At 63.7% G+C, this 53,030-nt stretch carries 62 protein-coding genes (2 of these 62 running past the window's edge); 31 read left to right on the top strand and 31 right to left on the bottom strand.

All coding sequences use genetic code 11. The features are described 5' to 3' along the window. From ACYG9V_RS01750 to ACYG9V_RS01735, 4 genes are all read right to left on the bottom strand, one after another. Nucleotides 1–2,145 carry the 5' portion of a xanthine dehydrogenase family protein molybdopterin-binding subunit gene (locus ACYG9V_RS01750; protein WP_352765153.1) on the bottom strand. 120 nt of this gene lie to the left of the window's left edge, so only the first 2,145 of its 2,265 coding nucleotides appear in the window; its start codon is at nt 2,143–2,145; its stop codon lies off the left edge, out of view. Next, nucleotides 2,142–2,624 (bottom strand): (2Fe-2S)-binding protein, encoded by a 483-nt coding sequence (locus ACYG9V_RS01745; protein WP_023684040.1) that lies wholly within the window; start codon nt 2,622–2,624, stop codon nt 2,142–2,144. Before ACYG9V_RS01745 ends, ACYG9V_RS01750 begins: the two co-directional genes overlap by 4 nt. Next, entirely contained in the window at nt 2,624–3,484 is an 861-nt protein-coding gene (locus tag ACYG9V_RS01740) for an FAD binding domain-containing protein (RefSeq protein ID WP_460221898.1), read from the bottom strand. The genes ACYG9V_RS01745 and ACYG9V_RS01740 overlap by 1 nt, the downstream gene beginning before the upstream one ends. Before the next feature lie 178 nt (nt 3,485–3,662). Then, nucleotides 3,663–4,619: an SDR family oxidoreductase gene (locus ACYG9V_RS01735; RefSeq protein WP_023684037.1), complete on the bottom strand. Its 957-nt coding sequence runs from the start codon at nt 4,617–4,619 to the stop codon at nt 3,663–3,665. Nucleotides 4,620–4,714: 95 nt separating this feature from the next. On the opposite strand from ACYG9V_RS01735, the gene ACYG9V_RS01730 reads away from it, so the two are divergent. Next, nucleotides 4,715–5,623, top strand: coding sequence for a LysR family transcriptional regulator (locus tag ACYG9V_RS01730; protein WP_352765152.1), 909 nt, complete (start codon nt 4,715–4,717; stop codon nt 5,621–5,623). Here the strand turns inward: ACYG9V_RS01730 and ACYG9V_RS01725 are convergent. From ACYG9V_RS01725 to ACYG9V_RS01715, 3 genes are all read right to left on the bottom strand, one after another. Continuing rightward, nucleotides 5,587–6,762, bottom strand: coding sequence for an MFS transporter (locus ACYG9V_RS01725; protein ID WP_352765151.1), 1,176 nt, complete (start codon nt 6,760–6,762; stop codon nt 5,587–5,589). The two genes, ACYG9V_RS01730 and ACYG9V_RS01725, sit on opposite strands and share 37 nt — an antisense overlap. 322 nt (nt 6,763–7,084) lie before the next feature. After that, nucleotides 7,085–7,393, bottom strand: coding sequence for a DUF1244 domain-containing protein (locus ACYG9V_RS01720; RefSeq protein WP_023727604.1), 309 nt, complete (start codon nt 7,391–7,393; stop codon nt 7,085–7,087). A gap of 12 nt (nt 7,394–7,405) precedes the next feature. After that, nucleotides 7,406–8,203, bottom strand: a complete 798-nt coding sequence (locus ACYG9V_RS01715) for an N-formylglutamate amidohydrolase (RefSeq protein ID WP_352765149.1) — start codon at nt 8,201–8,203, stop codon at nt 7,406–7,408. A gap of 246 nt (nt 8,204–8,449) precedes the next feature. On the opposite strand from ACYG9V_RS01715, the gene ACYG9V_RS01710 reads away from it, so the two are divergent. After that, nucleotides 8,450–8,938 (top strand): DUF1036 domain-containing protein, encoded by a 489-nt coding sequence (locus ACYG9V_RS01710; protein ID WP_352765161.1) that lies wholly within the window; start codon nt 8,450–8,452, stop codon nt 8,936–8,938. Then, nucleotides 8,935–10,380 carry a pyruvate kinase gene (pyk, locus tag ACYG9V_RS01705; protein WP_023690053.1) on the top strand — a complete coding sequence of 482 codons (1,446 nt, stop codon included), beginning with the start codon at nt 8,935–8,937 and terminating at the stop codon, nt 10,378–10,380. The genes ACYG9V_RS01710 and pyk overlap by 4 nt, the downstream gene beginning before the upstream one ends. 8 nt (nt 10,381–10,388) lie before the next feature. On the opposite strand, the gene ACYG9V_RS01700 is transcribed toward pyk, so the two are convergent. From ACYG9V_RS01700 to ykgO, 4 genes are all read right to left on the bottom strand, one after another. Further along, the gene (locus ACYG9V_RS01700; RefSeq protein ID WP_352765148.1) at nt 10,389–10,853 is read right to left on the bottom strand and encodes a hypothetical protein; all 465 of its coding nucleotides are present in this window, start codon (nt 10,851–10,853) and stop codon (nt 10,389–10,391) included. Between the two features lie 5 nt (nt 10,854–10,858). Further along, nucleotides 10,859–11,923 carry an alpha/beta fold hydrolase gene (locus ACYG9V_RS01695; protein WP_352765147.1) on the bottom strand — a complete coding sequence of 355 codons (1,065 nt, stop codon included), beginning with the start codon at nt 11,921–11,923 and terminating at the stop codon, nt 10,859–10,861. 170 nt (nt 11,924–12,093) lie between these two features. Next, a complete protein-coding gene (locus ACYG9V_RS01690; protein ID WP_352765145.1) occupies nt 12,094–12,675 on the bottom strand; it encodes a tetratricopeptide repeat protein in 582 nt (193 codons plus the stop codon). Nucleotides 12,676–12,788: 113 nt separating this feature from the next. After that, a complete protein-coding gene (gene ykgO, locus ACYG9V_RS01685; RefSeq protein WP_006327841.1) occupies nt 12,789–12,914 on the bottom strand; it encodes a type B 50S ribosomal protein L36 in 126 nt (41 codons plus the stop codon). A gap of 242 nt (nt 12,915–13,156) precedes the next feature. Here ykgO and ACYG9V_RS01680 point away from each other — a divergent pair, with 242 nt between their 5' ends. Then, on the top strand, nt 13,157–13,585 hold the full coding sequence (locus ACYG9V_RS01680) for a lysozyme inhibitor LprI family protein (protein ID WP_023684031.1): 429 nt from the start codon (nt 13,157–13,159) through the stop codon (nt 13,583–13,585). Nucleotides 13,586–13,623: 38 nt separating this feature from the next. Here ACYG9V_RS01680 and ACYG9V_RS01675 read toward each other — a convergent pair whose 3' ends face one another. From ACYG9V_RS01675 to ACYG9V_RS01640, 8 genes are all read right to left on the bottom strand, one after another. Further along, a complete protein-coding gene (locus ACYG9V_RS01675; protein WP_352765143.1) occupies nt 13,624–14,700 on the bottom strand; it encodes a 5-(carboxyamino)imidazole ribonucleotide synthase in 1,077 nt (358 codons plus the stop codon). Continuing rightward, the gene (gene purE / locus ACYG9V_RS01670) at nt 14,697–15,194 is read right to left on the bottom strand and encodes a 5-(carboxyamino)imidazole ribonucleotide mutase (protein WP_352765142.1); all 498 of its coding nucleotides are present in this window, start codon (nt 15,192–15,194) and stop codon (nt 14,697–14,699) included. The genes ACYG9V_RS01675 and purE overlap by 4 nt, the downstream gene beginning before the upstream one ends. Before the next feature lie 74 nt (nt 15,195–15,268). Next, entirely contained in the window at nt 15,269–16,474 is a 1,206-nt protein-coding gene (locus tag ACYG9V_RS01665) for an aminotransferase class V-fold PLP-dependent enzyme (RefSeq protein WP_031195646.1), read from the bottom strand. 20 nt (nt 16,475–16,494) lie between these two features. Next, nucleotides 16,495–16,956 carry a RidA family protein gene (locus ACYG9V_RS01660; RefSeq protein WP_023673109.1) on the bottom strand — a complete coding sequence of 154 codons (462 nt, stop codon included), beginning with the start codon at nt 16,954–16,956 and terminating at the stop codon, nt 16,495–16,497. Nucleotides 16,957–17,073: 117 nt separating this feature from the next. Continuing rightward, entirely contained in the window at nt 17,074–17,868 is a 795-nt protein-coding gene (locus tag ACYG9V_RS01655) for an amino acid ABC transporter ATP-binding protein (protein WP_023673108.1), read from the bottom strand. 4 nt (nt 17,869–17,872) lie between these two features. Further along, nucleotides 17,873–18,523: an amino acid ABC transporter permease gene (locus ACYG9V_RS01650; RefSeq protein WP_023698475.1), complete on the bottom strand. Its 651-nt coding sequence runs from the start codon at nt 18,521–18,523 to the stop codon at nt 17,873–17,875. Between the two features lies 1 nt (nt 18,524). Then, nucleotides 18,525–19,190, bottom strand: coding sequence for an amino acid ABC transporter permease (locus tag ACYG9V_RS01645; RefSeq protein ID WP_023693641.1), 666 nt, complete (start codon nt 19,188–19,190; stop codon nt 18,525–18,527). A gap of 69 nt (nt 19,191–19,259) precedes the next feature. Continuing rightward, on the bottom strand, nt 19,260–20,090 hold the full coding sequence (locus ACYG9V_RS01640) for a transporter substrate-binding domain-containing protein (RefSeq protein ID WP_023673105.1): 831 nt from the start codon (nt 20,088–20,090) through the stop codon (nt 19,260–19,262). 156 nt (nt 20,091–20,246) lie between these two features. Here ACYG9V_RS01640 and ACYG9V_RS01635 point away from each other — a divergent pair, with 156 nt between their 5' ends. After that, nucleotides 20,247–21,062: an IclR family transcriptional regulator gene (locus ACYG9V_RS01635; protein WP_023752881.1), complete on the top strand. Its 816-nt coding sequence runs from the start codon at nt 20,247–20,249 to the stop codon at nt 21,060–21,062. 24 nt (nt 21,063–21,086) lie between these two features. Here the strand turns inward: ACYG9V_RS01635 and ACYG9V_RS01630 are convergent, their stop codons facing one another. Beyond that, complete coding sequence (locus tag ACYG9V_RS01630; RefSeq protein ID WP_023673103.1) at nt 21,087–21,290, bottom strand: YdcH family protein; 204 nt, start codon at nt 21,288–21,290, stop codon at nt 21,087–21,089. A gap of 239 nt (nt 21,291–21,529) precedes the next feature. Here ACYG9V_RS01630 and ACYG9V_RS01625 point away from each other — a divergent pair, with 239 nt between their 5' ends. The 6 genes from ACYG9V_RS01625 to ACYG9V_RS01600 all read left to right on the top strand — a co-directional run bounded on the left by ACYG9V_RS01625 (nt 21,530) and on the right by ACYG9V_RS01600 (nt 26,813). After that, the gene (locus ACYG9V_RS01625) at nt 21,530–21,709 is read left to right on the top strand and encodes a YdcH family protein (RefSeq protein ID WP_023684024.1); all 180 of its coding nucleotides are present in this window, start codon (nt 21,530–21,532) and stop codon (nt 21,707–21,709) included. Between the two features lie 288 nt (nt 21,710–21,997). After that, entirely contained in the window at nt 21,998–23,251 is a 1,254-nt protein-coding gene (gene ispG / locus ACYG9V_RS01620; protein WP_023684023.1) for a flavodoxin-dependent (E)-4-hydroxy-3-methylbut-2-enyl-diphosphate synthase, read from the top strand. Nucleotides 23,252–23,255: 4 nt separating this feature from the next. Beyond that, the gene (locus tag ACYG9V_RS01615) at nt 23,256–24,113 is read left to right on the top strand and encodes a lytic transglycosylase domain-containing protein (protein ID WP_023826714.1); all 858 of its coding nucleotides are present in this window, start codon (nt 23,256–23,258) and stop codon (nt 24,111–24,113) included. A gap of 8 nt (nt 24,114–24,121) precedes the next feature. Next, nucleotides 24,122–24,673 (top strand): chloramphenicol phosphotransferase CPT family protein, encoded by a 552-nt coding sequence (locus ACYG9V_RS01610; protein ID WP_023690061.1) that lies wholly within the window; start codon nt 24,122–24,124, stop codon nt 24,671–24,673. A gap of 176 nt (nt 24,674–24,849) precedes the next feature. Then, nucleotides 24,850–25,980 (top strand): sterol desaturase family protein, encoded by a 1,131-nt coding sequence (locus ACYG9V_RS01605; protein WP_460221897.1) that lies wholly within the window; start codon nt 24,850–24,852, stop codon nt 25,978–25,980. Between the two features lie 80 nt (nt 25,981–26,060). Further along, nucleotides 26,061–26,813, top strand: a complete 753-nt coding sequence (locus tag ACYG9V_RS01600) for a Stf0 family sulfotransferase (RefSeq protein WP_023715042.1) — start codon at nt 26,061–26,063, stop codon at nt 26,811–26,813. Here the strand turns inward: ACYG9V_RS01600 and ACYG9V_RS01595 are convergent, their stop codons facing one another. The 3 genes from ACYG9V_RS01595 to ACYG9V_RS01585 all read right to left on the bottom strand — a co-directional run bounded on the left by ACYG9V_RS01595 (nt 26,814) and on the right by ACYG9V_RS01585 (nt 30,479). Then, the gene (locus tag ACYG9V_RS01595; protein WP_352765140.1) at nt 26,814–29,156 is read right to left on the bottom strand and encodes a response regulator; all 2,343 of its coding nucleotides are present in this window, start codon (nt 29,154–29,156) and stop codon (nt 26,814–26,816) included. It abuts the gene before it with no gap. An 85-nt stretch (nt 29,157–29,241) separates the two neighbouring features. Further along, the gene (locus tag ACYG9V_RS01590; RefSeq protein ID WP_023684018.1) at nt 29,242–29,427 is read right to left on the bottom strand and encodes a hypothetical protein; all 186 of its coding nucleotides are present in this window, start codon (nt 29,425–29,427) and stop codon (nt 29,242–29,244) included. 32 nt (nt 29,428–29,459) lie between these two features. After that, the gene (locus tag ACYG9V_RS01585; protein WP_352765139.1) at nt 29,460–30,479 is read right to left on the bottom strand and encodes a LacI family DNA-binding transcriptional regulator; all 1,020 of its coding nucleotides are present in this window, start codon (nt 30,477–30,479) and stop codon (nt 29,460–29,462) included. 218 nt (nt 30,480–30,697) lie between these two features. On the opposite strand from ACYG9V_RS01585, the gene ACYG9V_RS01580 reads away from it, so the two are divergent. From ACYG9V_RS01580 to ACYG9V_RS01555, 6 genes are all read left to right on the top strand, one after another. Continuing rightward, nucleotides 30,698–31,531 (top strand): inositol monophosphatase family protein, encoded by an 834-nt coding sequence (locus ACYG9V_RS01580; RefSeq protein WP_352765137.1) that lies wholly within the window; start codon nt 30,698–30,700, stop codon nt 31,529–31,531. Between the two features lie 34 nt (nt 31,532–31,565). After that, nucleotides 31,566–32,618, top strand: coding sequence for an ABC transporter substrate-binding protein (locus ACYG9V_RS01575; RefSeq protein WP_023673092.1), 1,053 nt, complete (start codon nt 31,566–31,568; stop codon nt 32,616–32,618). Between the two features lie 90 nt (nt 32,619–32,708). Then, the gene (locus tag ACYG9V_RS01570) at nt 32,709–34,913 is read left to right on the top strand and encodes an ABC transporter permease (RefSeq protein ID WP_460221896.1); all 2,205 of its coding nucleotides are present in this window, start codon (nt 32,709–32,711) and stop codon (nt 34,911–34,913) included. A 14-nt stretch (nt 34,914–34,927) separates the two neighbouring features. Next, nucleotides 34,928–36,028: an ABC transporter ATP-binding protein gene (locus ACYG9V_RS01565; RefSeq protein ID WP_050587493.1), complete on the top strand. Its 1,101-nt coding sequence runs from the start codon at nt 34,928–34,930 to the stop codon at nt 36,026–36,028. 98 nt (nt 36,029–36,126) lie between these two features. Further along, complete coding sequence (locus tag ACYG9V_RS01560) at nt 36,127–36,600, top strand: carboxymuconolactone decarboxylase family protein (protein WP_023673089.1); 474 nt, start codon at nt 36,127–36,129, stop codon at nt 36,598–36,600. Next, nucleotides 36,600–37,457, top strand: coding sequence for a sigma-70 family RNA polymerase sigma factor (locus ACYG9V_RS01555; RefSeq protein ID WP_352765136.1), 858 nt, complete (start codon nt 36,600–36,602; stop codon nt 37,455–37,457). The genes ACYG9V_RS01560 and ACYG9V_RS01555 overlap by 1 nt, the downstream gene beginning before the upstream one ends. Before the next feature lie 113 nt (nt 37,458–37,570). On the opposite strand, the gene ACYG9V_RS01550 is transcribed toward ACYG9V_RS01555, so the two are convergent. Continuing rightward, nucleotides 37,571–38,155 (bottom strand): TetR/AcrR family transcriptional regulator, encoded by a 585-nt coding sequence (locus ACYG9V_RS01550; protein ID WP_023818413.1) that lies wholly within the window; start codon nt 38,153–38,155, stop codon nt 37,571–37,573. 105 nt (nt 38,156–38,260) lie between these two features. On the opposite strand from ACYG9V_RS01550, the gene ACYG9V_RS01545 reads away from it, so the two are divergent. Both ACYG9V_RS01545 and ACYG9V_RS01540 read left to right on the top strand, forming a co-directional pair. Further along, entirely contained in the window at nt 38,261–39,076 is an 816-nt protein-coding gene (locus ACYG9V_RS01545; RefSeq protein ID WP_023727313.1) for an oxidoreductase, read from the top strand. Nucleotides 39,077–39,143: 67 nt separating this feature from the next. Next, entirely contained in the window at nt 39,144–40,145 is a 1,002-nt protein-coding gene (locus ACYG9V_RS01540; protein WP_023736995.1) for an NADP-dependent oxidoreductase, read from the top strand. A 97-nt stretch (nt 40,146–40,242) separates the two neighbouring features. Here ACYG9V_RS01540 and ACYG9V_RS01535 read toward each other — a convergent pair whose 3' ends face one another. Beyond that, nucleotides 40,243–41,160, bottom strand: a complete 918-nt coding sequence (locus tag ACYG9V_RS01535) for a polyprenyl synthetase family protein (protein ID WP_023736994.1) — start codon at nt 41,158–41,160, stop codon at nt 40,243–40,245. Between the two features lie 132 nt (nt 41,161–41,292). Here ACYG9V_RS01535 and ACYG9V_RS01530 point away from each other — a divergent pair, with 132 nt between their 5' ends. From ACYG9V_RS01530 to ACYG9V_RS01515, 4 genes are all read left to right on the top strand, one after another. Beyond that, nucleotides 41,293–42,000, top strand: coding sequence for a biosynthetic peptidoglycan transglycosylase (locus tag ACYG9V_RS01530; RefSeq protein WP_050587122.1), 708 nt, complete (start codon nt 41,293–41,295; stop codon nt 41,998–42,000). Nucleotides 42,001–42,153: 153 nt separating this feature from the next. Next, nucleotides 42,154–42,336: a 50S ribosomal protein L32 gene (gene rpmF / locus ACYG9V_RS01525; RefSeq protein WP_008834724.1), complete on the top strand. Its 183-nt coding sequence runs from the start codon at nt 42,154–42,156 to the stop codon at nt 42,334–42,336. A 196-nt stretch (nt 42,337–42,532) separates the two neighbouring features. After that, entirely contained in the window at nt 42,533–43,480 is a 948-nt protein-coding gene (locus ACYG9V_RS01520) for an agmatinase (RefSeq protein ID WP_352765134.1), read from the top strand. Between the two features lie 193 nt (nt 43,481–43,673). Continuing rightward, on the top strand, nt 43,674–44,075 hold the full coding sequence (locus tag ACYG9V_RS01515; RefSeq protein WP_023670154.1) for a hypothetical protein: 402 nt from the start codon (nt 43,674–43,676) through the stop codon (nt 44,073–44,075). Between the two features lie 245 nt (nt 44,076–44,320). On the opposite strand, the gene ACYG9V_RS01510 is transcribed toward ACYG9V_RS01515, so the two are convergent. The 3 genes from ACYG9V_RS01510 to ACYG9V_RS01500 all read right to left on the bottom strand — a co-directional run bounded on the left by ACYG9V_RS01510 (nt 44,321) and on the right by ACYG9V_RS01500 (nt 45,768). Continuing rightward, a complete protein-coding gene (locus ACYG9V_RS01510) occupies nt 44,321–44,752 on the bottom strand; it encodes a GlcG/HbpS family heme-binding protein (protein WP_023684003.1) in 432 nt (143 codons plus the stop codon). Nucleotides 44,753–44,927: 175 nt separating this feature from the next. Then, nucleotides 44,928–45,161, bottom strand: a complete 234-nt coding sequence (locus ACYG9V_RS01505) for a hypothetical protein (protein ID WP_023684002.1) — start codon at nt 45,159–45,161, stop codon at nt 44,928–44,930. A gap of 79 nt (nt 45,162–45,240) precedes the next feature. Next, a complete protein-coding gene (locus ACYG9V_RS01500; RefSeq protein WP_352765132.1) occupies nt 45,241–45,768 on the bottom strand; it encodes a winged helix-turn-helix transcriptional regulator in 528 nt (175 codons plus the stop codon). 115 nt (nt 45,769–45,883) lie between these two features. On the opposite strand from ACYG9V_RS01500, the gene ACYG9V_RS01495 reads away from it, so the two are divergent. The 5 genes from ACYG9V_RS01495 to ACYG9V_RS01475 all read left to right on the top strand — a co-directional run bounded on the left by ACYG9V_RS01495 (nt 45,884) and on the right by ACYG9V_RS01475 (nt 48,701). Continuing rightward, nucleotides 45,884–46,717, top strand: coding sequence for an alpha/beta fold hydrolase (locus tag ACYG9V_RS01495; protein WP_023727309.1), 834 nt, complete (start codon nt 45,884–45,886; stop codon nt 46,715–46,717). A 116-nt stretch (nt 46,718–46,833) separates the two neighbouring features. After that, nucleotides 46,834–47,490, top strand: coding sequence for a glutathione S-transferase family protein (locus tag ACYG9V_RS01490; RefSeq protein ID WP_023683999.1), 657 nt, complete (start codon nt 46,834–46,836; stop codon nt 47,488–47,490). 5 nt (nt 47,491–47,495) lie between these two features. After that, complete coding sequence (locus tag ACYG9V_RS01485) at nt 47,496–47,822, top strand: ArsR/SmtB family transcription factor (RefSeq protein WP_352765130.1); 327 nt, start codon at nt 47,496–47,498, stop codon at nt 47,820–47,822. A gap of 23 nt (nt 47,823–47,845) precedes the next feature. Then, nucleotides 47,846–48,220: a nuclear transport factor 2 family protein gene (locus ACYG9V_RS01480; protein WP_032893136.1), complete on the top strand. Its 375-nt coding sequence runs from the start codon at nt 47,846–47,848 to the stop codon at nt 48,218–48,220. 16 nt (nt 48,221–48,236) lie between these two features. Next, nucleotides 48,237–48,701: an SRPBCC family protein gene (locus ACYG9V_RS01475; protein WP_023670148.1), complete on the top strand. Its 465-nt coding sequence runs from the start codon at nt 48,237–48,239 to the stop codon at nt 48,699–48,701. 29 nt (nt 48,702–48,730) lie between these two features. On the opposite strand, the gene ACYG9V_RS01470 is transcribed toward ACYG9V_RS01475, so the two are convergent. The 3 genes from ACYG9V_RS01470 to ACYG9V_RS01460 form a co-directional block, all read right to left on the bottom strand. After that, complete coding sequence (locus ACYG9V_RS01470) at nt 48,731–48,994, bottom strand: ArsR/SmtB family transcription factor (protein WP_023670147.1); 264 nt, start codon at nt 48,992–48,994, stop codon at nt 48,731–48,733. A 32-nt stretch (nt 48,995–49,026) separates the two neighbouring features. Continuing rightward, nucleotides 49,027–50,265, bottom strand: coding sequence for an MFS transporter (locus tag ACYG9V_RS01465; RefSeq protein ID WP_023670146.1), 1,239 nt, complete (start codon nt 50,263–50,265; stop codon nt 49,027–49,029). A 96-nt stretch (nt 50,266–50,361) separates the two neighbouring features. After that, a complete protein-coding gene (locus ACYG9V_RS01460) occupies nt 50,362–50,556 on the bottom strand; it encodes a DUF1192 domain-containing protein (protein ID WP_023670145.1) in 195 nt (64 codons plus the stop codon). 146 nt (nt 50,557–50,702) lie between these two features. Between ACYG9V_RS01460 and ACYG9V_RS01455 the strand changes: the two genes are divergently transcribed. From ACYG9V_RS01455 to ACYG9V_RS01445, 3 genes are all read left to right on the top strand, one after another. Continuing rightward, nucleotides 50,703–51,713 carry an NAD(P)H-quinone oxidoreductase gene (locus tag ACYG9V_RS01455; RefSeq protein WP_352765129.1) on the top strand — a complete coding sequence of 337 codons (1,011 nt, stop codon included), beginning with the start codon at nt 50,703–50,705 and terminating at the stop codon, nt 51,711–51,713. 422 nt (nt 51,714–52,135) lie between these two features. Further along, nucleotides 52,136–52,276, top strand: a complete 141-nt coding sequence (locus tag ACYG9V_RS01450; RefSeq protein WP_023670143.1) for a DUF1127 domain-containing protein — start codon at nt 52,136–52,138, stop codon at nt 52,274–52,276. Between the two features lie 326 nt (nt 52,277–52,602). Continuing rightward, on the top strand, nt 52,603–53,030 hold the 5' portion of the coding sequence (locus tag ACYG9V_RS01445) for a DUF1013 domain-containing protein (protein WP_023670142.1). Its footprint extends 265 nt past the window's final position; 428 of the gene's 693 nt are visible here — the first part of the coding sequence; it begins with the start codon at nt 52,603–52,605; the stop codon falls past the right edge of the window.

Below are 53,030 nucleotides of genomic sequence, written 5' to 3'. Positions count from 1 at the left end.
GATCGAGGTTTCGCCGACGCCGCGCACGCCATAGGGGTGGTTGGGATTAGGTATCTCGAGGATCTGCGTGTCGATCATCGGCAGGTCCGAGCAGACCGGGATGCGATAGTCGAGGAAGCCGGCGTTCTGGAGACGCCCGTCCTTGCCGTAGATATACTCCTCGTTGAGCGCCCAGCCGATGCCTTGCGCCGCACCGCCCTGGTACTGGCCCTCGACATAGGTCGGGTGCACCGCCTTGCCGGCATCCTGGATCACCGTGTAGCGGATCACCCTGGTCGAGCCGGTATCGGGGTCGACCTCGATGTCGCATATATGGGTGGCGAAGGAGACGCCGGCGCCGTCGGCGACGAGTTCGCTGTGGCCGGCGATCGGCCCGCCGGTCTTGCCGGAAGCGGCGGCGATCTCCTTCAGCGACAGGGCTGCAAGATTGCCGTATTTTTCGCCCTTGGCGATGGCGTGGCCGTTTTCCCAGACCACGTCGTCGACGGGGATGTCCCACGTCTGGGCGGCGCGCTCACGCAGGATCTTGATGGCGTTGCGGGCGGCCGAGATGGTCGCCATCGAGGACGAGAAGGTGCCGCGGCTGCCGTCGGTCATGTCGTTGTAGCCAAGCGAGGACGTGTCGGCGACCACCGCCTTGAGCTGGGCATAGTCGATGCCGAGCTCCTCCGCCGCCACCAGCGACAGCGAGGCGCGCGAGCCGCCTACGTCCACCGTGCCGACGGCCAGCGACACCGAGCCGTCCATGCCGATGTTCAGATCCACGCAGGTCTGGCCGCCGAAGTTGAACCAGAAGCCGCAGGCCATGCCGCGGCCCTGGTTCTTGCGCAGCGGGGCCTTCATGTGCGGATGGTGCTTGGCCGCTTCCAGCGTCGGACCGATGCCGATCGGGCCGTAGACCGGGCCATAGGAAGACCTTGTGCCTTCCTGCGCGGCGTTCTTGATGCGGAACTCGACCGGGTCCATGCCGAGTTCCTTGGCCAGCTCATCGACTGCACTTTCCACCGCGAATGCCGCCATCGGCGCGGAGGGCGCGCGATAGGCCGCGGTCTTCGGCCGGTTGACCAGCACTTCGAAGCCGACGGTCTGGACGTTATCGAGCTTGTAGCAGGCGAAGGCCGTCATGGCGCCGATCTCGGCCCAGGTCCCGGCATAGGGCCCGCTGGTGTAGCGCAGCGTCGCCTCGGCGGCGGTGATGGTGCCGTCCTTGCGGGCGCCGATCTTGACGTCGATCGAGGTCGCGCTTGTCGGACCCGAGGCGCGGAACACCTCGTCGCGGGTCATGACGAGCTTCACCGGCCGACCGGCCTTGCGCGACAGCGCCAGCGCCACCGGTTCGGCCCAGACATGGGTCTTGCCGCCGAAGCCGCCGCCGATTTCCGACGAGGTGACACGCAGCTTCGAGGCTTCCACCCCGAGCAGTTGCGCGCAATGCTGGCGGTAGACGAAATGGCCCTGCGTGCAGACCCAGAGGTCGGCGGTGCCGTCGGACGAGACGCTCGCCACGCAGGCATGCGGCTCGATATAGCCCTGATGCGTCTGCTCGGTCTTGAAGGAACGCTCGACGATGACATCGGCGTGGCCGAAACCCTGATGGACATCGCCATGGCCGAACTGGCTGCGCTTGGTGACGTTGGACGGCTTGACCGGCTTTTCCTCGAGACCCTCGGTGAAGATCGTGTCGTTGATCAACGGCGCGGTGTGCTTCATCGCCTCGTCGACATCGGTGACATGCGGCAACAGCTCGTATTCGACCTCGATGAGCTTCAGCGCCTGCCTTGCCGTGCAGGCATCGACGGCGGCGACCGCGGCCACGGCGTGGCCGTCATAGAGCGCCTTGCCGCGCGCCATGCAATTGTCGAGGACGTCGTACATGGCGGCATCGCCATCGGTGAGATCGGGCAGGTCGGCGGCGGTGATCACCGCTTTCACGCCGGCCAGCTTTTCCGCTTTCGAAGTGTCGATCTTGAGGATCCTGGCATGCGCATGCGGGCTGCGCAGGACACGCCCGACCAGCTGTCCCGCCATGTTGAAGTCGGCGCCGTAACGGGCGCGTCCCGTCACCTTGTCGACGCCGTCGGGACGGATAGGCCGCGTGCCGACGGAGGAGAATTTGCGGCCCGAAAAGCGTGGATCGAAGTTCATGCGTGCGCTCCCTTCATCACATTGGCCGCATCCTGGACCGCGCGCACGATCTTGTCGTAGCCGGTGCAGCGGCAGAGGTTTCCGGCGAGGCCGAAGCGGATTTCTTCCTCGGTCGGATCGGGGTTCTTGGCCAAAAGGTCCTTCGCCGCGATCAGGAAGCCCGGCGTGCAGATGCCGCATTGCAAGGCTGCATGCTCGAGGAATTTCTGCTGCAGCGGATGCAACTGATCGCCATGCGCCATGCCCTCGACGGTTTCGATATGCCGGCCTTCGGCTTCAGCGCCAAGCACAAGGCAGGAGCAGACCAGCCGATTGTCGAGAATGATCGAGCAGGCGCCGCAGTCGCCGGTGCCGCAGCCTTCCTTGGCGCCGGTCAGCCCGAGCCGATCGCGCAGGACGTCGAGCAACGTCTCGTCGGGCTGGCAAAGGTATTCGACGTGATCGCCGTTGATTGTCGTTGAAACTGCTACACCGGCCATCATTTGCCTCCTGCGCGTGCGTAGGCGGTCGTCGCGGCCCGTCCGGCCAGCACGCCCGCAACTTTTCGTCTGAACTCGATGGTGCCGCGCTTGTCGTCGATGGGGCGGCAGGCCCCAGCGCAGATCTTGGCGAGCCGCTCAAGTGCCGCCTCATCCAGCTTCCTGCCGATGAGAGCCTCGGCTGCTTCTTCCACCAGAAGCACGGTCGGGGCCGCGGCGCCCAGCGCGACGCGGGCGGCTGTTATGACGCCATGCTCGTCGAGCGTCAGGTTCACGCCGGCGCTGACCACCGCGATGTCCATCTCGGTGCGCGGGATGAATTTGAGGTAGGCGTCGCCCGAACGCGGCGCGCGCTTGTCGAGCAGGATCGCCTCGACGATCTCACCCTTGGTGAGCGAGGTCTTGCCAGGCCCGATCGGCACAGCCTCGACCGGAATGGTGCGCTTGCCCGACGGACCGGCAACCACGGCCTTTGCGGCGGCGGCCACCAAGGCCGGGACGCTGTCGGCGGCCGGCGATGCGTTGCACAGATTGCCAACGATGGTGCAGCGGCCCTGGACCTGTTTAGAGCCGATCAGCTTCGACGCTTCGACGACACCGGGCCAGGCCTTCTTCAGAACCGCGCTCTCGCCCAGGACGGCGCAGGGGACGGTGGCGCCGATGCTGAAGCCGTCGGCCGTCTCCCTGATCTCGCTCAAGCCCTCGATCGCCTTGATATCGACGATCAGGTCGGGATCGACAAACCCGCCCTTCATCCGAACGAGGAGGTCACTGCCTCCAGCGAGAATGGCTGATGTGCCGGAAGCGTCGGCCAGCAGGCCAACGGCGTCTTCGATTGAAAGCGGACGTATGTAACGCATCGTCTCCCCTTGGTGATGGTGATCTCGCCGACCGTTATAAACAGTCTCCTCATAATGACCATCCGGTTGCTGATTTCCAGCGATTGGGCCAGCACCGCGAGAGAGATTTTTGTCTAAAGTCTTTGTTTTGATGCATGTCGTTGTCCCAGAACCGCGCACACTTCTGGGCGACATGCATTTAAGCGGCGTCTTTTGCATTGTCGAGGCTGATGCCGATGTCCTTCAATGCCTCGGCCACGGCCTCGTCCAGCGGCGTGTGCGGGACTTCGCCGATGATGCTTGCCAGCCGGTCGGACACGAGCCGGTGCGGTTCGAAGCGCAGATAGGACATCGAGACGATCTCGCGCCACATCGCCACGAACGGGCTGCCGGCGCGCAGCACCCACCAAGGCATGAAGGTCAGTTTCAGCGGACGGCCCAGCGCCTTCTCGGCGGCGGCCTTTATGTCCATGTCGGTGACGGCGTGGCCGGGGAAGTTGAGCGCCTCAAAGAAGCCGAGCTTGCCCTGATTGCGCGCCAGGCCGACGAAGCCGATGGCGAAGTCCGGCAAATAGGCCCATTCGTGCACGAGGTTGGCAGGGCCAGGCGCTGTGTAGACGCCCTTGTTCATCTTGGCGGCGACGACGAGGTCGAACCATGAACCGCTGCCCGTGCCGCCGAAGAAATCGCCGGCGCGCAGGATGATGGTGCGGACGCGGCCGGCATCCGCCTCGCGGCGAAACAGCGCTTCCATGGCGCAGCGGATGCGGCCCTTCTCGGTCGTCGGACGAAATGGCGCGTCTTCGGTGACCACCTCAGGCATCGGCGAGCCGTAATTGTAGACAGTGCCGGGGAAAAGATGCAGCGCGCCGTTGGCATGGCAGGCGGCCATGACGTTCTCCGCCATCGGCAGGCATTTGCTCCAGTCGGTGTAGATCGGGTTGAGACCGTTGAAGACGATGTCGACACCCTGCGTGGCGCGGATCAGCGCCTCGCGGTCGAGCGCATCGCCGGCGACGGCGGTGGCGCCCTTGAGTTCGGCTGGGACCTTGCCGCTGCGGGTGACGGCGCGGACGTCGAAACCGGCGTCGATGAAGGCTTTCCCAACCACGCGGCCGAGCCGGCCATTGGCGCCTAGAATTGCGATCTTGGTCATTTTTCTTCTCCGTGTCTGTGTTTGCACGGCGAATATGATGCCTCCATACGCGAATGAAAATTGACTATGGATGCAGATTTGTTATTCATAAATGAATGGAAGACATCGACTGGAACCTGATCAAGAGTTTCGTCACCGTGGCGGAGACCGGCAGCCTGTCGGCCGCAGCGCGCAAACTGTCGGCCAGCCAACCGACGCTCGGGCGTCACATCGGTGAGCTCGAACAGGCGTTGGGCGTCACCTTGTTCCGGCGCGGGCGGCGCGGCTATGCGCTGACGGAAGCAGGCGCCACGCTGTTCGAACGCGGCAAGGCCGTGAGCGAGCAGGCGAGCGCGTTCTCACTATTGGCATTGGGCTCGGTCGAGGCGATCGAAGGCACGGTGCGCATTGCCGCCAGCGAGGTGGTGGCGGCCTATGTGCTGCCGAGGATGACGGCGCGGCTCGGCATCGAGGAATCCGGCATCGAGGTCGAGATCGTCGCCTCGAACCAGGTCGAGAACCTGCTGCGAAGGGATGCCGATATCGCCATCCGCATGGTCAAGCCGGCGCAGAACGAGCTGACGGCGCGCAAGGTCTGCGATATCAAGCTCTGCTGCTGCGCGGCGAAATCCTATCTCGACCAGCACGGCCGCCCGCTCAAGCCCGCCGATCTTCTCGACCATCCGCTGATCGGCTTCGACCGCAGCGACGAGATGATCCGGGGCTTTACCCAGGCCGGCATCCCCGTCACCCGAAGCAGATTCCGCTTCAGGGCCGACAACCAGATCGTGCTGTGGGAAGCGCTGCGGGCGGGAAACGGCGTCGGTCTCGGCCAGGAGCCGCTGGCCGACAGCGACCCCTTGCTGGAGAAACTCCTGCCCGGCCTGCCATTGCCCAGCCTGCCGGTGTGGCTGGCCATGCATCGCGACGTGCGCACCAGCGTGCGCATCCGCCGCGTCGCGGATTTCCTCTATGAGGAGCTGAAGCGCTATTCGGCGGGGGCGGCCGCGAATTCGGCGCGGTGAGCGAGCCCGGCCATCAACAGCACGACGATCAGCAGCGCCGACATGGCGACGAAGATCGGGCCGAAGCTCGAATGCTCGGCGACGAAGCCGATCGCCGACGGCGCCACCAATATACCGGAATAGCCCATGGTGGTGACGACGCTCATGCCGGTGCCCGACGACATGCCTTCCTGGTTGCCGCCGGCCGAGAAGATGATCGGCACCATATTGGCGATGCCGAAGCCGCAGAGAGCAAAAGCCGCGATGGCGATCCAGGGCGAAGGCGACAGGCCGGCGACCAGCATGCCGGCGGCGGCCACGATGGCCGAACCGCGCAGCGTGGCCACCGCGCCGAAGCGGTTGCGCACGCCGTCGCCGAAAAAGCGCATGACAGCCATGACGCCGGAGAAGGCGGCGTAGGCAAGGCCGGCGATGGCGAGGTCGGCGCCGAGCTCCTGCCGGAGATAAAGCGCTGCCCAGTCGAGCACGGCGCCCTCGGAAATCATCGTCAGCAGCGCCATCAGCCCGACAAGATAGACCAGCGGGTTGGCCGGCAGCGTTAATTTATGATGCTCGGCGGCCTGCGGCTTGTCCTCGGCGATGAGGTAGCCGACCGCCACGGCGATGACGGCAAAAGCAATGACCGTAACCACAGCCGCATGGGCGAGGTGGCCGTAAGTCTGGATGGCGTAACCGCCCAGACCGCCACCGGCGAAACCGCCGAGGCTCCAGAAGCCGTGCGAGGACGACATGATGGCGCGGGACAGCCGGCGCTCGACCACCACGGCATTGGCGTTCATGGCGACATCCATGCCGCCGATCGAGCCGCCGAAGATGATCATGGCGATCGACGCCAGCGGCACGTTGGGCGCCAGCGCCACGATCAGCAGGCCGAGGCTGCCGCACAGGCCGAACCAGCGCAACACGGTGCGCGAGCCATGCCTGGAGATCAGATGGCCGCACCAGCTCATGGCCGCGACCGCGCCGACGCCGAACAGAAGGATCAGCAGACCGAGGGTGAATTTCGAGATGTCGAGCCGGGTCAGGAACACCGGAATCTGCGGCGCCCAGCTGCCGGTCAGGAATCCGTTGGCAAGGAAGATGCTTGCTACAGCCCATCGCCCGCGAAGGGCGCTCTGCATGGTGTTTTGCGCGTCCATGGTTCGAATCCGGTCAAGGAATGGCTTTGCGCGGCAAATTAGATCGATTCAATTTCTCGTCAAGCGCTTGGCTGCGAAAGCTTGTGGGCCACATCTAGGGGAAAACCGTTTGGCAGAGATCCTTCGCGCCCCCCTCTGTCCTGCCGGACATCTCCCCACAAGTGGGGAGATTGGCGGCTTCGGCGCCTCGCTTATTCTTGCACCGTTGGCGATTGGCTAGAGTTTGCGTGACGGCTGATCTCCCCCCAAGTGGGGGAGATGTCCGGCAGGACAGAGGGGGGCGCTGTCCCTCCGACGTCAATCCTGTGAACCGCGCGCTACTTCAATGATCCCTCGGCCGTCTCGCCTCGAACTCCGCTTTCTTGGCGTCCGGAGCCTCGGTCTGGTTCAGCGCCTGCCATTGCGCATAAGGCATGCCGTAGACGATTTCGCGCGACTGGTCCTTGCCGAGATCGACACCCTCGGCCTCGGCCGCTTCGCGGTACCAGTTCGACAGGCAGTTGCGGCAGAAGCCGGCGAGGTTCATCAGGTCGATGTTTTGCACATCGCTGCGCTCGCGCAGATGCTCGACCAGCCGGCGGAAGGCCGCGGCCTCGAAATCGCGTTTCTGGTCATCGCTGAGTTCGGTCATTGCCTTGGGTCCTCACAGCGGCCCGGTGCGCGAGCCGAACATCTTCACCTGATGTATATCGGGACGGCGGTCGATGGCGTCAACGATCGGCGCCAGCCGTTGCGCCCAGGCCAGCGCCCCCTTGCTGTCTGATATCAGGTCCTGGCGGATCTCGATCAGCGCATGGGCAAAGCCGTTGACGATGGCGTGCTTGAACATGGTGTCGCCGCGCAACGCGCCGTCATAGGGTTCGTTGTCGCCGACGACGAGGTTTTTATCCTGCGCCAGCATGTCGATCAGCGGCCGCGCCACGCGGTCGTCGAGGTCCCACAATATGCCGACATGCCAAGGGCGGATGAAGCCCTGCATGACAGGGGTGAAGGAGTGTACGGAGAAGATGAACGGCGCTTTGCCTGAGGCGTGCGCCACCGACGCGATCATGGCGCCGACCGCGTCCTGATAAGGCCGGTAGAAGCCGTCGAGCCGCCTTTCGCGTTCGGCCGGTGCCATGGGATAGTTTCCCGGCACGACGGTGCCGTCATAGAGCTGGCGGATCAGCGTCGGGTCGTCCTCGCCGCGATTGGGATCGATCAGCAGCCGCGAAAAATTGGCGATCACCGCCGGCACGTCGAGCGCCGCGGCCAGTTCGCGCGTCACCGTCTCGACACCGATGTCGTAGGCGATATGGCGATCGAGTTCCGCCGCCGGCAGGCCTAGACTGCCATACTCCTCCGGCAGGTCGCGGCGGGCATGGTCGGCGACAAGCACGATGCCTCGCTTGCGGTCACCTTCGACGATATCGAAAGGCGTGAAAACTGTGGATCGGGTCATTGGCTGGAAAGGTCTGTTCGCTGGCTTCCGGGGAGGGTGGTATCGTCATTCCCACGAAGAGGACTGTTGCGCAACGCCGTTGTTTGGCCACGGTTTCTGCGAAAATCCTGTGACGCGCGGCGTATCGCGTGTCGGGGGCCTTTCTAAATCGATTGGAATTGGACAGAACGGCGCGTTGACATGCGCCCGGACTTTTCCGAAAAGGGGCGTTGAGAGATGCAGATGACGTTATTGAGGGGTTTCGGGATGGGTTCCGCCGGCAGGCCGCGTGCGCGCACCGCCTTTGTCGTGCCGCTCCTGACCCTGACGCTAGGGCTCACCGCGCTGGTCGCGGCTTCGCCCGCCCGCGCCGATTTCCGCGTCTGCAACGCCACGCAGAACCTGGTCGGCGTCGGCATCGGCTACCGCGCCAAGGCAGGCTGGATCACCGAGGGGTGGTGGCACATCGAAGGATCGAGCTGCAAGACGCTGATCGAAGGTCCGCTGTCATCGAGGTTTTACTATCTTTATGCAGAAGACGCCGAGCGCGGCGGGCGCTGGGATGGCCCGATCAACATGTGCGTGGCCGAAAAAGAATTCAAGATTGCCGGCGTTGCCGATTGCGTCGCCCGGGGCTTCCAGCGCGCCGGATTCCAGGAATATGACACGGGCGAGCAGGCAAGCTGGATGGTCCAGCTGACCGATGAGTCCACAACGGGAGGCGCTCCAGCCGCCCCGGGAACAAACAGTCAATGAGACGTAGCCGCAAGGTCAAGATCCTCGCCACCATCGGTCCTGCCTCCTCGTCCGAGGAGATGCTGCAGAAGCTGTTCGAAGCCGGCGCCGATGTCTTCCGCATCAATATGAGCCACACCGATCACGAGCTGATGCGCACGCTGGTCGGCCGCATCCGCGCGGTCGAGGAAAAGGTCGGCCGTCCGATCGGCATCCTGGCCGATTTGCAGGGACCGAAGCTGCGCGTCGGCAAGTTCGCCAACGGCAAGGAGGTGCTGACGCCGGGCCAGACCTTCACCCTCGACAACAATCCCGAGCCCGGCACGTCGACCCGCGTCTACCTGCCGCATCCCGAAATCCTGAGTTCGGTCGAGGCCGGCCACCGTCTGTTGATCGACGACGGCAAGCTGGAGCTCAGGGCGGTGAAGAGCGACGGCAAGTCGATCACCTGCGCGGTCGTCGCCGGCACCACCATTTCCGACAAGAAGGGCGTCAGCCTGCCCGACACCGACCTGCCGGTCGGTGCGCTGACCGAAAAGGACCGCAAGGACCTCGATGCGGTGCTGGCGGAAAGCGTCGACTGGGTGGCGCTGTCGTTCGTGCAGCGGCCGGAGGATTTGGCGGAAGCCCGCAAGATCGCGCGCGGCCGGGCGCTTATCATGGCCAAGATCGAAAAGCCGCAGGCGGTAGCCCGGCTGGCCGAAATCATCGAACTCTCCGACGCGCTGATGGTCGCCCGCGGCGATCTCGGTGTGGAAATGCCGCTGGAAGCGGTGCCCGGCATCCAGAAGCAGATCACGCGCGCCGCGCGCCGCGCCGGCAAGCCGGTGGTGGTCGCCACGCAGATGCTGGAATCGATGATCACCGCGCCGGTGCCGACCCGCGCCGAGGTGTCCGACGTGTCGATCGCCGTGTTCGAGGGCGCCGACGCCATCATGCTTTCAGCCGAATCCGCTGCCGGCGCCTATCCGGTCGAGGCGGTGGCGATGATGAACCGCATCGCCACCAAGGTCGAAACCGACCCGACCTATGCCGGCATCATCAACGCGCAGCGCTCGGAACCGGAAGCAACCGGCGCCGACGCCATTTCGCTCGCCGCCCGCGAGATTGCGGAGACGCTGAAACTGTCGGCGATCATCACCTATACGGCGTCGGGCACCACGGGCCTGCGCGCCGCGCGCGAGCGGCCGCAAGTGCCGATCATCGCCCTGTCGCCGATCCTCAACACGGCGCGGCGGCTGTCGCTCTTGTGGGGCACGCATTGCGTCGTCTCGCCCGACGCCAGCGACCTCGACGACATGGTCGACCGCGCCTGCCGCATCGCTTTCGAAGAGGGGTTCGGTCAGCCGGGCGACCGCGTCATCATCACGGCGGGCGTGCCGCTGAGGACGCCGGGTTCGACCAACATGCTGCGCATCGCCTATGTCGGGTCGGACGTGCAGGCCACCCGCAACATAGGTTGACAGAGGCTTCAACTCATCACAGTTCGCAGCGCTCTTGCCGCACCTTCGGCGTGATCGATGCGCTGAAGGAAGCGGCGTGCCCGGGGAACGGGGTCGTGCAGATACTGGTCCGGCCCCAGCCTCTTTCGCCGGTTGAGGTCGACTGTGTCGAGCAGATCGAAATCGACCGTGGCGATCGTGCAGTGCCACCCGGGATTGCGCGACGCCCAGCCCCTCTTGTGGTGTTCCAAAAGCCGCTCGCGGGCGGAATAGCCGTGGTAGTCGAACGCGATCACGCCGTTCGTCGCGTAAATATGGTTCCCGGAAAAGCCCTCGCCAGGAATGATCCGTTCGCCGTAAAAGCCGTCCAGAGGAGCACGCTCGAGAAAGGCGCCGGCAAGAATGGCGCACGCGCCATAGCCGAAGAAGATGCGGTCCGGCAACGCCCATCGCTTCTCCGGGTTTCTCTTGATGCCGTGTTTCAGGACATACATTGCGATCAGGTCGGGGCCAGTTCCGCGTCGGGCACGGTGATGTCGGGGCATCGCCCCTCATTGTACGCATCGCCGGCGATGCGTGCTTCCACGGTTTTTGCCATTGCCTGCAGGTCGACGACCTTACCGGCGACCTTTTCGATGGCGCCGATGACGAGATCGGAGGCGATCCAGTCCGGCTTGTGGCCGAGATTGTGGACCCAGATCAGCTCGGCGCCGGGGATGTCCCTGACCAGGCCGACGGAATGGATCGAGGCATAGACCACCTTGTCGCGGTCGCCCGAGATGACAATGGTCGGCGCTGTGATGTCGCGGTAATGCGGCGCGGCCTTCAGCGTATAGTCGTAGAGGCCGGCGACATCGATGGCGTTGGCGCGGAAAGCGCCGGGACGCAGCACCAGCGGAATCGAGGCATTGCCGACATAGCCTTCCGGCACCTTGTTGGGAGAAAACACGCAGGCCGTGGCGCCGTCCATCTGCAGCGTGCCTGCCGGATAGGTCAATGTCTCCGAGAACAGCCAGCCGATGATGGGGGTGGCGGTCAGCTTGTAGTACCAGGCGGTCGCGCCGCCCGGCCAGGGGTGGCTGACCGGCGACAGAAAGACCAGCCCGAGCGTCTTCTCCGGGTGTTCGCGGCCAAAGGCGGCGGTGATCACGCCGCCAAACGAATGGCCGACCATGATCGCATTGTGGATGCCGAGACGGTCCATCAGCCTGGCGATGGTGTCGGCCTGCGCCGACGGGCTCTCATTGCCGGGGCCGCGTGCCGACCAGCCGAAGCCCGGCCGGTCGAGGAAGACCATCTCGGCGCGGCCTTCGAGCAAAGGCCTGATCGGCAGCATCTGATCCCTGAGATTGGCGCTGGCGCCGTGGATGAAGACGATGGCCGGCAGCTCGGCATTTTGAGGCGCCGGCACGTGGACATAGTGGATGCGGGTGCCGCCGATGTCGGCAAATTCGCCGGCCGGCGGGTTTCGCCACTCGATCAGCCACGCGCCGGCGCGGGTGACGCCGGCCAGGGCAAAGACGAGCGCGAGGAGCAAAGCACAGGCGGCGTAAATGAGGTTCATGCGCGGAGATACGGGGGTGGAGGGGGATAAGTTCTAGGGAGTAGGGAGTAGGCAGTGGGGAGTAGGGAGTAGGGAGTAGGGAGTAGGGAGTAGGGAGTAGGGAGTAGGGAGGTGGTCTCGACCAATCTTCTCTACTGACTACTCACTAATCCCTAATTCCTACTGCCTAATCAAATTCCTTCGCCGGCCAGCTCTTCCGAAATTTCCGCGACCTGGTCCTGAGCGCTGCGCATCATCGGATAGATGGTAAGCACCTTCTGCCAGGCTTCGAGCGCCGATTGCTTGTGGCCGGTGGCGGCCATGATCTGGGCCAGGCCCGAAAGCGCGCCGAAATGGCGTGGTTCCAGCTGCAGCGTCTGGTCGATGTCGGACATCGATTTCCCGAAATTCTTCATCATGTAATGGACGGTGGCGCGCCGGTTCCAGCCTTCGGCATATTTTGGCTGCAGGATGACGACCTGATCGAGGAAGTCGAGGGCGACGTCGAACTTCTGGTCGTCCATCGCCTTTTGCGACCATTGCATCATCAGGTCGATTGAGGCGCTGCCGGACTGGAACCATTCGCCCCAGATGCGCCCGGCGATGCGCTCGGCCGCCTTTTCGTTGCGCTCGCGCTTCAGCTCGGCAAACAGTTGGTCGAGCCTGGCTTCCCTGGTCAGGGCAACCGGCGGCTTTGCCGGCGGATCGTCCGCCGACGCCGGAGCGACGCCGAAAAGAAACAGGGTCGCCAAAAATGCAAAAAGAATCCGCATCGCCGGAATCTAACCCCGGACGGCGGATCGTCAAACTGAAATTAGCGTGAAAGTGCCTGAAACCAGGCAATTACCATCGTATGGACGGAGGCAACGAGCCTCCGGCCGAACACTCAGCCCTGGCGCGCCTTGTAGCGTGGAGCGGTCTTGTTGATGATGTAGACGCGGCCCTTGCGGCGAACCAGCTGGTTGTCGCGGTGACGCGCCTTCAGCGCCTTGAGCGAATTCTTGATCTTCATGGTCTTGCCCGTCGGTCTGGGCCCTGTCCGGGCCGAATTATTAAGGCGCGCCTGAAAAGCGCGCCTTTGAACTTGCGGTGGCTCATAAACGAGGAGCCTTGCCCGTGTCAACCGCAAGCGTGCTGGATAGAGGCCGAGAATGGCTTTGGCCATCAAATATCCGCCATCTCGGCTCCACGCCATTGCGTGGCCGAAGGCGGGCTGGAATGGTGCGGCACCCGCAAGCCGATTTGGAGACCTCTATGCGCCTGTTGTTTGTGTCCGCGAGCCTTGCCGTTATGGCAGCCGCCTCCATCGCGCAGGCGCAGGAATGCGACCGCAACGACGACAGCCAGCAGATGATGAACATCTGCGCCGGCGAGGACTATCGGGCCGCCGATGCCAAGCTCAACCAGGCCTACAAGGATCTCGTCGGTCGCAACGACGACAAGGGCAGGAAGCTGCTGCAGGTCGCGCAACGCGCCTGGATCGCCTTCCGCGACGCCGAATGCGCCTATACGACGACAGACAGCGAGGGCGGCTCCATCCATCCGATGGAGGTTTCACAATGCCTGACCGAACTGACGGACCAGCGCATCAAACAGCTCACCGCGGGCGCCAATTGTAGGGAAGGCGATGCGAGTTGCGCCAGCCCCGACGAAGACGGGGATCTGAACGACGAGCTGCAATAGGGCTCGAGCCACGCCCTCGCGCAAAGTGCCGGAATGGCTTAGCTACGGCGGCTGATGCGCGTGAAATGGCCCATCTTGCGGCCTGGGCGCGCTTCCGCCTTGCCGTAGAGATGCAGCATCAGATCGGGCTCGGCGAGCAAAGCGGGTACGCGCAGCACATCGTCGCCGATCAGGTTTTCCATGATGCAGTTTGAATGCCGGCCAGGGTTGCCCAGCGGCAGGCCGGCAATGGCGCGGATATGCTGCTCGAACTGCGAAACGATGCCGGCGGCTTCCGTCCAGTGGCCGGAATTGTGCACGCGCGGCGCCATTTCGTTGGCCAGCAGCGTGCCATCGGCAAGAACGAAGAACTCGACGCCGATGACGCCGACATAGTCGAGGGCCGACAGGATTTTCGCCGCCGCGGCCTGCGCCGTTGCCGCCGTGTCCAGTCTGATCTGGGCCGGCAGGGTCGAGGTATGCAGGATGCCGTCGCGGTGGACGTTCTCAGCCGGATCGTAGGCGGCGACCGCGCCGTCCAACCCGCGCGCGGCGATGACCGAGATTTCGCGCTCGAAAGCGACGAAGGATTCGAGGATCAGCGGCACATTGCCCATGGTCTCGCATGTGCCGGCAAAGCCGCCCGTCTCCATGTTGCGGAAGACGCGCTGGCCCTTGCCGTCATAGCCCATGCGGCGGGTTTTCAAGATGCCGCTGCCACCGAACTCTCTCAGCGCCGCCGTCAGTTCGTCGTCATTGTCGACGGAGCGGAAATCCGCTGTCCTGATGCCGATGCTGTTAAGGAATACCTTCTCCGCCACCCTATCCTGGGCAACTTCCAGCGCTCGCGGCGGCGGATAAACCGGGACCTTGGCAGCAAGTGCGCCGGCGGCCGCCACCGGCACATTCTCGAATTCGTAGGTGACGACGGCGCTGACTGCCGCCAGTTCGGCAAGGGCGTCCGCATCGTCATAGGCGGCGGTGATCTGGCGGTTGGCGACCTGAGCCGCCGGGCAATCGGCCTGCGGTTCGAGGATAATTGTGCGGTAGCCGAGGCGCGCTGCGGCGACAGCCAGCATGCGGCCGAGCTGGCCGCCGCCGATGATGCCGATGCTCGATCCCGCGGGCAGGCTCACGGCGCGTCCGTCGGTTCGGTGGCGACCCTGGCGGTTTGGGCGGCGCGCCAGGCATCCAGGCGGGCGGCAAGTTCTTCGTCGTTCAGCGCCAGCACGGCGGCCGCCAGAAGGGCGGCGTTGGCCGCACCCGCCTTGCCGATGGCAAGCGTGCCGACCGGAATGCCGGCCGGCATCTGGACGATGGAGAGCAGCGAATCCTGGCCTGACAGCGCCTTCGATTCGACCGGCACGCCGAACACCGGCAGCGGCGTCAGAGCCGCCGTCATGCCGGGCAGGTGGGCGGCGCCGCCGGCCCCGGCGATGATCACCTTGTAGCCGGCCGCCTTGGCGCCTTTGGCGAAATCATAGAGGCGGTCCGGGGTGCGGTGGGCGGAGACGATCAGCCGCTTGTGCGGAATGCTCAGCGCCTCCAGCGTTTCGGCGGCGTGGCGCATCGTCGCCCAGTCGGACTGGCTGCCCATGATGATGGCGACGTCGGCGCGGTGGTCGGTCAAGCGCATGCTCCCGGCGGTAAAGGCGCGCCTTAGCGGAATTCGGGCTGGCCCGCAAGGATGGCGGCCGCCGCAGCCTAGTCCGGCCAGCGCAGGGCGCCGGATGAATCCTTTCGCGGCTGTCTCATCGCATCCGTCGGCCTGTCGGCCGCGGTGAGCACGGCGCGCAGCTGCTCGGCGACGATCTCGGCCTCGCCGGGGTGCAGATTGCACGGGTCGAGGAAGAAATGGCCGCGCTCGGCCTCGTGGTTGCGCACGATGATGGGCGGCGATCCGGCCGCCAATGCCGAGGCGAGGCCGGCGGCGGTGAAGCGGCTTTTGGGCAAGACAAAGATTTGCAGCCGGTCGAGCGGATTGGCGGTCGGGTCGGGAATGATGTTTGCGACGATGCCGGGTATTCCCTGTAGCGAATCCCTCCACAGATTGAGCGCCGCTTCCTCGCGCCGGCGGATGCCGGCATGGTCGCGCTTTTCCCAGGCTTCGAGCGCAGCCATGGTGCCGGCGATGCTTTCCTTGCCGACCTTCATGGCGCGGGCGACGCCGCGGTTCTGCAGATAGGCGGCGCGGACAAGATCCTTGCGTCCCGTAACGATGCCGCTGGTTGGCCCCGAAAGGAATTTGTGGCCGCTGTAGACGACGATGTCGGCGCCGCGCGCCAGGAAGCTGCGCAGGTCATATTCGGAAGCCGCGTCGACGATCACCGGCACGCCCCTGGCGTGGCAGATTTCGCAGAATTCCTCGAGGGAAAGCATGCCGTACTGCACGGTGTGGTGCGCGACGACATAGAGTGCTGCCGCCGTGCGCTCATTGATCGCTTCGCGCAGGTGATAGTCCTGGGTGACGCTGACGGTACCGGCTGGAATGACCTTGGCGCCGGCGACGCGGATCGACTGGTCGATCGGCGCGCCGTAATTGACGATATGGCCAAGCTGGATGACGACTTCGGACTTCAGGCCTTCGGTGTCGTCGGGCAGCCGTTCGATCGCCAGCAAATTGGTGCCGGTCATCGCCCCGGCGATCGCCATTGTGATGCCTGAGGCGCAGCAGGCGGTGATGAAGCCGGCCTCGCCGCCGGTGAGGCGGGCGGTGATCACGCTTGCGGCGCGCTGCAGATCGTCCATCTCCACCCATTGCGAGGCGATCTCGGCCATGGCGCTGATCGCCTCGGGAACGATGATCGAGGCGCCGAGGGTCGTCATCGTGCCGGAGACGTTGATGATCGGCCTCAGTCCCAGCCGTTCACGGATCGTGGTGTTGGAGCCGGTGTCGGAATAGGTTTTCATGTTCAGCAATCCCTTGACGGTCAGGCGGCGATCTCGACGACCGCTTCGATTTCGACGGTGATGTTTCCAGGCAGCGAGCCGACCCCGATCGCCGAGCGTGCATGGCCGCCGATCTTGTCGAAGACGCTGGCGAACAGGTCCGAGCAGCCATTGACCACTTTCGGGTGGTCGCTGAAGGTCGGCGTCGCATTGACGAAGCCGAGCAATTTGACGACGCGCACGATGCGGCCGAGATCGCCGGCGGCGGCGTGCATGACGGCGAGCAGGTTGAGGCCGGTGAGGCGGGCATGCTCATAGGCCTGCTCGACGGTGACGTCCTCGCCGACCTTGCCGGTGCACAGCGTGCCGTCGGCGCGCAGCGGCCCTTGACCCGAAAGAAAGATCAGCCGGCCGCTTTCCGCATGGGTGACGAAATTGGCGATCGGCGTCGGCGGCTCGGGCAGCGTCAGGCCGAGCTCGGCGAGCCGGATGTAAGGCGTCATGGAAGAATTCTCCTTGGGCCGGCCTGTTGTTTTACGCAATTCCCAAGGGAAAGCGCTTCGCGCTTTTCCCGGGAAAACCGCTTACACTTTTCCTGGAATTGCTTCGGGCCGCCCATGTCAGAAATGCGAGGCGCGGAACCGCGCCAGGAAAGAGCGCAGGCGCTCATTGGTGGTCTCTTCGGCAAGGATCTCCTTCGGCGGGCCAACAGCGCTGACACCGCCATCGGCCATGAAGACAATGCGGCTCGAAGCGTCGCGGGCAAAGGCCATCTCGTGCGTGACCATCACCATTGTCATGCCGTCTTCGGCCAGGCTGCGCACAACGGCCAGCACCTCGCCGACCAATTCGGGATCGAGCGCGGAGGTGATCTCGTCGAGCAGCAGGATCTTTGGCTCCATGGCGACTGCCCGCGCTATGCCGACGCGCTGCTGCTGGCCCCCGGAGAGTTCCGCCGGCAGGCTGTCGGCCTTGTGGGCGAGGCCGACGCGGCTCAGCCAATGCTCGGCGATCTGGCGCGCCTCGGCCTTGCTCTTGCCGCGCACCTTGGTGAGGCCGAGCATGATGTTGCCGGCGGCGGTGAGGTGCGGAAACAGGTTGAAGCTCTGGAACACCATGCCGGTTTCGGCGCGCATATTGGCAAGGTCGCGCTCGCTGCGCCGCTGGCGCGCGCCGGCCTCACGAAAACCGACCTCCTTGCCGTCGATGCGGATCGAACCTGAGTCGTAGCTTTCGAGAAAGTTGACGCAGCGCAGCAGGGTGGTTTTGCCGCTGCCGGAAGGGCCGATGACGGTGACCACCTCGCCCCTGTCCACCTTGAGGCTGACCGAGCGAAGCACCTCGACCGAACCAAAGGCTTTCGAGACCCCGGCAATGTCGAGAAGGGCAGCATTGTCGTTCGAGCTTGTGGCCATCGTGCTAGTCCCGGATGAAGGCAAAGCGCCGTTCCAGCCGCCGGCTGGCGTAGGAAAGCGCATAGTTGACGGCGAAATAGATCAAGGCGCCGAGGATGTAGAGCGGCATCGCCTCATAGGTGCGGCCGATGACCTGGTTGATCGCCTGCATCAGGTCGGTGATGCCGAGCAGCGAGACCAGGGCGCTGCCCTTGACCGCATCGGTGACGCCGTTGATCCAGGGCGGCAGGAAGCGCCGGAAGGCCTGCGGAAAGATGACGTAGGTGAGCCGCTGGCGAAAAGTCAGCCCAATGGCCATCGCCGCTTCTGACTGGCCCTTGGGAATAGAGCCGACGGCGCCCCGGAGATACTCAATGACCTGCGCCGTCTTGAACAAGGTCAGCGCCAGCACCGCCGCCGAGAAGGATTGCAGATGCAGGCCGATGGCCGGCAGGCCGTAATAGACGAAGAACATCAGCACCAGGATCGGGATGCCGCGGATGGTGTCGGAGAAGATGCGCACGGCCCAGCGCAGCGGCACCGGGCCGTAGACCAGGCCGACGCCGAGCGCGACGCCGGCAATCAGCGACAGCACCACGACCAGCAGCGACACCCACAAGGTGATGGCGAAGCCCTGGGCGAGGAACGGTACGGCGTAGAGGATCTGGCTCAGCATGTCAGCGCGCAGCCCTGAACCGGCGTTCGACCAGCCGCAGCCCGAAGAGCAGGGTGTAGCCGGTCACCAGATACATCGCCGTCGTCACCAGATAGACCTCGACGATGCGGAAGGTGTTGAAGTTGATCCACTGGGCGCCGAAGGTGAGCTCGGGCACCGAGATCACCGAGGCGATCGACGTGTCCTTGAACAGCGAGATGAAGGTGTTGGACAGCGCCGGCAGCGTGATGCGCAGCATGGTCGGCAGGCGCACATGAACCAGCCGCTGCCAAGGCGTGAGCCCGATCGCCTTGCCGGCATCGAGCTGGCCGCGCGGCACGGCTTCGAGGCCGGAGCGGAACACCTCGACCAGATAGGCGCCGCTATAGACCGACAGCGTCAGCACGAACGAGGTCGGCGCGTCGTAGGCGACGTCGATCACCGTCGGCAGGCCGTAGAAGACAAGATAGACGAGCAGGATCAGCGGCACGTTGCGGATGAATTCGACGTAAGCCGCAATGATGGCGCGCACCACGCGTCCGGCCGAGACATACCAGACCGCCAGCACCAGGCCGATGACGACGCCGATGGCAATCGAAATCACGGCAAGCTCGAGGCTGAGCAGAAGGCCGCCCCACAGCTTGTCGAAATGGCGCCAGATCAGGTTGAAGTTGAGCGTATAGCCCATGCGTCTCCCGCAATAACCAAGGGGATGCGAACTAGAAGGCGGAAGGGCTAACCCTTCCGCCAGCACTTGTCAGACAACCGGGAAACCGGGATGGCGGGCCGGCGGCTCCTGGCCGAAATAGTCCTTGAAGGCGGCGTCGTAGAGTGCGGTCTCATGGCCGAACATGGCGATGGTGAAGGTCTGGTTGACGAAGGTCAGCCAGTCCAGGTCGCCCTGCCTGACCGCCGCGCCGTAGAGCATCGAGTACCAGCTCTTGCCGGCATCGAAATATTTGTCGGGGTTGCGCGAGGCCAGCCAGCGCACGGTTGAAAGATCGACGGCGGCGGCATCGGCGCGTTTCGATTCCAGTGCCTGCAGCACATTGGCCTGGGTGTCGATCTGCAGCACCTGCGCCTCCGGCAGGGCGTAATGGACCGAGCTTTCGGCGTCGACATTCTGCAGGATCGAGATGCGCGTCGCCGAACCGCCGGCGAGCAGCTTGTCGAAGGTCTTGTTTTCCGCGGTCGGCAGCGTCAGCAGGGCGACGCCCTCGACATAGTATGGCCTGGAGAAGTGGATCAGCTGCGAGCGCTGCGCGGTCATGGTCATGAACTGGATGGTAATGTCGACCTTGTTGGTGGTGACATTGGGGATGCGCTGCGCCGGATCTTGCATGACGAACTCGACCTTGCTCGGATCGTCGAACAGACCCTTGGCCAGGATGCGGCCCATGGTGATGTCCATGCCGACCAGCTCGCCGGCATCGTTTTCGAAATGCCATGGCGCGTTGGTGCTGCCGGTGCCGACGATCAGCTTGCCGCGGTCAAGCGCGGTGCGCAGAACGCTGTCGGATGCGGCTTGTGCCGCCGCCTTTTCGGCGCTGACAGCGGTCATCACGCCCGCCGTTGCAAGCCCGGCCATGCCCAGTTTCAGAAAATCTCGCTTGGATGCGTCGTTCACTGCGACCTCCTGTTGTTTGAGTTCCCCTTACAGACACACGTGTCGCCGACTTGAATTGTCTCTTACAATAGACACATGTATCCTATACAAGACAGATACTAACATCAGGAATCAGTTATGCAAGACAGCAATGGACTCACGGATCGGGCGGAGCTTGGTCCAGCCGAGAGCCCGACGCCCGACAAGACCTCCGGCTCGCGCGAGAAGGGCCTCAACCGGGTGCTGGAGATCCTGGAATTCCTGCATGTCACGCAGCGCGCCATCGGCATTGGCGATCTCGCCAAGGGGGTGAATGCGCCGCGCTCCACCACCTATACGCTGGTGCGTTCGCTGGTCGATGCGGGTCTCCTGGAGATGGAGGGCGACGGCAACCGGGTCTATTTCGGCAAGAAGCTCTACCTCTATGGGATGGACTATGTCAGGGGCAACGACCTGCTTAGGCGGGGCCGGCAGGAGGTCGACAATCTGTCGCGCGAGACCGGCGAGACCTCCGAATTGTGCATGCTGCAAAGCGGGCGCTATACCATCGTCCATTCCAGCCCCGGCACCAGGCCGTTCCGCATCAGCTCGGCCACTGGCTTACAGATCCCGCTGCCATGGACGGCATCGGGGCGGCTGCTTCTGGCCGGATTGGAAAGGGCCGCCATCCAGGACATGGTCTCGGAAGACGACCTTTTGCTGCCCGACGGCCGCAGGCTGCAGTTCGACGACTTCATTGCCGATATCGCGACGGCCAGAACGACCGGCTATTGCATCACTTCGGGGCTGGTCGACGCCTACACCAAATGCCTGGCCGCCCCTGTCTTCGCGGCCGCCGGCAAGGTCGAGGCGACGCTGTGCCTGGTGGTGCCGATCGACACTTCAGCGGAGAAGACCGACGAATTGCTGACGTTGCTGCGCCATCGCGCGGCGCGGCTGTCGATAGCGGGGTGAGCAGTTAGGCCCCGAGGCCGTCGGCTAAGCGATGATGTCCGGAATGATCTTGTCTTCCAGCGCCATCAGCCGGTCCTTGAGGAAAAGCTTCTTCTTCTTCATGCGCTGGATCTGCAAGGGGTCGCAGCCCATGGCGATCATCGCATTGATGGCCGCGTCGAAATCGGCATGCTCCTGCTTCAGGCGGGAAAATTCGAGGCGGACATCGGCCTTTTCCTGGTCGGACATTCTCTACCGTCTGCATGTCTGCGGCGCCCGGCAATGGGCATGATTGGGCGGGGGCGGCATCAATTGCCGCCGGCGCGCAGCCAATATCACATATCACATTGTCGTGGAATGCTACCACGCAGCATTCGACATCGCAGCCGGATGGTGGCAGACTGTCATGGTGCCGTCACAGATGCGACCTGCGGTGGACGTGCCTTTGACGGCTGCAATCGAGGAAACCATGAAAGGGAGAACCAATCATGTCTCTTGCATCCCATCTTGATGAGTTGCAGCGGAAACACGGTGATATCGAACGCGAGATCGACGATGCGATGAACCATCCATCGGTCGACGACCTCGAAATCGTGAATCTGAAGCGACGCAAGCTGGCACTCAAGGACGAGATTGAAAAACTGAAGGCGAAACCGACGAGACACTGACGCCCTTCCAGGATTAGACGCGCCGCCTTGGCGCGTGACTATCGCTCCGGTGGCGACATGCCGCCGGAGGCCTGTTTTTGCTACTTGATTCCGATACTGTTGGCCGGCGAAACCCGTCTGTGGGGTCGCCGCGCTGCTGCGATTTGGCGGCTCTGCTTGTCTGTCGCCATTGACAAGCCATCTTTGCTCCTCCACCTCATGCCCGAACCTCAGCGCTATGCGCTGATAGCTGTTTGAGCGTGCGTCGACGTGGACGTATGTCGCTCGGGTGATCAAGAGGCTGCCGGCATGACCGGGTATTTTTCCTCCCCCTTTGCGCGCCGGACATCGGTCGGCGTCGATGTCGGCGGCGTGGTCGTCGGCGGCGGCGCGCCGGTCGTCGTGCAGTCGATGACCAACACCGACACGGCCGATATCGACCAGACCGTCGCGCAGGTTGCGGCTTTGCATCGCGCCGGCTCCGAGATCGTGCGCATCACCGTCGATCGTGACGAGAGCGCTGCCGCCGTGCCGCGCATCCGCGAACGGCTCGAGCGGCTCGGCATCAATGTGCCGCTGGTCGGCGACTTCCACTATATCGGCCACAAGCTGCTGGCCGACCATCCGGACTGCGCCGAGGCGCTGGCCAAATACCGCATCAATCCCGGCAATGTCGGCTTCAAGGACAAGAGAGACCGCCAGTTCGCGGCGATCGTCGAAATGGCGATCAGGCATGACAAGCCGGTGCGCATCGGCGTCAATTGGGGGTCGCTCGATCAGGAACTGCTCACCCGGCTGATGGACGAGAACCAGCGCCAAGGCTTCCCGCTGACGGCGCAGGAAGTAACCCGCGAGGCGATCGTGCAGTCGGCGATCCTGTCGGCCGAAATGGCCGAAGAGATCGGCCTCGCCCGCGAAAAGATCATCCTGTCGGCCAAGGTCAGCGGCGTGCAGGATTTGATCGCCGTCTATACCGAGCTTGCCACGCGTTCCAACCATGCGCTGCATCTTGGCCTCACCGAAGCCGGCATGGGCTCCAAGGGCATCGTCGCCTCGTCGGCTGCCATGGGCATCCTCTTGCAGCAAGGCATTGGCGACACCATCCGCATCTCGCTGACGCCGGAGCCGAATGGCGATCGCACCCGCGAGGTGCAGGTCTCGCAGGAACTGCTGCAGACCATGGGCTTCCGTCAGTTCGTGCCGATCGTCGCCGCTTGCCCCGGCTGCGGCCGCACGACATCCACCGTGTTCCAGGAACTCGCCCAGAACATCCAGGCCGATTTGCGCAAGAACATGCCGGTCTGGCGGGAGAAATATCCCGGCGTCGAGAACCTCAAGGTCGCGGTGATGGGCTGCATTGTCAACGGCCCCGGCGAATCCAAGCACGCCGATATCGGCATCTCGCTGCCCGGCACCGGCGAGACGCCGACCGCGCCGGTCTTCGTCGACGGCAAGAAGTCAGCGACGCTGCGCGGTCCGTCGATCGCCGCCGATTTCGAAAAAATGGTTGCCGACTATATCGAGCAGCGGTTTGGACAGCACGGCAAAGCCGCGGCCGAATGAGCCCATGCGGGGGCTGCTCAAAGCCGGTTTGTTCCTGCTCTGCGCGCTGAGTGCCGGACAGGCGCTCGCCGATCCACCGCAATCGCGCTCGGCGGCGAAACGATTGATCGGCCGTGTCTGTGACCTGATCGAGACGCATGCCGAGCGGAACGGCCTGCCGAAGGATTACTTCGCCCGGCTGATCTGGAAGGAAAGCCGCTTCGACCCCAATGCGGTGAGCCCTGTCGGTGCCGAAGGCATCGCCCAGTTCATGCCGGGCACCGCCAAGATGCGCGGGCTGGCCGATCCTTTCGACATCGACCAGGCGATCCCGGCTTCGGCGAAATATCTCGCCGAAATGAAGACCGGCTTCGGCAATCTCGGCCTGGCGGCGGCTGCCTACAATGCCGGCGAGAGCCGCGTTTCGCGCTGGCTGGATTCCGGCGGTTTCCTGCCGATGGAGACCGAGAGCTACGTCTTCGACATCATGGGCGAACCGGCCGACAAGTTCTCCGACAGCGCCTACGCCGGAACGATCGAGCCGCTCGACGCGAAAACCAGCTTTGCCGTCGCCTGCCGCAAGCTGCCGGTGATCATGTCGAGAACCGTGGCCATGGCGTCGATCAATGTGAAGCCATGGGGCGTCCAGGTGGCCGGCAATTTCCGCAGGGGCGCGGCGATCAATCAGTGGCTGCGGGTCAGGAGCCGGTTTCCGGCGCTGCTTTCCGGTCGTGACCCGGTGGTCAGCCGGGTGCGCACGCCGATCGGCCGACGCGGCATCTACGCCGTCAGGATCGGCGTCGACGACCGTGCCGCCGCCAACGTCATCTGCCAGAAACTGCAAAGCGTCGGCGGCGCCTGTATCGTCGTGCGCAACCGATAGGGGGCGACATGACGGCCAAAATCGTCCTGCTTAATGGCGTCGGCAGCGCCGGCAAAAGCTCGATCGCCAGGGCGCTGCAAACAATCGCCACCGAGCCCTTCCTGCATGTCCAGATGGATGCTTTCATCGACATGCTGCCGCCGGCGCTGCAGGATCATGCCGACGGGTTTTCCTTTGAGACCGTGCTGGAAGACGGCAAGCCGTCGGTGGTGATCAGGAGCGGGCCGGTCGGCGCGCGAGCCATGCGCGGCATGCGCCATGCCATCGCCGCCATGGCCGGGCAAGGCAACAATCTCATTGTCGACGACGTGATCTTCAATGACGAGATAGCGGAGCACCGCAAGTTGCTGTCGAGCTTTGACCTGCATCTGGTCGGCGTCATGGCGCCGCTGGAGGTGCTGGAAGCGCGCGAGGCCGCGCGCGCCGACAGGCTGCCTGGCCTGGCGCGCTGGCAATATGGACGCGTCCACAAGGGCATGGACTACGACCTCGAAGTCGACACCAGCCGGCTGACGCCGCTTGAATGCGCCCGTCGCATCCAGGAAAGATTCCGACTATAGTGGCCGGTGTTCTTTTGTTGCAATCATGGCTCTTCCAATCGCCCAAAAGCGATAGTCACCCGTCATGTGCAGGGTCGTGGCGATTAAATATTAATGAGCCCTGCTGTAGCAAAAGAGGTCGATATCTCCGACGAGAGCTTTTTTGCGATCGTCAAAAAGGCGGGGCATAGGGGGCGGTGGCAAATTTCCTTAGACGCGTTGTAAGTGAACTTGAAACGCCGCGCGCCAAACGGCCGTTCGGTTCTGGCTGGCTGTCCGGCTCGATTGGCTTGCTTGCCGGGGTCACCGCCCTGCTGATGGTCATCGTGCTGCGCTACCCGTCGCTTACATCGATGCCGGATCTGGCCCCCATCCACCAGATGCTGTTCTTCAAGCCGGTGCTCTATTTCGTCCTCATCTCCGGCTATATCCTGGCGATCCTCAGCATGACGCTGCGCAGGCAAAAGACGCTCGGCGCGGCAGCGATGTTCACTGTGCTGCTGGCGTCGCTGGTCGGCATGCTTCCGGTGCGCCATCAACTGCACATCGACGGGGTGTTCTTCGGGCTCGATTTCTTCATCCTGAACGCCTTGTTCATGGGTGTGCTGTTCGTCCCGCTCGAACGTCTTTTCGCGCGCAACAAGGATCAGACCGTGTTCCGCGACGAATGGCGCGAGGACCTGTTCTACTATCTGGTCTCGTCGCTGCTGGTGCAGATTTTGACCTACCTGACCTTGGCGCCGTCCAACTTCGTCAATGCACAGGGCGCCCTTGGTTCGGTGCGCGCCTGGGTCCACGGCTTGCCGTGGCTGGTGCAACTGCTGGCGGTAATGTTCCTGACCGACTTTGCCCAGTATTGGGTGCATCGGGCCTTTCATCGCATTCCCTGGCTGTGGAAGTTCCATGCCGTGCACCATTCCGCCAAGTCGATGGACTGGATTGCCGGTGCGCGCATGCATTTCCTGGAAATCATCATGCTGCGCAGCCTGACGGCAACCCCGATGTTCGTGCTGGGGTTCGATGAATTGGCTATCCAGACGTATATTTTGATCGTCTACGTCTATTCGTCTTTCATCCATTCCAACATCGGGACCAGTTTCGGTCCAGTCGAAAAGATGCTGGTGTCGCCGCGTTACCACCACTGGCATCACGGCCTCGAGAAAGAAGCGATCGACGTAAATTTCGCCATCCATTTCCCGCTGCTCGACCGGCTGTTCGGCACCCATCATATGCCCGAAGGGCGCTGGCCGAACGGCTACGGCATTCACGGACATCCCGTTCCGAACGGATACTGGCAGCAATTCCTCTATCCCTTCCGGCGCGGCTAGACTGGAGCCTTTCGCGAAGCGCGCGTGTCACCGCGCCCTGGCGGGGTTAGCCCAATCCATGACAAGCGACAGAGTCCCAGATGCTTGACGGCTACATAATCTGCGGCACGCCGAGAACCGGAAGCACTTTGCTGTGCGGCCTTCTGGCCTCGACGAAAACAGCCGGCGATCCGCACTCATTCTACCGGCGGCAGGACAAAGCGGAATGGGCCGAAGAGTGGAAATTGCCGCATCCCGAGACGATGAGCGCGCATGATTTCGACGTCGCCTATCTCGGTGCGGCAATCAGCGCGGGAAGGGGCGGAACAGGCGTCTTCGGCTTGCGCCTGATGCGGGAAAACCTGGGTGAACTCTCGGCCATCCTCGACCGGATCTACCCAGACCTGCCATCGGACAAAGCACGCTTTGAAAAGGCCTTCGGCCGGATCCTCTACATCCATCTTTCGCGCGAAAACAAGCTGGCGCAGGCGGTGTCGCTGATCAAGGCCGAGCAGACTGGGCTTTGGCACATCGCGCCCGACGGAACCGAGATCGAACGGGTCGCACCGCCGCAGGAACCCCGCTACGATTTCAAGCGGATCCAGCGCGAGCTTGCCGAACTCGAAGCCTATGACGCGGGCTGGAATGTCTGGTTCGCGGAGCAGGGGATCGTCCCGCTGCGCATCGGCTATGAGCGCCTGTCAGCCGATCCGGCAGCGGCATTGTCATCCATCTGCAAGGCCCTGGGCGTTCCGGCGCCGAATGCCGCCGACGTAAAGCCGGGCGTCGCCAAGCTCTCCGACGAGACCAGTCTCGACTGGATGCACCGCTATCGTCTGGACGCGGCGATTTGATCAAGCCCTCTTTACCGTGACCGTTTCGCTGAGCCATGTGCCGATCTTACTGCCGAGGCGGTCGGGCGACACCGGCTTGGGCAGATAGTCGTCCATTCCGGACTCGATACATTTGTCGCGGTCGCCCTTCAGTGCGTGAGCGGTGACGCCGATGATTGGTGTGTGATTGCCACTCGCTGCCTCCGCCGCCCGGATGGCGCGGGTCGCCTCGTAGCCGTTCATCTCCGGCATGGAGACGTCCATGAGGATCAGCTTCGGCCGCAGCGCCCGGTACATCTCAACGGCCGTGCGGCCATTGCTGGCGATGCGGTAGCTGAGGCCAAGCCCATTGAGGATTTGGCCGAACACCAGCTGGTTCACGTCATTGTCCTCGGCGATCAGAATATCGATCGGGCCGTTTGGCGTGGCGATCGATTCAGGCACTGTGGCCGCCGGAATTGCCGGGCCGCGAATGACGGTGAAGGCGGGTGGCGTCACGGGTGCCGCCTGCGGAACAACAGGCTCGCGAACGAACTGGGCCTTGCCGATCTGGGCCCGCGCTTTCTGGATGGCCGAGATGACGGTGCCGAGCAGGATGGCCGAGCGAGCCGGCTTGGTGAGATGCGCGGCGATGCCGAAATCGATGACCATCTTGCCGAAATCGACCTGGTCGACCGAGGTCAGCAGCACCACCGGGATGGCGGAGAGACGGCTGTCGGCGGAAATCGCCTTGGCGACATCGGCGCCGTTCATGCCGGGCATCTGGTAGTCGAGGATGATGCAGTCGACCGCAGCACCGAGCTGGCTGGCCCGGTCTAGAAAGGCGAGGCCAACGGCGCCGCTTTCGGCGGCCGCGCAGTCGAAGCTCCAGCTTCTGAGCTGTTCCAGCAAGATCTCGCGGTTGACCGGGTTGTCGTCGATGACCAGCACGCGGGCGCCGGTGACATCGACCGGCACGACCTCGTTGCGCGTGTCCTGCTGATGCGCCGGCAGCGGCACGGCGAACCAGAACACCGAGCCGCGGCCGATCTCGCTTTCGACGCCGATCTTGCCGCCCATCAGGTCGATGAGGCGGGCGGCGATGGCAAGGCCGAGGCCGGTGCCTTCATGGCGGCGCGTCGACGAGCCGTCGACCTGCGCGAATTTCTCGAACACGTTCTCGAGCTTCTCGGCAGGAATGCCGATGCCTGTGTCCTCGACGCGGACCTTGAGCTGGACCATGCCGTCGACCACCTCGCCGCCGACATCGATCAGCACATGGCCCTTCTCGGTGAACTTCACCGCATTGCCGAGCAGATTGGTGACGATCTGACGGAACCGTCCGGCATCGCCGACGACATGGGCAGGCAGGCGCGGGTCGACGCGCACGATCAGCTCGAGGTTCTTTTCGGCGACGCGCGCCGACACCAGTGTGGCCACGTCCTCGACCGCTTCGGCAAGCCGGAAGGGTGCAGGATCGAGCGTCAGCTGACCGGCATTGATCTTGGAGAAATCGAGGATGTCGTTGATGATGGTGAGCAGCGCATTGCCGGACTTGACGATCACTTCGGTGAAGGTCTTCTGGCGTGCGTTAAGCTCGGTCTTGGCGAGCAGTTCGGCCATGCCCAGCACGCCATTCATCGGCGTGCGAATCTCATGGCTCATATTGGCCAGGAATTCCGATTTGGCGCGGTCGGCCGCTTCGGCCTTGAACAAGGATGCGGCGGATTCGGTGAATGCGCGGCGGATCGCCTTTTCCATGGGCCGGAAGATCCAGAGGGCGACGATGGCAAGAACCGCGAACAGAAGGCCGCTTGCCCACAACAGCAGCCTGTCGCTGGAGGCGTCGGCCAGATGGCGTTCGCCATCCATGGCGGTACGCACACGCACCAGCATCGGCTGGACGAACAGGTCGTTCTGGTTGAGGATTTCGCGCGAACTCCATTCGTCGGTCTGTTGCGCCGCCGACATCAGGTTGAAGTTGCGCACGATGTCGCGCGACGACCAGAACAGGTCGCCGTTGACGGCGGCCGACGAGAGTTCGTCCAGCGTTTTGGCCGACAGGCTCGGCTTGATCGCGGCCAACTCCGCGGACAGTGTTTCGATCTCGCTGGTCAGGCGTTGCGAATGGCCGCGCGCGGCGGCGGCAAGGCCGTCACGGGTTTCGGTGCGCCAGGTCGTGCTGGCGGTTTCGGCAAAGCTGGAGGCGTTGCGCAGGTCGCGGGTGAAGACGACGAGATTGCTGCTCAGCGCGTCGATGTCGTGGCGGAAGGAATTGACGCGATTGAGCGCAAACATCACCGCGGTGGAAGCCAGCGCAAAGATGAGCAATCCCGAGATGTAGCGGATCCGGATCGAGCGGATGAAGAAAGAATATTCCGGCATGCGCAACCCCAACACATACGCATCATTTTAACGGTCGGGATTACGCTTGATTTACATTAAAATTCCGTTCGCGCCTGGCGGGCCGTCAAGATCCTGGCTGCACGTGCCCGGAGTTGGCGCCATAGAGGGTGGCATCGCATTCGCGCATCATGCGCAGTGCTTCTTCCTCGGTCAGGCCAAACTTGCGCATCATGCTCCGGATTTCGGGGCCTACAGCTATCTCCACCGGTCTTGCCGCCTGGCGGGTCTTCCTGGCCTTTTTCTTGGACATCAGTTCGTTTCCCGTCCTGCACATGTTTCGCATCAGCCCTGGCCTGGCCTCACCGTGCTGCGCCAGACCATGGGCGCATGGCAGATCAGGCGGCTGCCAGCCTCCTCCCGCACGCCGGTCGCGAGCCGCACGGCGCGCCTGGCGATCTCCTCGATCGGCGGCGAGAACGTCGTCAGCCGGTAAGAGGCCCAGTCGGCCTGCTCAATGTCGTCAAAGCCGATGACGCAGAGATCGCGGGGTACGCTGATGCCGAACTCGTGGCGGGCCGCATCGAGAAAGCCGCACGCAATCAGGTCGGTCACGCAGAACGCCGCATCCGGTCGCTGCCGGCCGGAAAAGAGCCGCCTGGCGCCATCGGCTCCGGTGGCATAGCCGGTGCGGCCCTCGCGCCACACGGTCACCTCCAGCCCTTCCTTCTGCGCGGCGGTAAGGAAGGCGGTTTCGCGGGAGAGCAGGCTGGGCGTGCCGGCAGCCGAGGTCACCAGGGCGGGGCGGGTACAGCCGGCCCGGATGAAGGCATGCAGCGCTGCCTCTGCGGCTGCAGCATTGTCGACACCGATATTGTGCGGGCCGTCGAAGCGGTCATCGCGATTGATCAGCACCAGCCGCTGGCCGTTCTCAAGACAGGTGCGGATCAGCAACTGCGGCGGCGAGCCGGACAGAACGATGCTCGCATCGGCGCGATAGTTCAGCGTGTTGCGCAGCGCCTGGTCGACATGGTGGCTGGGGCCGGAGGTGTTGAACACCATGGCCATTTTGCCGGCGTCCCGCAGATGTTGGGTCAGCGCCTTCTGCAGGCGGGCATGATAGGGCGTGTCGCCATCGGCAACGATGAGGCAGACAATGCCGGTCGAGGCCCGCATCAGGCCGCGAGCCAGATGGTTGACGTGATAGCCGAGTTGCTCGGCCGCCAGCATCACCCGCTCGCGGGTTTCCCCGGAAACGGAAGCGCCGGGCGTGAAGGTACGTGACACGGCCGAGCGCGAAACCCCGGCGAGGTCGGCAACCTGCTGGGCGCTGGAAAAACCGGTGCGGATTCTCGGAACCGTCAAGCGAACGCTCTCGCTGCTGTTTTCGTGATTCTTTGCACGCCCGTGCAATGTAATGCAACTCTTCTGCCATTGCCACCCACCGCACTTGACAGGCATGGCGGAATGCAACAGCTTTGCACAGCCGTGCAATACAAGCCGGCTCAAGAGTGGCATCGGAGGAATACCCTGTCCATTTCGCCGAAGACGGCATTGAGGGCGCGATTGTCCGGACCGGCTGCATGAGCAGGGCGGCGGCGCATCCGAAGGCGGACCGGCTGTCCGAGGCCGAGATGGACAGGCGTGCCGAGGTCTGCCGGAAACTGCTTGTCACGGCCGGGCAACTGGCGATGGAAGGCTATGCCCGGCAGGGCGCCGTCCAGCCGGTGGCGATGAAAGGCCCGCAAGATTTTCTCACTGAAACCGACGGCAAGGTCGAGGAGCACATCCGCGCCACTCTGGCAGATGCTTTTCCGCAGGACGGGTTTTTGGGCGAGGAAGGCGGCGGCACCGGATCGGCCCGCATGTGGGTCGTCGACCCGATCGACGGCACAGCCAATTTCATGCGGGGCATTCCGCATTTCTGCATTTCGATAGCTTTCGTCGAGGACGGCCGCAGCGAGATCGGCGGCATTGCCAATCCGGCCATCGGCGAAACGTACTTTGCCCGTCGCGGGCAAGGCGCGACGCGCAATGGCGCGCCGATCCATGTGTCGCCGACGCAAGCGTTCGACCGCGCCTTTGTCGAGTTCGGCTGGTCGCCGAGGATTCCCAATCGCGACTATCTGGACAAGGTGAGCCTTGTCTGGGCACTCGGCGCCAATGTGCGGCGCTCCGGCTCCGGAGCGCTTGGGCTGGCCTATGTGGCCGACGGCCGCTCGGATGCCTATGCCGAGCTGCACATCAATTCGTGGGACTGCCTGGCCGGATTGCTGCTGGTGGAGGAGGCCGGCGGCCGTGTGAACCGGTTCCTCGACGGCGACGGCATGGCGAAGGGCAATCCCGTGCTAGCGGCAGCACCCGGCGTTGCGGCGACATTGTCCCAGGTGATCGGAGTGCCGCTCGACGACGGGTAGATCGTTTCCAGTGAGAAGACAGGGAGGAATATCGATGAAGACATTTGACAGTAAGCAAGGCTTGCGCGCCGCCTGGCTTGGCCTTGGCGCGGCGCTGGCCATGTTCGGATTGGCGAGTGCCGCCCAGGCGGCCGACCGCAGCCTCACAATGTATTGCGCCGTCGACGAGGCCTGGTGCCGGGCGATGGCGACCACCTACCAGAAGGAGACGGGCGTCAGCGTCGACATGACCCGCATGAGCGCCGGCGAAATCTACGCCCGCCTCCGGGCCGAGAAGGACAATCCGCAAGCCGATATCTGGTGGGGCGGCACCGGCGACCCGCATCTGCAGGCGGCGGAAGAGGGCCTCACCCAGGAATACAAGTCGCCGCAACTGGCAAACTTGCGCGACTGGGCGCTGAAGCAGGCCGACAGGTCGAAGAACCGCACGGTCGGCATTTATCTCGGTGCGCTCGGCTACGGCTATAATGAGGAAGATCTGAAGCAGCGCGGGCTGACCGCTCCGGCGTGCTGGGCCGATCTGGTCAAGCCGGAATTCCAGGGCGAGATCGAGATGGCCGACCCGAATTCATCGGGCACGGCCTGGACTATGCTTGCCACCATCGTCCAGCTGATGGGCGAGGACAAGGCATTCGACTATCTCAAGCAGCTCAACAAGAACATCGCCGAATACACCAAGGCAGGGGCCGCGCCGGCGCTCGCCGTCGGCAAGGGCGAGACGCTGATCGGCATCTCCTTCCAGCACGACGTGATCAATGCCGCGAAACAGAACCCTGCCGTGAAGGTGGTGTCGCCTTGCGAAGGCACCGGCTTCGAGATCGGTTCGATGAGCATCGTGACGGGCGCCAAGCATGCCGAAGAGGCGCAGAAATTCTACGACTGGGCGCTGAGCCCGGACGCGCAGAAGCTCGCGGCGCCGAACGGCAGCTTCCAGATCCCGTCGAACACCGCCACGCCGGTGCCGCCCGAGGCGCCGGACCTCTCGAAGATCAAGCTGATCGACTACGATTTCGCCAAATACGGCTCGTCGGCCGAACGCAAGCGGCTGTTGAAGAAGTTCACCGATGAGGTCCGCAATGGCGGCTGAGCGCGTTCTTTCGCGCTCACTCTAGCATCTGATCGCCGGCTGCCCCTCGCGGCAGCCGGCGCACCATCCTTTGGCACAGAAAGACATTGAATGGCCGCGGCCGGTTCCATGGTCAGTTCCGCTCCTGGACGCAGCGCGCTCGCCTGGGTGATGGCCGCGTGGGCGAGCTTCGTGCTCTTGCCTTGGTACAAGGTCGAAGGCGGCTTCCTGTCGTTCGAGTGGCTTGCACAGCCGGCGGATGCGACGCCGGCCATCATGCTGGCGCTCGGTGGCCGGCCCTGGCTGTTGCCGCTTGTCCTGCCGCTTCTGCTGGCGAGCTGGCTGGTGGCGCGCAACAACCCCAAGAGCCTGGCGGTTGCAGGCGCGGCGGGCCTGCTGTGGCTGGCCATCGAAGGCTTTTCCATCATCCATTCGGGCTGGGGATTTGGCTTACTTACCCGGATCGCCGGCACGCCGGGACCGATACAGCCGGGGCTCGGCTGGGGTGCGGCGCTCTATGCCGTGGCGATGCTGATGTTCATCGCCGAGGCGCTCGCCGCGCGCGGCTGGTGCAAGGGCGACCGTTTCGTCGTCGGCTCGCTCTCAATCGTGATTGCTTCGCTGATCCTGTTCGTCGCCTATCCGCTGCTGTCGATCCTCACCTCGGCCATCCAGGACAATGACAGCAATGTCGTGCCGGCGCTGTTCGTCGAAAAGATCTTCAGCGCCAACATATGGAGCCTGCGCTGCCTCTATGGCGAGGGCCCCTGCGGCGTGGCGTGGAACACGGTGGCGATCGCAGTCCTCGTCGGCTTTTTCTGCACGGCGCTTGGGCTGGCTCTGGCGCTGATTGCGCTTCGCACCAAGCTGCCGGCCAAATGGCTGCTGCGCGGCCTGTCCATCCTGCCGATCATCACGCCGCCCTTTGTCATCGGCCTGGCGCTGATCCTGCTGTTCGGCCGCGCCGGCATCGTCACCAACCTCATGTCGGTGCATCTCGGCATTCCGCGCAGCCGCTGGATCTATGGCATGGCCGGCATCACCATCGCGCAGGTGCTGGCCTTCACGCCGATCGCCTTCCTGGTTCTGGTCGGCGTGCTGCAAGGGGTCAGCCCAAGCATGGAGGAAGCATCACAAACCCTGCGCGCCAGCCGCTGGCGCACGTTTCGCACCGTCACCTGGCCGTTGATCCGGCCGGGGCTGGCCAGCGCCTTCCTGATTTCGTTCATCGAGAGCATGGCCGATTTCGCCAATCCGCTGGTGCTGGGCGGAAACTTCAACGTGCTGTCGACCGACATCTTCTTTGCAGTGGTCGGTGCGGCGCACGACCAGGGCCGCGCGGCGGTGCTGGCGATCGTGCTGTTGATGTTCACGCTGGCAGCCTTCGTCATCCAGCGCCGCTGGATCGGCAGCCGCAGCTACGTCACCGTCGCAGGCAAGGGCGATGGCGGTGTACCGGCGACGCTGCCCAAGGCCTTGCGGATCGGCTGCTACGCCGCCGTCGTTCCGTGGCTGGTTCTGACCATCGTGGTCTACGGCATCATCCTGGGCGGCGGTTTCGTGCAATCGATCGGGCGCGACAACACGCCGACGCTCCAATATTTCCTCACCGCCTTTTCGATCGAGAAAGGCGTCAATGGCTGGTTTTTCAGCGGCTCGGCCTGGCCGTCGCTGCTGATGACCATCGGCCTGGCGCTGGTGGCGATGCCGTTCACCGCGGCGCTCGGCATCCTGACGGCCTATCTGCTCGACCGGCAGCGTTTCGCCGGGCGTACCATGTTCGAGTTCCTGGCCATGATGAGTTTCGCCATTCCCGGCACGGTGATCGGCGTCAGCTATATCCTTGCCTTCAACGTGCCGCCGGTGCAGTTGACCGGCACCGGGCTGATCATCGTCATCTCCTTCATCTTCCGCAACATGCCGGTGGCGATCCGTGCCGGGCTTGCCAATCTCGGACAGATCGACAAGAGCCTGGACGAGGCATCGCTGACGCTTGGGGCGCGGTCTTTTGCTACCTTGCGGCGGGTGATCCTGCCGATCCTGAAGCCGGCGATCGTGACCGCGATGATCTACAGTTTCGTGCGCGCGGTGACGGCGGTCAGCGCCGTCATCTTCCTGGCGAGCGGCCGGTTCAATCTCGCCACGGTCTACATTGTCGGGCGCGCAGATGTCGGCGAATACGGCATCGCGATTGTCTATTCGGCGGTGATGATCGTTGTCATGATGGTCATCCTCATCGGCATCCAGCTGCTGGTCGGCGAACGCCGGCTCGGCCGGCGCCGTGCGGGTCCGGAAGCCGTCGTGGCGGCAATCTGATGGGGAGAAGCGGCGTGGATCAGACGGCGAAGAATGCTGCCCCGGTTGTCACGGACAGGCCGGCCGTGCGGTTCGAGGGCGTCACCAAGAAATACGGCGCGGTGATCGCCGTCGACAATGTCAGCTTCGACATCGCGCCGGCCAGCCTGGTGACGCTGCTCGGGCCCTCGGGTTGCGGCAAGACGACGACGCTGCGGCTGATCGCCGGGCTGGAACAGACCAGCACCGGGCGCATCCTGATCGACGACAAGGACGTCACCTTGCTGTCCGCCGCCGAGCGAGATGTCTCCATGGTGTTCCAGTCCTATGCGCTGTTCCCGCACATGAACGTGATGGAGAATGTCAGCTACGGCTTGCGGGCTATGGGGCTTGGCAAGGCGCAGGCAGCCGAGCGCGCCGCCGAAAAGCTGTCGCTTGTCGGCCTGTCCGGCTACGAGAAGCGCCAGCCGAGCGAATTGTCCGGCGGCCAGCAGCAGCGCGTCGCGGTGGCGCGAGCCATCGTACTGGAGCCGAAGGTGCTGCTGTTCGACGAGCCGCTGTCCAATCTCGACGCCAAGCTGCGCCGGCGCGTGCGCGACGAAATCCGGGGTCTCCAGCAAGATCTGGCGCTGACCATGGTCTATGTCACGCATGACCAGGAAGAGGCGCTCGCCGTCTCCGACCGCATCATCGTCATGAACGCCGCTCGCGTCGCCCAGGACGGCACGCCGCGCGACCTCTACAACGAGCCGACCAACCGCTTCATCGCCGACTTCATGGGCGACGCCAATCTGCTCGACGTCGAGGTGCTTTCCAGCAATGCGACCAGTGCAAGGGTCAAGGTCGGACCCTTGCTGCTCGACATGCCGGGTCGCGGTAACGCTCCGGGGCCGGCGATGCTCGCTGTGCGCCCGAATGCCGTGCGCATCTTGCCCGGCCAGCCAGCGGGCACCATGAAGGGCCGGGTGGTCAAGAGCTCGTATCTCGGCGACCACATGGAATACCGCATCGCGATCAGCGATCCGGCGGTCGAACTGTTCGCGACATCGCCTGATGTCACACCCGCCGTGGCGGAAGGGACGATGGTCGGGATCGATTTCGATCCGGCGAAGATCGTGCTGATCAAAGACGATTGAACGCGCCGGGAAAGCACCTTCGAAAAAATCCAGCCTGAATGTCACACCGGCCGGACCTGCCTCGTCATGATGGCGTACCCAACACAAGGACTGCAATCATGACTGCCAAAATCGACCTCTTCGCCGCCGCCCCTGCGCTGATCAAGCAGTGGCAGCGCGCATCGACCGAACTCTCCGTCGCCGCCGGGCTCGAGCACAGCCTCAACGAGCTGGTGAAGCTTCGGGCGTCGCAGATCAATGGCTGCGCCAACTGCATCAATCTGCATGCCACCGAAGCGCGCGAGAATGGCGAGACCGAGCAGCGCATCTATCTGCTGCCGGCCTGGCGCGAAGCGCCCTGCTACAGCGACCGCGAGCGTGCTGCGCTCGGCTGGACCGATGCGCTGACGCGCCTCTCGGAAGGACAGGACCGCGAAAGCGCCTATGATGATCTTAAGGCGCATTTCACCGAGGAGGAGCAGGTGAAGCTCACCGTTTTGATCAACATCATCAATGGCTGGAACCGCATCGCCGTTGGCTTCGGGCTCTACACCGACGCAGCAACGATACGCGCCAGCGCCAAGGCGGCCTGATGACGGCGACGGCACCCGACGACGCGGCAGCGGGCTTCGGCCCGCTGCGTCCGAAGCTGATGCGGGTCGCCTATCGCATGCTGGGCTCGGTGAGCGACGCCGAGGATGTCGTGCAGGATGCCTTCATCCGCTGGATGGGGACCGACCGCTCGCAGGTTCGTGAGCCAGAAGCGTTCCTGCGCCGCACGGTGACGCGGCTTTGCCTTGACCAGCTCAAATCCACGCGGCGCCAGCGCGAGACCTATATCGGCCCTTGGCTGCCCGAGCCGATCGTCGAAGAGGGCGATCTTGAAGATGTCACCTTGCCGCTGATGTTGGCGCTGGAGCGGCTTTCGCCGCTCGAGCGGGCGGCCTTTCTGCTGCACGATGTGTTCGGGCTGGAATTCGAGGAGGTCGCGACCGCCATCGAGCGCGATTCAGCCGCCTGCCGCCAGCTTGCCGCTCGCGCACGGGGCCATGTCCGCGAGGCGCGGCCCCGCTTCAAGGTGGAGAAGCAGCGTGGCCTGGAGATCGCCGAAGCCTTTTTCGCGGCATCGCGCAGCGGCGACATGCAGGCGCTCGGCGCGCTGCTGACGGCAGATGTCAGCGCTCATGCCGATGGCGGCGGCAAGCGTCCGGCGGCTTTGGCGCCGGTGCTGGGCTTCGACGCCGTCATGAAGCAATACGCGCAAGTCGCGGCCTGGCTGCGCGACAATCGCTCGACGCTGGTGCGCATCGGCTTCGTCAATGGACTGCCGGGGTTCGTCACCCAGGAGGCCGATGGCGAACTGCAGACGACCGCGCTTGACATCGAGGACGGGAAGATCGCGGCCGTCTATGTCATGCGCAATCCCGACAAGCTCAGGCATCTGCGTTAGACCCGATTGAATCGGAGCGAAATACCGGTTCGGCCCGCCTCCAAAAGCCAGCCCTTCCTGTGTGCGACCCGCAGGACGATGTCAGGGCCCTTTGCCGCTGCCGCCACCGGCCTCTAGGATGCCTTCTCGCCGTCACGTGGCTGGATCAGCCTGCGCGCGGCATCTGCTCCTGCCGCAAGGAAGCGATCCGACAATTCGGTCCCTGCCACCGCGCGGGCCAGTTGAAGCGCGCCGATGAGGGTCGCAAAGACGCCCATGGCAACGCCTTCCGGATCCCTGGCCTGCGGAAGCGCTGCAGACAACTGGCGCACCAAAACCAGCAAGCGTTCGGTGTAGACTTGGCGCGTTTCGAGCGGCTGACGCGCGAGTTCCGGGAGCAGCGCGGCGTTGGCGCAGCCCGTTCCCGGGTTGTCCCGGTGCGCAGCTGACAGATACGCCGCTATGCCCATCTCCGGACCACCGGCGGCCAATACCTCCTGCAGTTGCTGCACCTGGCTCTCCAGTGCCGCTACAAGGCTTTCACGCACGAGCTCCGCCTTGGACTGGAAATGCGGATAGAAGGCTCCGTTCGTCAGTCCGGCGTCGCCCATAATGGCTGCCAGTCCGGACGCGGCGATGCCGTCACCGCGAAAACGCTGGGCTGCGACCTCCACGATGCGATCGCGGGAGGCGTCCTTTCGGCCCTTTTCGTAGCGCATGGCTGCTATTCCTTTCTGCTATTGCATTACGGTCGTAATTTGATATTATGATCATAATTCAACCAGCGAACGAAAGCTAGCCCCAGTGGCTTTGGAGCATAAAAAATGAATGCGAACTCTGGAAAGACCGCAGTCGTGACCGGAGCCTCTTCGGGCATCGGCCGCGCCAGTGCCGAGGCCTTGGCGCGGGCGGGGTATACCGTTTTCGGGACAAGCCGCAGCAAGGCCGGCAACGGCCCGGCTAAGGTGTCCATGCTGACCTGCGACGTGACCGACGGGGAGTCCGTCAGCGCCCTCGTTGCAACCGTGCTGGCCCAGACCGGCCGCATCGACCTCTTGGTCAACAATGCCGGTGTCGGCCTGCTTGGCGGCGCCGAGGAATCTTCGGTCGCACAGGTGCAGGTTCTGTTCGACGTCAATCTGTTCGGCGTCATGCGCATGACCAATGCGGTGTTGCCGTCGATGCGGCGCCGCGGCCAAGGGCGCATCGTCAACATCGGCTCGATTCTAGGATTGGTGCCCGCGCCATACTCAGCGCACTACTCGGCGGTCAAGCACGCGCTGGAGGGCTATTCGGAATCGCTCGATCATGAGGTTCGCGCCTTCAACATTCGCGTCTCGGTCATCGAGCCGGCATTCGTGCGCACCGTCTTCGACCAGAACGGCATCGAGCCGGATTCCCTGTTGAAGGACTACGATCAGGCGCGCGCCGGTCTCAAGGCGCTGCTTGCCGATGTGATGCCCAAAGCCGATCGGCCGGAAGTGGTGGCGGATGTGGTCGTCAAGGCAGCGACCGACGCCCGTCCGCGACGGCGCTATACCGCAGGGAAGGCAGCGCGCCAGGTCAGCCTGCTGCGCCGCTTCGCCCCCGCGGGGATGTTCGACAAGACCTTGCGCAAGCAGTTCCGCTTGCCGGTCTGAACAACGGCGGGACGGAGAATTTCACGCACAAACGGCACACCAACAGGCACTTCAGAAAGTCACTGCCATGAAGGCATTCGTCGTCGACAAATATAACAAGAAAGGCATTTTGCGGCTGGCCGAGATGCCGGAGCCGGAACTGCTGGACAATGACGTCCTGGTCGAGGTCCATGCCGCAGGAGTGAACCTGCTGGATTCCAAAATCAGAACCGGTGAATTCAAACTCATCCTTCCCTATCGCCGGCCCTTCATTCTCGGTCACGACGTGGCTGGAAGGGTTGTCAGGGTGGGCTCGAAAGTCCGCAAATTCAAACCCGGCGACGCCGTCTATGCGCGGCCGCGCGACGGCCGGATCGGGACATTCGCCGAATTCATCGCAATCGATGAAGCCGACGTGGCGCTGAAGCCGGCGAACCTCAGCATGGAAGAGGCGGCCTCGATCCCGCTGGTCGGTCTGACCGCCTGGCAGGCTCTCATCGAGAGGGCGGGTCTGAAGACAGGCCAGAAGATCTTCATCCAGGCTGGCTCCGGCGGCGTGGGGACATTCGCCATCCAGTTGGCAAAGCATCTCGGCGCGATCGTTGCGACAACAGCGGGCGCGGCAAGCAACGATCTGGTCAGGGATCTCGGTGCCGATGTCGTCGTCGACTACAGGAAGGACGACTTCGAGAAAATCCTGTCCGGCTACGACGTCGTCCTGAACAGCCAGGACGCCAAGACGCTTGAGAAATCCCTGACTGTGCTGAAACCGGGTGGGAAGCTCATCTCGATTTCCGGTCCTCCGGATCCCGAATTTGCCAGGAAACAGGGACTGAACGTGGTGCTAAGGCTGCTGCTGCGGCTGCTGAGCCGTGGTATCAGGACCAAAGCCAAGCGCCGGGGCGTGGGATTTTCGTTCCTGTTCATGTCGGCGCAAGGTGAGCAACTGAGCAAAATCACGTCCCTCATCGAAGATGGGGCGATTCGCCCGGTCGTCGACAGGGTCTTTCCTTTTGAAGCGACCAATGAGGCGCTGGCTTACGTCGAAACAGGACGCGCCAAGGGCAAGGTCGTCGTCAAGGTCAGATAGCGCGCCCAGTTGCTTTGGGGCATTTGAGAGACACCAAAGCAAGGCAGCGCAAGGCCGACAAATTCCGAAAACGGTTCGGCATCCGATCGCCCAAACCTCAGTTGTTGCGGATTGCCACGAAGCTTGCCGCTGCCTTCAGCAAGGCTGCCTGTTCACCGTAAGGCTCAAGCAATTCATGGGCCTGCTTGACCAGCCCATGGAGCTGGCTGCGCGCCCAGTTCGCGCCATGCAGCGCCACCAGCGTCGCCTTGCCGGCGGCTGCGTCCTTGCCGGTCGCCTTGCCCATCTGGCTGGCATCGGCGGTCAGGTCGAGCAGGTCGTCGGCAAGCTGGAAGGCAAGCCCGACCGCCGAGCCGAATTCGGCCAGCCGGTCGCGGTCCTGCGGTGCGGCGCCGGCAATGATCGCGCCGGCTTCGCAGGCGAAGCGGATCAGCGCGCCGGTTTTCATCGCCTGCAGCCGGATAATGCCGGCTTCGTCCGGCCTGCTGCGCTCGGCTTCGAGATCGAGCGTCTGCCCGCCGACCATGCCCCCAGTGCCGGCCGCGCGCGCCAGCGCCAGCACCAGTGCCGCCCTGCGCTCCGCCGGCAGCGCCGTCGCCTCATCGGCGAGGACATCGAAGGCAAGCGTCAGAAGCGCATCGCCGGCAAGTATGGCGGTGGCTTCATCGAAGGCCTTGTGCACGGTCGGCTGGCCGCGGCGCAGATCGTCGTCGTCCATGGCAGGCAGATCGTCATGGATCAGCGAATAGCAATGCACGCATTCGAGCGCCGCCGCCACGCGCATCGCCGCCTCGCCATCGGCGCCAAAAAGGGCGGCACTTTCCATGACCAGGAAGGGGCGCAGCCGCTTGCCGCCGTTCAGCACGCCATGGCGCATGGCCGCCATCAGACGCTCCGGCCGGGCGATCTCGCCGGCAAGCGTGCGGCCGTCGAGCAGCAGCCTGAGCCCGGCCTCGATCGCCGCCGCCCGCCCCAGAAGTGCGGCCTCAAAGGCCAATTGCTCGTCTTTCGTCATGGCCGGGAGCGGTAGCCGACACTCAGACGTTGCGCAAGAAGCCTCGCGCCATTATGCCGGAGGCGGGAGAGTGGCGCGGGTGGGGGCGGCTTGACGGAACCGATCGTCGATCATGAAACCGAAGGGTTTGAGATGGCGCGACCAAGGCGCGTGAACCGCGCCGGTCTGAAGCGCCTGGCACGGCGCGGCCTGGTCGTCGCCGTCGTGCTGGCGGCGATACCCATTGTGCTGACCTTCCTCTATCTGCCGTCCTTCGTGCATCCGATATCGACCTTGATGGTCAAAGACCTCGCGACCTTCTCCGGTTACGACCGGCGCTGGGTGTCGATCGACGATGTGTCCCCGGTGCTGGCCAATTCGGTGATCATGTCGGAGGACGGGCAATTCTGCTTCCATCGCGGCATCGATCTCGGCGAATTGCGCGGCGTCGTCGACGATGCGCTGGCCGGCGAGGCGACGCGCGGCGCCTCGACCATCACCATGCAGACGGTGAAGAACCTTTTCCTGTGGTCGCGGCCGCTGGGCTCGGTGCGCAAGGTGGTCGAACTGCCGCTGGCCGTCTATTTCGACGCGGTGATGTCGAAACGGCGGATCATGGAGATCTACCTCAACATCGCCGAATGGGGGCCGGGCATTTACGGCATCGAGGCGGCGGCGCAGCACCATTTCGGCGTTTCGGCCAAACAGCTGTCGCGGCGGCAGGCGGCATTGCTGGCCGTCTCGCTGCCCAATCCGATCGCCCGCAATCCGGCCAAGCCCGGTCCGGGTCTGCGGCGGCTGGCGTCGCTGATCGAACGCCGCGCCGGCCGTTCGGGCGCGTATGTCGGTTGTCTTGATTAGGTAGAACCGCTGCCAGTTCAAAAAAAATCGCCACGGTGCTGGCCAAAACGGCGCAGGGCGTGTATAGGCACCCGACTTTCTCAGATTATGGCCCTGACGCGGCCCTTTCACGAGGGCTATCGGGGCATTTTGACCATGTAGTGGAGCATATCCATGGCCGTTCCGAAACGAAAAACCTCTCCGTCCAAGCGCGGCATGCGCCGCTCGGCCGACGCTCTCAAGGCCCCGACCTATGTCGAGGACAAGAATTCCGGCGAAATGCGCCGCCCGCACCATATCGACCTGAAGACCGGCATGTATCGCGGTCGCCAGGTGCTGACGCCCAAGGAAAGCTGAGACCAGCTTTCGAAGGGTTTGAATGCCAAAAGAACCGGCCATTGGCCGGTTTTTTTGCGTTTGGTGCGCGTCGCGCCGCCAACTATGCCAAAGACCGGGCGTCCGTGGCGATACAAGCTGCGGCGGCGGTGCTGTATTGAGTGATGCCTTGTCGCGGCGCTTCCGCGCGATGATCGGCCGGCTTCAGAGGGACCGCATGACCAAGCTCACCACAGCACCGCGCGATATCTGCCAGACCTTCATGAACTTCCCGCTGGTCGAGGACCTCGATGCGCTGAAGGCGGATGTCGCCATCATCGGCATGCCTTACGGCAGTCCCTACACGATCGACGAGTTGGTCAACGACCAGACCAACGCGCCGACGGCGGTGCGGCGCGCCTCGCAGCGCATCAGCCTCGGGCTCGACCGCTATGATTTCGACATTGGCGGAACCCTGTTCGACGGGCAGGACGTCAAGGTGGTCGATGTCGGCGATGTCCCCGGCGATGCCGCCGGCAGCCACTACAGGTTGGCCGAAACGGCGATCCGCAAGATCCGCGTCGCCGGCGCCTTGCCGATCACCATTGGCGGCGATCACGGCATTCCAATCCCGATCCTGCGGGCGCTTGACGGCGAAGGGCCGATCACCCTGGTTCAGATCGATGCCCATCTCGACTGGCGCGACAATGTCAACGGGGTCAGGGAAGGCTATTCCAGCCCCATCCGCCGCGCTTCGGAGATGGCGCATATAGCCGGGATTTTCCAGCTCGGCATCCGCGGCCAGGGCAGCGCCCGGCTCGAGGAGGTCGAGGCGGCCCGCGCCTACGGCTCCAACATCGTCACCGCCAATGAATGGCAGGATATCGGTACGGCGGCGCTGCTCAAGCGCATCCCGGACCGTGGCCGCTATTACCTGACCATCGATGCCGACGGTCTCGATCCCGCTGTCATGCCGGCGGTCGAAGGCCCGGCGCCTGGCGGCATCAGCTACCGGCAGACGATCGAACTGATCAAGGGGCTGTTCGCCAAGGGACGTGTCGTCGGCATCGACATCGTCGAGATCGCGCCGGCGCGCGACGTCAACGAGATCACCTCGATGACCGCCGGCCTTTTCATCCTCAACGCTATCGGCGCCGCCGTGCGGACAGGCCAGTTCAAGCGCTGAATCCCGGCGTGTCGGTGGTCAGCCGGGGCAACTGTGGCTGACAGGGTTGTTTCGCGCGGTCTTTTTCCGTGTTTGCGGGCGCTAGCGAAAAATCTTGACGGCGTGCCTGCGGGGCATTCTACAGAAGGTGCCCCCATTGTTTAGGCAATTCCTTGGGAAACCGCTTTCCTGGAATTGCTAGAGGAGACGCCTGATGTTCGGTGCCATCCCGCTGCTGATCGTGCCCTTCGTGGCCTACAATCTCGGACTCCTCGGAATATTCGGCAGCGGCGACGATCCGTGGGCGACCGAGATCTTCTCGTTCAGCATGATGTCGGGCGGGGTGTTCTCGATGACGCTCGGCGACCTGATGGTGGTGATCGGGCTGATCTTCCTGTTCCTCGAAATGGTGAAGTCGGTGCGCACCACGAACGCCTCGATCATGGACCATCTGTTGTCGACGCTGGTCTTCGTGGCGTTCCTGGTCGAGTTCCTGCTGGTGAAGGGCGCGGCGCACTCCGTCTTCTTCACGCTGATGGTGATCGCCCTGTTCGATGTGCTGGCCGGGTTTTCGGTGTCGATGCGGTCGGCGAGTAGAGACATAAATTTGAACTAGCCGCCTTCGTTGGATGGTCGCATCCGTTCGCGATTGGCGTGGCTGCTCTTTCTGGTCCTCCTGGGGCGAAGCAAGGAGCGAAGCGACGCGGCGCAGACCTTGGGATCCATTCCGTGAAGCTAAGGCGTTGCAACGGTTCAGAATTCTGCTCCGCTTACACTTGCGGCAAAGGTCGCGGCATGGATCCCGGGGTCTTCGCGACGGAGCTTCGCTCCTGCTTCGCCCTGGGATGACGAAGCTCCCCCTCAGCCCGGATCGGCGGTGAAGCCGGCGGCTTCGATGCCAGCGATGGCGGCGGCCTCGTCATTGTCCGACGTATCGCCCGAAATTCCGACGGCGCCGATGGCGGCGCCTGCCTTGTCGCGGATCAGCACGCCGCCGACGACTGGCAACACGCGTCCACCCGAGACGTCGGAAATGCCGGCGACGAGATGCGGCCGCTCCTTGGCGAAAGCCTCGACACGGCGCGAGCCCATCCCGATGGCGAGCGCGCCATAGGCCTTGCCGGCCGACATTTGCGGGCGCAGGAACGAGGCTCCGTCCTGACGCTGGAAGGCGACGAGATGCGCGCCGGCGTCCAGCACGGAAACGCCGAGCGGCTTGAGCTTCAGCTCGGCGCCCTTGGCGAAGGCGGCGTCGATGATGTGCTTGGCTTTTTCGAGGGTCAGTGCGGTCATGGCTGTCTCCTGATCAAAACGCGTCAATCATCGCCTGACATGCGGGATGCGAAATCCCGGTTGCGGTTGAAATTGCTTCGCGTGGGAAAGCGGAAATGGCGGGCATTGCTGATCGTGGCACATGGCGGATACGATCCGCCGGCATCCAGATCGGGCGTCGATGAAGAAGGCCGCGCTATTTTTTCTTGGCTCGGGGCGCTTTCTTGACCGGAACGGCAGGGGCGTTGGCGAGGTCTTCCGCTTCCTTGGCAAGGCGCAATGCCCGGAGCTTGTTGGTCTTGGCCTGGCGGGCGTCGGCCTCGGCGACATACTCCGCCATCGCCTTTTGCCGCACCGTGGCTGCCTCTTCCTGCTTCTTGAAACGCATATCTGCCCTGGCGCGGGCAGTATCCTTAGAGTTCTCGACCAAGAGCGTTATCCAATCCCGTAAATTATGTTTTTCAGCCCCTTGATAGCAGAGCCGGCCTGATAATGGGGAAATAAGTTGGTCAAGCGGCCGGGGCCTCGATGCCGCTCGACGCCTTGCGGGCTACCACCGCCTCATATCCGGCCTGCAATGTAGCGCGGACGGAAGGCTGCGCGGGTGTGGCGACAGGCGTGCCCAGATGGTCGTGGCGCAACTCGTCCATGAACTGCTCCCACATTGGCGGCCCGCCTTTCTCCAGCAGCTCGGCGCGGATCGAAAGCTCCTCGCTCACCTGCAGCCAGACGCGGCCCCAAGCGCCGAGATGCGCCATGATCGGCACCAGCGTGATGGCCATCTCGGTCAGGCTGTAGATCGCCTTCTGCTTGTGCGAGGGGTCGTCGGCCTTGGTCAGCATGCCGAGTTCCATCAGCCGCTTCATCCGGTCGGCCAGGATATTGGAAGCGATGCCCTCGATCGAGCCGTTGAGCAGTTCGCGAAAGTGGCGTTTGCCGCCAAAAATCATGTCGCGCAGGATGATCAGGCTCCAGCGATCGCCGAACACTTCCAGCGACAGATTGATAGGGCATCCCGAGCGGTGTTCGGTTTTCATCCGACTCTCCTCAAAAAACCGGTTGCATTATCGTATCAGTTTTATTATCGTGCAACCGATTGCAAAATGCAACCAGTTTGATTGGCCTTTGATTGGCCGATAGGAGGAGAGTCCCATGACAAGGGCCGCAGCACCCGAAATCGTCTCCCAGACGTTTGGCGATCCCGGAGATCCAGCCATTCTGCTGATCATGGGCGCCATGGCCTCGATGCTCTGGTGGCCGGAGGCGCTCTGCAAAAAGCTCGCCGGCGAAGGCCACTTCGTGATCCGCTACGACAATCGTGACACCGGCCTGTCGACCAAATATACGCCGGGCGAGCCGCCGTATACGTTCGACGACATGGCGGACGATGCGGTGCGCGTCCTCGACAGTTGCGGCATCGGCAAGGCGCATGTGATCGGGATGTCGATGGGCGGCATGATCGCGCAACGACTGGTGTTGAAACATCCCTTGCGTGTCATCTCGCTGACCGTAATCAGCAGTTCGCCGGTGGGGATCGACACATCGCAGCTGCCGGGAACGACCGAAGCCTATATGGAGCACTCGGCCGATGGCGCCAGAGTCGACTGGTCGAACCGCGACCAGGTGGTCGGCTTCGTCGTCAAGGATGCGCGTGCGATCGCCAGCACCGCGCATCCCTTCGACGAGAAGGCGATGCGGGCGTTCGTCGAACGGGACTACGACCGATCCGGCGGCTTCCTGAGCGCGACTAACCATTTCATGCTGAAGAGCTGCGAGGATCTGAAAGGACGCCTGCGCGAGATCAAGGTTCCGCTGCTCGTCATTCACGGGACATCGGATCCGATCTTTCCGGTCGAGCATGGCGCAGCCCTTGCCGACGCTGTTGCCGGCGGGCGGCTTGTCCGCGTCGAAGGCGGTGGCCACGAACTGCATCCCGACGACTGGGGCACGATCGTTGCCGCCATCGTCACGCATACCAAACCCTGAAGGCAGTCTGGAACCTTGACACATTCGCCTCACGGAAATAGTTAAGTAATTGCTTCAGTGTCGGCGCAGGCTGGCACCGCTCCAGCATCGGCGAACCACAAACAGACGAGCAAAAAATGTCCCTGACCTTCCATTTCCATCCGCTGGCATCGTTCTGCTGGAAACCGCTGATTGCGTTCTACGAGAACGACACGCCCTTCACGCCGGTTATCGTCGACCTCGGCGACGAGCAGTCGCGGGCAGCATTCCTGAAGGTGTCGCCGACCGGCAAGATGCCGGCGCTGCGTGACGATGCACGCAATCGCACGGTGCTGGAATCGACCATCGTCATCGAATATCTGGCCGCGCATTATCCCGGGCCGGTCGAGCTCATCCCGGCCGAGGCCGACCTTGCTCTCCAGGTCCGCCAGGCCGACCGTTTCTACGATTTCTACGTGCAGGCTCCGATGCAGAAGATCGTCGGCGACAGGTTGCGCCCGCAGGACAAGACCGATCCGTTCGGGGTCGAGGAAGCGCGCGCGCAATTGCGCAACGCCTATGCGATCATCGAGGAGGAGATGCGTTCGAAAATCTGGGCGGCCGGCCCCACCTTCACCATGGCCGACTGCGCGGCCTCGCCGGCGCTGTTCTACGCCAACAAGGTCGAGCCGTTCGGCGACAGCTATCCGGCCGTGAAACACTACCACGACCGCCTGCTCAAGCGGCCGTCCTTCGCCCGGGTGGTCGAGGAGGCGCAGCCCTACTTCAAGTTCTTTCCCTACAATAACGGCTGATCGCGATGCTGCACGATCCCGCCCAGCTCGACCTGATGTTCCAGGCGCTCGCAGACCCGGCCAGGCGCAGCATGGTCGAACGGCTGTCGCGTGGGCCGGCCTCGGTCAGCCAGTTGGCCGAACCGCTGGCGATGTCGCTGTCGGCCGTCGTCCAGCATCTCAACGTGCTCGAAGCAAGCGGGCTGGTGCGCTCGGAAAAGCTCGGCCGCGTGCGCACCTGCCAGATCGCGCCGCAGGCGCTGCGCAGCGCAGAACACTGGATCAACGAACGGCGGCTGACATGGGAGCGTCGGCTCGACCGGCTCGGCGATTTTCTCGCCCGGACCGAATGACCTGAAGCAGAGGAGAAATGACCATGCCCGGCAAAAGCAGAGCGGAGTTGATCCGCGGCTATTTTTCCGCCTACCAGGCGAATAACAAGGCTGCCGTCGCGGCGGTGCTCGCCGACGATTTCACCTTCACCAGCCCCTATGACGACGCCATCGACCGTGCGACCTATTTCGAGCGCTGCTGGCCGGACAGCCCGGCCTTCAGCTCGATCGTCATCGAGCGGATATGCGAGGACGAGGACGCCGCCTTTGTCCTCTATCGCTGCGAGACGGCGGACGGAAAGACCTTCCGCAACACCGAACTGCATCTGTTCCATGGCGACAGGTTGCGCGCCGTCGAAGTCTATTTCGGCGCGTCCTATCGCGACGGCGTCTTCGTCGCGCAGAAACCATCAAGCTGACCAAGAGGACCCGACCATGGCCGAACGATCCGTCGTCCACTCCACCTTCGTCCTCGAGCGCCTCTATCCAGTTGCGCCGGCGAAAGTCTATTTCGCGCTCAGCGATCCGGCCGCCAAGCGGCGCTGGTTCGCCGACCCCGACAACCCGATGACCCACAGGCACGAAATGGATTTTTGCGTCGGCGGCCAGGAGGTCAATGCCGGCGGGCCGAAGGACGGGCCGATCCACACCTATACCGCCACCTATCAGGACATCGTGCCCAACCAGCGCATCGTCTACAGCTACGACATGCTGTTCGGTGATGTCAGAATCTCGGTTTCGCTGGCGACAATTGAGCTTCGCCCGGAAGGCACGGGCACGCGTCTGGTGCTCACCGAGCAGGGCGCGTTTCTCGATGGGCACGACACACCGTCATCGCGCGAGCATGGTACCGGATTCCTGCTCGATGCGCTGGGCAAGGCGCTGGCAACGGACACTTGAAAGCCAGGGAGGCGAGCTGGAATCGCGGCCTATGCTTCCCAGAACTGATCAAGCCAAATATTGAGCTTGAGGAAGCCGCCACTGCTGACTGTATAGACCCGCCTCGTGCCCTCGGCCTTGGCCTGAACCAGACCGGCGTCCAGCAACACTTTCAAATGCTGGGACACGGCCGGGCGGGAGACTGGCAGGCCCGAAGCCAGTTCGTTGACGGTTTTCGGGCCACGCCGGAGCTCTTCCAGAAGATAGCGCCGGTTGGGGTCGGCAATCGCCATGAAGGCGTCAGAAAAGATCATGCCTATACTTGTGGGGCAAAGCTTTTCAAATCTCAACCGTCGGCTTCCGCTTTTCTGAGCCGCAGTGCTTCAGGGGTGACCGAGCGATCGGCCGGCTGGGTCTTGAAGGCGTCGCGGTCTTCGATAGGCACCGGCGCGCGGCGGCTGATGCGCAGCAGCGTGTAGGCGGCGAGGCTGAGATGCGCCAGCGCGGTGGCCAGGAACAGGCCTTCGGGGCGGAGCCAGCCCATCAGGGCGGCAGCCAGCAAGGGCCCGATCATGGTTCCGAAGCCATACAGAAGCAGCAGGCCGCCCGAGACCTTGACGAAATCCTCCGATCGGGCGTGGTCGTTGGCATGCGCCACGGCGATCGAATAGAGCGTGTAGGCAAAGGCGCCGTAGGCGGCGGCGAAGACAATGACGAGGACGGCGGAACGCGGTTCGAACAGGAAGATCAGGATGGCGAACAGTGCGGCGCCGAAAGCCGCGCCCGCCAGCACGAAACGGCGGTCGGTCTTGTCGGAGAGGCGTCCGGCCGGAAGCTGCATGGCCGCGCCGGCAATAACGACAAGGCTCATCATCAGTGCGATCTGGGCGGTGGAGATGCCGATACGGGCGCCGTAGACGGCGCCAAGCGTGCCCCAGGCGCCATTGGCGATGCCGACCAACAGGCAGGCGATCGCCGACACCGGCGAGTTGGCGTAGAGACCTTTGACATCGAGCTTGACGTCCTGCAAAGGCTTGGGAGACGAAGCCGACGACACCGCGGTCGGGATCAGCGACAGGCAGAACAATATGCCGGTGATCATGAACAGCGACGCCGATCTGACGTCGCCGCCCGCAACGATCATCTGGCCGCCCATGATCGAGGCATAGGTGACCATCATGTAGAGGCCGAAGACGGTGCCGCGGTTCTCGTTGGTGGCCTTCTCGTTCAGCCAGCTTTCGATGACCATGAAGGCTCCGGCCATGGTGAAGCCAGTGAAGGCGCGCAGCAGGATCCAGACATATTCGTCGATGATCAGGCCGGTAAGCAACGCCACGATGGCGCCCGAAGCGGCAAAGGCGCCGAACGCCCGGACGTGGCCGGCGCGGCGCACCAGGCGCGGTGCGAAGAAGCAGCCGGTGACGAAGCCACCGGCCCAGGCCGTGCCCATCAGACCGAGCGATGCGGTCGAAAACCCTTCGATCTGGCCGCGCAACGGCAACAACAGGCCGTGCAATCCCGAAGCCGCAAGCAGGAAAGCGGTGCCGCGAAGCAGCGAGAGGATCGGCCTGTAGCTTGCAAACATTGTTTGATCCGTCTGGAGATTCGGTGGCGGGGTCTGAAGACAGGCGCATTCGGGCTTTTCGGCGGCGGATGCTCAACGCCGAAACTAACGCGAAAACTAGCCGCGGCGAAACAGGGCTTCGGCCGCCGATTTGGTGCTGCCCTTGGTCTGGAGCTCGGCTTCGAGCCGGGCAATCTCCTCGCGCAGGATGCTGATCCGTTCGGTAAGGTCACCGACCGAAAGCAGCGACAGATCCTGTCCGATCTCATGCGGGCGGGCTTTCTTTTTGGGTTCGTCGTCGAAGATCGCCATCGTCGCTCCTCCCTATTCAGTATTGGGCTGATTTGGCCATTTGCCTGATCCGGCAATCAGCATACATAGGGCAGGGGCGCAGATGCAAACGGCCGGCAAGAAGCTGGCAGCCGGCGACAGACCGGCGGACCGAGACGGGAAATTTCATGGCGAGCGGACATAAAATTCCAGCCACGATGACGGCCATCGCAATCTCGCAACCGGGCGGGCCGCGGGTGCTGAAACCGGAAACGCGCGACGTGCCGGTGTCTGGTCCCGGCGAAATCCTGATCCGGGTGCGTGCGGCCGGCGTCAACCGCCCCGACGTGCAGCAGCGCAAGGGCGCCTATCCGGCGCCGCCCGGCGCCTCCGACCTGCCCGGTCTCGAGGCATCGGGCGAAGTGGCCGCCCTTGGCGACGAGATATCGCGCTGGCGCATCGGCGACCGGGTCTGCGCGCTGACGCCGGGGGGCGGTTATGCCGAATATGTAAAGGTTCATGCCGGCAGCGTGCTGCCGCTGCCCGCCGGCTTCACCCACACGGAGGCGGCCGCGGTTCCGGAAAACTATTTCACCGTCTGGCACAATGTGTTCGAGCGCGGCGGCCTGAAAAAGGGTGAGACGCTGCTGGTCCATGGCGGCTCATCGGGCATCGGCACCACGGCGATCCAGCTGGCGTCGGCCTTCGGCGCCTATGTCGTCACCACCGCCGGCAGCAAGGAAAAATGCGACGCCTGCCTGAAACTCGGCGCCGACCGGGCGATCAACTACCGCGAGGAGGATTTCGTCGCGGCGGTCAAGGATGCGACCGGCGGCAAGGGGGCCGACGTCATTCTCGACATGGTCGGCGGCGACTATATCGCGCGCAACTACGAGGCCGCCGCGGTCGAGGGCAGGATCGTCCAGATCGCCGTCCAGGCCGGCGCGGTGGCGAGCGCCGATTTCTCGAAAATCATGGTCAAGCGGCTGACCCACACCGGCTCGACGCTGCGGCCTCGCACGGTCGAGTTCAAGGCGGCGCTCGCCGCCGCACTGGAAGCACAGGTGTGGCCGCTGCTCGGCACCCGGAAGGTAGCGCCGGTGATGGACATGATCTTCCCGCTGACCGACGCCTGGCGGGCGCATGAGCGCATGGAAGAGGGCGAGCATATAGGCAAGATCGTTCTCGACGTCGGCTAGATGGGGCGAGATTCAGGTGAGGCCGGCCTGCGAATGGCGGCTCCCTGCGCTTCCGGCCTTCGCCGGCCGAAGCCCTCATGAGGGGTTGCGGCAGTTAAGGCTACGGCCGGCGTAGGCCGGTGCTTCGTACTGAAGTACGCTCCGCTCCGGCCTTCGCCGGCCGAAGCCGTCATAAATGCCTCCGCTCTATGAAGGCTACGGACCGGCGTAGGCCGGTTCTCGGGAGCCGCCATTCTCTGCTCGGCCTGACCTGAACCTCGCGCCATGCTCCGCGCTCAGCCTGTCGGCAAGATGAACAGAAGCTTAATGCTGCAATGCAGCATTTGCATTGCGGCTATGCAAAGACGTCTGTTCAATTCGTGGGCAGCACTGCCTATCTAAGCGTCATCGAAACGATTTGATCCAACAACTGGAGGACAACCATGAACCCGATCCGCGCTTTCCGTAACTGGCGTATGTACAACGAAACCGTGCGCGAGCTGAACAAGCTCAATGCCCGTCAGCTCAGCGATCTCGGCATCAGCCGCGGCGACATTGAGAGGATTGCCCGCAAGGCCATCTAATTCGAAGCCTGGTCGACCGATGAGGCCTGACCACGCGGCAGAAGCAAGAGCCGCCGCAGACGGTATCCCGTCGCCGGTTCCGAGCCCGCTGGACCCTGTCCGGCGGGTTTTGTCGTTTTGGACCCCCTGTACAACTCGGCATCAATGATCGCCGGAGCCGAGGTCCTCCTGGCCTCCCCCGCTGTCCGGTGTCCGACGGCTGCGCCCTGCGCCAAAAACATTGCGAAACGGCAGCGGAGCGGTTATACAGGCCGCGAATTTCCCATTTTGGTGGCTCTAAACCACCGCCCGCGCGGGAACGCGGGCGAACGAGAAGGATTTTTGAAATGGCCAATACGCTGCTGATGCCCAAGGCGACCGCCGTCTGGCTGGTCGACAACACCGCGCTTTCCTTCGAGCAGATCGCGCAGTTCTGCGGGTTGCATCCGCTCGAGGTCAAGGCGATCGCCGACGGCGAATCGGCGCAGGGCATCAAGGGCATGGATCCGATCATGACCGGACAGCTGACCCGCGACGAGATCGCGCGCGCCGAGAAGGATCCGAACCAGCGCCTGAAACTGTCCGACCCCAAGGTGCGGGTGCCGGAATCCAAGCGCAAGGGTCCCCGCTACACACCGCTGTCGAAGCGCCAGGACCGGCCCAACGCCATCCTGTGGCTGGTCCGCAACCATCCGGAATTGAAGGATGCGCAGATTTCGCGCCTGGTCGGCACGACCAAGTCGACGATCGAACAGATCCGCGAGCGCAAGCACTG

The organism is Mesorhizobium sp. W016 (assembly GCF_054719485.1).
Note: the sequence above shows the minus strand (reverse complement) of the source record. Positions and strands in the feature narration are given on the sequence as shown.

Excerpts from the sequence above, each read along its gene's own strand:
- ACYG9V_RS01745 (WP_023684040.1), bottom strand. The coding sequence starts at position 2,624 with ATGGCCGGTGTAGCAGTTTCAACGACAATCAACGGCGATCACGTCGAA.
- ACYG9V_RS01740 (WP_460221898.1), bottom strand. The coding sequence starts at position 3,484 with ATGCGTTACATACGTCCGCTTTCAATCGAAGACGCCGTTGGCCTGCTG.
- ACYG9V_RS01735 (WP_023684037.1), bottom strand. The coding sequence starts at position 4,619 with ATGACCAAGATCGCAATTCTAGGCGCCAATGGCCGGCTCGGCCGCGTG.
- ACYG9V_RS01730 (WP_352765152.1), top strand. The coding sequence starts at position 4,715 with ATGGAAGACATCGACTGGAACCTGATCAAGAGTTTCGTCACCGTGGCG.
- ACYG9V_RS01725 (WP_352765151.1), bottom strand. The coding sequence starts at position 6,762 with ATGGACGCGCAAAACACCATGCAGAGCGCCCTTCGCGGGCGATGGGCT.
- ACYG9V_RS01720 (WP_023727604.1), bottom strand. The coding sequence starts at position 7,393 with ATGACCGAACTCAGCGATGACCAGAAACGCGATTTCGAGGCCGCGGCC.
- ACYG9V_RS01715 (WP_352765149.1), bottom strand. The coding sequence starts at position 8,203 with ATGACCCGATCCACAGTTTTCACGCCTTTCGATATCGTCGAAGGTGAC.
- ACYG9V_RS01710 (WP_352765161.1), top strand. The coding sequence starts at position 8,450 with ATGGGTTCCGCCGGCAGGCCGCGTGCGCGCACCGCCTTTGTCGTGCCG.
- pyk (WP_023690053.1), top strand. The coding sequence starts at position 8,935 with ATGAGACGTAGCCGCAAGGTCAAGATCCTCGCCACCATCGGTCCTGCC.
- ACYG9V_RS01700 (WP_352765148.1), bottom strand. The coding sequence starts at position 10,853 with ATGTATGTCCTGAAACACGGCATCAAGAGAAACCCGGAGAAGCGATGG.
- ACYG9V_RS01695 (WP_352765147.1), bottom strand. The coding sequence starts at position 11,923 with ATGAACCTCATTTACGCCGCCTGTGCTTTGCTCCTCGCGCTCGTCTTT.
- ACYG9V_RS01690 (WP_352765145.1), bottom strand. The coding sequence starts at position 12,675 with ATGCGGATTCTTTTTGCATTTTTGGCGACCCTGTTTCTTTTCGGCGTC.
- ykgO (WP_006327841.1), bottom strand. The coding sequence starts at position 12,914 with ATGAAGATCAAGAATTCGCTCAAGGCGCTGAAGGCGCGTCACCGCGAC.
- ACYG9V_RS01680 (WP_023684031.1), top strand. The coding sequence starts at position 13,157 with ATGCGCCTGTTGTTTGTGTCCGCGAGCCTTGCCGTTATGGCAGCCGCC.
- ACYG9V_RS01665 (WP_031195646.1), bottom strand. The coding sequence starts at position 16,474 with ATGAAAACCTATTCCGACACCGGCTCCAACACCACGATCCGTGAACGG.
- ACYG9V_RS01660 (WP_023673109.1), bottom strand. The coding sequence starts at position 16,956 with ATGACGCCTTACATCCGGCTCGCCGAGCTCGGCCTGACGCTGCCCGAG.
- ACYG9V_RS01655 (WP_023673108.1), bottom strand. The coding sequence starts at position 17,868 with ATGGCCACAAGCTCGAACGACAATGCTGCCCTTCTCGACATTGCCGGG.
- ACYG9V_RS01650 (WP_023698475.1), bottom strand. The coding sequence starts at position 18,523 with ATGCTGAGCCAGATCCTCTACGCCGTACCGTTCCTCGCCCAGGGCTTC.
- ACYG9V_RS01645 (WP_023693641.1), bottom strand. The coding sequence starts at position 19,190 with ATGGGCTATACGCTCAACTTCAACCTGATCTGGCGCCATTTCGACAAG.
- ACYG9V_RS01640 (WP_023673105.1), bottom strand. The coding sequence starts at position 20,090 with ATGGCCGGGCTTGCAACGGCGGGCGTGATGACCGCTGTCAGCGCCGAA.
- ACYG9V_RS01635 (WP_023752881.1), top strand. The coding sequence starts at position 20,247 with ATGCAAGACAGCAATGGACTCACGGATCGGGCGGAGCTTGGTCCAGCC.
- ACYG9V_RS01630 (WP_023673103.1), bottom strand. The coding sequence starts at position 21,290 with ATGTCCGACCAGGAAAAGGCCGATGTCCGCCTCGAATTTTCCCGCCTG.
- ACYG9V_RS01625 (WP_023684024.1), top strand. The coding sequence starts at position 21,530 with ATGTCTCTTGCATCCCATCTTGATGAGTTGCAGCGGAAACACGGTGAT.
- ispG (WP_023684023.1), top strand. The coding sequence starts at position 21,998 with ATGACCGGGTATTTTTCCTCCCCCTTTGCGCGCCGGACATCGGTCGGC.
- ACYG9V_RS01615 (WP_023826714.1), top strand. The coding sequence starts at position 23,256 with ATGCGGGGGCTGCTCAAAGCCGGTTTGTTCCTGCTCTGCGCGCTGAGT.
- ACYG9V_RS01610 (WP_023690061.1), top strand. The coding sequence starts at position 24,122 with ATGACGGCCAAAATCGTCCTGCTTAATGGCGTCGGCAGCGCCGGCAAA.
- ACYG9V_RS01600 (WP_023715042.1), top strand. The coding sequence starts at position 26,061 with ATGCTTGACGGCTACATAATCTGCGGCACGCCGAGAACCGGAAGCACT.
- ACYG9V_RS01595 (WP_352765140.1), bottom strand. The coding sequence starts at position 29,156 with ATGCCGGAATATTCTTTCTTCATCCGCTCGATCCGGATCCGCTACATC.
- ACYG9V_RS01590 (WP_023684018.1), bottom strand. The coding sequence starts at position 29,427 with ATGTCCAAGAAAAAGGCCAGGAAGACCCGCCAGGCGGCAAGACCGGTG.
- ACYG9V_RS01580 (WP_352765137.1), top strand. The coding sequence starts at position 30,698 with ATGAGCAGGGCGGCGGCGCATCCGAAGGCGGACCGGCTGTCCGAGGCC.
- ACYG9V_RS01575 (WP_023673092.1), top strand. The coding sequence starts at position 31,566 with ATGAAGACATTTGACAGTAAGCAAGGCTTGCGCGCCGCCTGGCTTGGC.
- ACYG9V_RS01570 (WP_460221896.1), top strand. The coding sequence starts at position 32,709 with ATGGCCGCGGCCGGTTCCATGGTCAGTTCCGCTCCTGGACGCAGCGCG.
- ACYG9V_RS01560 (WP_023673089.1), top strand. The coding sequence starts at position 36,127 with ATGACTGCCAAAATCGACCTCTTCGCCGCCGCCCCTGCGCTGATCAAG.
- ACYG9V_RS01555 (WP_352765136.1), top strand. The coding sequence starts at position 36,600 with ATGACGGCGACGGCACCCGACGACGCGGCAGCGGGCTTCGGCCCGCTG.
- ACYG9V_RS01550 (WP_023818413.1), bottom strand. The coding sequence starts at position 38,155 with ATGCGCTACGAAAAGGGCCGAAAGGACGCCTCCCGCGATCGCATCGTG.
- ACYG9V_RS01545 (WP_023727313.1), top strand. The coding sequence starts at position 38,261 with ATGAATGCGAACTCTGGAAAGACCGCAGTCGTGACCGGAGCCTCTTCG.
- ACYG9V_RS01540 (WP_023736995.1), top strand. The coding sequence starts at position 39,144 with ATGAAGGCATTCGTCGTCGACAAATATAACAAGAAAGGCATTTTGCGG.
- ACYG9V_RS01535 (WP_023736994.1), bottom strand. The coding sequence starts at position 41,160 with ATGACGAAAGACGAGCAATTGGCCTTTGAGGCCGCACTTCTGGGGCGG.
- ACYG9V_RS01530 (WP_050587122.1), top strand. The coding sequence starts at position 41,293 with ATGGCGCGACCAAGGCGCGTGAACCGCGCCGGTCTGAAGCGCCTGGCA.
- rpmF (WP_008834724.1), top strand. The coding sequence starts at position 42,154 with ATGGCCGTTCCGAAACGAAAAACCTCTCCGTCCAAGCGCGGCATGCGC.
- ACYG9V_RS01520 (WP_352765134.1), top strand. The coding sequence starts at position 42,533 with ATGACCAAGCTCACCACAGCACCGCGCGATATCTGCCAGACCTTCATG.
- ACYG9V_RS01515 (WP_023670154.1), top strand. The coding sequence starts at position 43,674 with ATGTTCGGTGCCATCCCGCTGCTGATCGTGCCCTTCGTGGCCTACAAT.
- ACYG9V_RS01510 (WP_023684003.1), bottom strand. The coding sequence starts at position 44,752 with ATGACCGCACTGACCCTCGAAAAAGCCAAGCACATCATCGACGCCGCC.
- ACYG9V_RS01500 (WP_352765132.1), bottom strand. The coding sequence starts at position 45,768 with ATGAAAACCGAACACCGCTCGGGATGCCCTATCAATCTGTCGCTGGAA.
- ACYG9V_RS01495 (WP_023727309.1), top strand. The coding sequence starts at position 45,884 with ATGACAAGGGCCGCAGCACCCGAAATCGTCTCCCAGACGTTTGGCGAT.
- ACYG9V_RS01490 (WP_023683999.1), top strand. The coding sequence starts at position 46,834 with ATGTCCCTGACCTTCCATTTCCATCCGCTGGCATCGTTCTGCTGGAAA.
- ACYG9V_RS01485 (WP_352765130.1), top strand. The coding sequence starts at position 47,496 with ATGCTGCACGATCCCGCCCAGCTCGACCTGATGTTCCAGGCGCTCGCA.
- ACYG9V_RS01480 (WP_032893136.1), top strand. The coding sequence starts at position 47,846 with ATGCCCGGCAAAAGCAGAGCGGAGTTGATCCGCGGCTATTTTTCCGCC.
- ACYG9V_RS01475 (WP_023670148.1), top strand. The coding sequence starts at position 48,237 with ATGGCCGAACGATCCGTCGTCCACTCCACCTTCGTCCTCGAGCGCCTC.
- ACYG9V_RS01470 (WP_023670147.1), bottom strand. The coding sequence starts at position 48,994 with ATGATCTTTTCTGACGCCTTCATGGCGATTGCCGACCCCAACCGGCGC.
- ACYG9V_RS01465 (WP_023670146.1), bottom strand. The coding sequence starts at position 50,265 with ATGTTTGCAAGCTACAGGCCGATCCTCTCGCTGCTTCGCGGCACCGCT.
- ACYG9V_RS01460 (WP_023670145.1), bottom strand. The coding sequence starts at position 50,556 with ATGGCGATCTTCGACGACGAACCCAAAAAGAAAGCCCGCCCGCATGAG.
- ACYG9V_RS01455 (WP_352765129.1), top strand. The coding sequence starts at position 50,703 with ATGGCGAGCGGACATAAAATTCCAGCCACGATGACGGCCATCGCAATC.
- ACYG9V_RS01450 (WP_023670143.1), top strand. The coding sequence starts at position 52,136 with ATGAACCCGATCCGCGCTTTCCGTAACTGGCGTATGTACAACGAAACC.